The 55,970-nt window shown below is 64.1% G+C and carries 56 protein-coding genes and 1 pseudogene (2 of these 57 only partly in view); 37 read left to right on the forward strand and 20 right to left on the reverse strand.

Going from position 1 to position 55,970, the window contains the following annotated elements; all coding sequences use genetic code 11:
- The 4 genes from tssF to OKW43_RS10600 form a co-directional block, all read left to right on the forward strand.
- Positions 1-1,237, forward strand: the 3' portion of a protein-coding gene (gene tssF, locus OKW43_RS10585) for a type VI secretion system baseplate subunit TssF (RefSeq protein WP_429447069.1). It extends 623 nt beyond the left edge of the window; the window shows 1,237 of its 1,860 coding nt (coding positions 624-1,860); its start codon lies beyond the left edge, outside the window; it ends in the stop codon at positions 1,235-1,237.
- A 14-nt stretch (positions 1,238-1,251) separates the two neighbouring features.
- Complete coding sequence (gene tssJ, locus OKW43_RS10590) at positions 1,252-1,749, forward strand: type VI secretion system lipoprotein TssJ (protein ID WP_429447071.1); 498 nt, start codon at positions 1,252-1,254, stop codon at positions 1,747-1,749.
- Between the two features lie 110 nt (positions 1,750-1,859).
- Positions 1,860-2,549 (forward strand): type I restriction endonuclease, encoded by a 690-nt coding sequence (locus tag OKW43_RS10595; protein WP_429447073.1) that lies wholly within the window; start codon positions 1,860-1,862, stop codon positions 2,547-2,549.
- A 16-nt stretch (positions 2,550-2,565) separates the two neighbouring features.
- On the forward strand, positions 2,566-2,964 hold the full coding sequence (locus OKW43_RS10600; RefSeq protein WP_429447075.1) for a hypothetical protein: 399 nt from the start codon (positions 2,566-2,568) through the stop codon (positions 2,962-2,964).
- Positions 2,965-3,105: 141 nt separating this feature from the next.
- On the opposite strand, the gene OKW43_RS10605 is transcribed toward OKW43_RS10600, so the two are convergent.
- Positions 3,106-3,390, reverse strand: coding sequence for a transposase (locus OKW43_RS10605; RefSeq protein ID WP_429447394.1), 285 nt, complete (start codon positions 3,388-3,390; stop codon positions 3,106-3,108).
- 36 nt (positions 3,391-3,426) lie between these two features.
- Here OKW43_RS10605 and OKW43_RS10610 point away from each other — a divergent pair.
- Positions 3,427-3,582, forward strand: a pseudogene (locus OKW43_RS10610) (porin); the annotation flags it as partial.
- Positions 3,583-3,656: 74 nt separating this feature from the next.
- Here OKW43_RS10610 and OKW43_RS10615 read toward each other — a convergent pair.
- Positions 3,657-3,842 carry a hypothetical protein gene (locus OKW43_RS10615; protein WP_429447077.1) on the reverse strand — a complete coding sequence of 62 codons (186 nt, stop codon included), beginning with the start codon at positions 3,840-3,842 and terminating at the stop codon, positions 3,657-3,659.
- Between the two features lie 175 nt (positions 3,843-4,017).
- Between OKW43_RS10615 and OKW43_RS10620 the strand changes: the two genes are divergently transcribed.
- The 5 genes from OKW43_RS10620 to tkt all read left to right on the forward strand — a co-directional run bounded on the left by OKW43_RS10620 (position 4,018) and on the right by tkt (position 8,014).
- Positions 4,018-4,263: a DUF6723 family protein gene (locus tag OKW43_RS10620; protein ID WP_187634210.1), complete on the forward strand. Its 246-nt coding sequence runs from the start codon at positions 4,018-4,020 to the stop codon at positions 4,261-4,263.
- 337 nt (positions 4,264-4,600) lie between these two features.
- The gene (locus OKW43_RS10625) at positions 4,601-4,927 is read left to right on the forward strand and encodes a hypothetical protein (protein WP_429447079.1); all 327 of its coding nucleotides are present in this window, start codon (positions 4,601-4,603) and stop codon (positions 4,925-4,927) included.
- A 60-nt stretch (positions 4,928-4,987) separates the two neighbouring features.
- On the forward strand, positions 4,988-5,164 hold the full coding sequence (locus OKW43_RS10630) for a hypothetical protein (protein ID WP_187634212.1): 177 nt from the start codon (positions 4,988-4,990) through the stop codon (positions 5,162-5,164).
- A gap of 54 nt (positions 5,165-5,218) precedes the next feature.
- On the forward strand, positions 5,219-5,764 hold the full coding sequence (locus tag OKW43_RS10635) for a cupin (RefSeq protein WP_187634213.1): 546 nt from the start codon (positions 5,219-5,221) through the stop codon (positions 5,762-5,764).
- Positions 5,765-5,929: 165 nt separating this feature from the next.
- Positions 5,930-8,014, forward strand: a complete 2,085-nt coding sequence (gene tkt, locus OKW43_RS10640) for a transketolase (protein WP_429447082.1) — start codon at positions 5,930-5,932, stop codon at positions 8,012-8,014.
- Between the two features lie 49 nt (positions 8,015-8,063).
- Here the strand turns inward: tkt and OKW43_RS10645 are convergent, their stop codons facing one another.
- The gene (locus OKW43_RS10645) at positions 8,064-8,228 is read right to left on the reverse strand and encodes an FmdB family zinc ribbon protein (protein ID WP_187634215.1); all 165 of its coding nucleotides are present in this window, start codon (positions 8,226-8,228) and stop codon (positions 8,064-8,066) included.
- Between the two features lie 224 nt (positions 8,229-8,452).
- Between OKW43_RS10645 and OKW43_RS10650 the strand changes: the two genes are divergently transcribed.
- Positions 8,453-8,905 (forward strand): VOC family protein, encoded by a 453-nt coding sequence (locus OKW43_RS10650; RefSeq protein WP_187634216.1) that lies wholly within the window; start codon positions 8,453-8,455, stop codon positions 8,903-8,905.
- A gap of 108 nt (positions 8,906-9,013) precedes the next feature.
- Here the strand turns inward: OKW43_RS10650 and OKW43_RS10655 are convergent, their stop codons facing one another.
- From OKW43_RS10655 to OKW43_RS10665, 3 genes are read right to left on the reverse strand one after another with little or no spacing between them, the layout of a single operon-like run.
- Complete coding sequence (locus OKW43_RS10655; RefSeq protein WP_187634217.1) at positions 9,014-9,829, reverse strand: enoyl-CoA hydratase-related protein; 816 nt, start codon at positions 9,827-9,829, stop codon at positions 9,014-9,016.
- Positions 9,826-11,997, reverse strand: coding sequence for an acetate--CoA ligase family protein (locus OKW43_RS10660; RefSeq protein WP_429447396.1), 2,172 nt, complete (start codon positions 11,995-11,997; stop codon positions 9,826-9,828). Before OKW43_RS10660 ends, OKW43_RS10655 begins: the two co-directional genes overlap by 4 nt.
- A 26-nt stretch (positions 11,998-12,023) precedes the next feature.
- A complete protein-coding gene (locus tag OKW43_RS10665) occupies positions 12,024-12,818 on the reverse strand; it encodes an enoyl-CoA hydratase/isomerase family protein (protein WP_429447085.1) in 795 nt (264 codons plus the stop codon).
- Between the two features lie 308 nt (positions 12,819-13,126).
- Between OKW43_RS10665 and glnH the strand changes: the two genes are divergently transcribed.
- The 4 genes from glnH (at position 13,127) to OKW43_RS10685 (ending at position 16,376) form a co-directional block, all read left to right on the forward strand.
- The gene (gene glnH / locus OKW43_RS10670) at positions 13,127-13,879 is read left to right on the forward strand and encodes a glutamine ABC transporter substrate-binding protein GlnH (protein ID WP_187634275.1); all 753 of its coding nucleotides are present in this window, start codon (positions 13,127-13,129) and stop codon (positions 13,877-13,879) included.
- A 63-nt stretch (positions 13,880-13,942) separates the two neighbouring features.
- The gene (gene glnP / locus OKW43_RS10675) at positions 13,943-14,599 is read left to right on the forward strand and encodes a glutamine ABC transporter permease GlnP (RefSeq protein ID WP_187634220.1); all 657 of its coding nucleotides are present in this window, start codon (positions 13,943-13,945) and stop codon (positions 14,597-14,599) included.
- On the forward strand, positions 14,596-15,324 hold the full coding sequence (glnQ, locus tag OKW43_RS10680; RefSeq protein WP_187634221.1) for a glutamine ABC transporter ATP-binding protein GlnQ: 729 nt from the start codon (positions 14,596-14,598) through the stop codon (positions 15,322-15,324). The genes glnP and glnQ overlap by 4 nt, the downstream gene beginning before the upstream one ends.
- Before the next feature lie 17 nt (positions 15,325-15,341).
- Complete coding sequence (locus OKW43_RS10685) at positions 15,342-16,376, forward strand: C45 family autoproteolytic acyltransferase/hydolase (RefSeq protein ID WP_429447399.1); 1,035 nt, start codon at positions 15,342-15,344, stop codon at positions 16,374-16,376.
- 107 nt (positions 16,377-16,483) lie between these two features.
- Here OKW43_RS10685 and OKW43_RS10690 read toward each other — a convergent pair whose 3' ends face one another.
- A complete protein-coding gene (locus OKW43_RS10690) occupies positions 16,484-18,013 on the reverse strand; it encodes a PLP-dependent aminotransferase family protein (protein ID WP_429447087.1) in 1,530 nt (509 codons plus the stop codon).
- Between the two features lie 197 nt (positions 18,014-18,210).
- On the opposite strand from OKW43_RS10690, the gene OKW43_RS10695 reads away from it, so the two are divergent.
- A complete protein-coding gene (locus OKW43_RS10695; protein WP_429447089.1) occupies positions 18,211-18,963 on the forward strand; it encodes an SDR family oxidoreductase in 753 nt (250 codons plus the stop codon).
- Positions 18,964-19,044: 81 nt separating this feature from the next.
- On the forward strand, positions 19,045-19,263 hold the full coding sequence (locus OKW43_RS10700) for an SDR family oxidoreductase (RefSeq protein ID WP_429447091.1): 219 nt from the start codon (positions 19,045-19,047) through the stop codon (positions 19,261-19,263).
- A gap of 146 nt (positions 19,264-19,409) precedes the next feature.
- On the opposite strand, the gene OKW43_RS10705 is transcribed toward OKW43_RS10700, so the two are convergent.
- The 7 genes from OKW43_RS10705 to OKW43_RS10735 all read right to left on the reverse strand — a co-directional run bounded on the left by OKW43_RS10705 (position 19,410) and on the right by OKW43_RS10735 (position 28,514).
- Positions 19,410-20,795 (reverse strand): GntP family permease, encoded by a 1,386-nt coding sequence (locus OKW43_RS10705; protein ID WP_187634224.1) that lies wholly within the window; start codon positions 20,793-20,795, stop codon positions 19,410-19,412.
- A gap of 185 nt (positions 20,796-20,980) precedes the next feature.
- On the reverse strand, positions 20,981-21,856 hold the full coding sequence (locus OKW43_RS10710; protein ID WP_187634225.1) for an amidohydrolase family protein: 876 nt from the start codon (positions 21,854-21,856) through the stop codon (positions 20,981-20,983).
- 43 nt (positions 21,857-21,899) lie between these two features.
- Positions 21,900-23,183, reverse strand: a complete 1,284-nt coding sequence (locus OKW43_RS10715) for an MFS transporter (RefSeq protein ID WP_429447094.1) — start codon at positions 23,181-23,183, stop codon at positions 21,900-21,902.
- A 60-nt stretch (positions 23,184-23,243) separates the two neighbouring features.
- Positions 23,244-23,966, reverse strand: a complete 723-nt coding sequence (locus tag OKW43_RS10720) for a GntR family transcriptional regulator (protein ID WP_429447096.1) — start codon at positions 23,964-23,966, stop codon at positions 23,244-23,246.
- 266 nt (positions 23,967-24,232) lie between these two features.
- The gene (locus OKW43_RS10725; RefSeq protein WP_429447098.1) at positions 24,233-25,339 is read right to left on the reverse strand and encodes a hypothetical protein; all 1,107 of its coding nucleotides are present in this window, start codon (positions 25,337-25,339) and stop codon (positions 24,233-24,235) included.
- A 340-nt stretch (positions 25,340-25,679) separates the two neighbouring features.
- Entirely contained in the window at positions 25,680-27,515 is a 1,836-nt protein-coding gene (locus tag OKW43_RS10730; protein WP_429447100.1) for a thiamine pyrophosphate-requiring protein, read from the reverse strand.
- Positions 27,516-27,611: 96 nt separating this feature from the next.
- Entirely contained in the window at positions 27,612-28,514 is a 903-nt protein-coding gene (locus OKW43_RS10735) for a YihY/virulence factor BrkB family protein (RefSeq protein ID WP_187634229.1), read from the reverse strand.
- 159 nt (positions 28,515-28,673) lie between these two features.
- Between OKW43_RS10735 and OKW43_RS10740 the strand changes: the two genes are divergently transcribed.
- From OKW43_RS10740 to OKW43_RS10775, 8 genes are all read left to right on the forward strand, one after another.
- Positions 28,674-29,756, forward strand: a complete 1,083-nt coding sequence (locus OKW43_RS10740; protein WP_187634230.1) for a ligase-associated DNA damage response exonuclease — start codon at positions 28,674-28,676, stop codon at positions 29,754-29,756.
- A gap of 10 nt (positions 29,757-29,766) precedes the next feature.
- Positions 29,767-31,440: an ATP-dependent DNA ligase gene (locus OKW43_RS10745; protein WP_187634231.1), complete on the forward strand. Its 1,674-nt coding sequence runs from the start codon at positions 29,767-29,769 to the stop codon at positions 31,438-31,440.
- Positions 31,441-31,886: 446 nt separating this feature from the next.
- Positions 31,887-32,348, forward strand: coding sequence for a response regulator (locus tag OKW43_RS10750; RefSeq protein WP_187634232.1), 462 nt, complete (start codon positions 31,887-31,889; stop codon positions 32,346-32,348).
- Positions 32,349-32,620: 272 nt separating this feature from the next.
- The gene (locus OKW43_RS10755) at positions 32,621-33,487 is read left to right on the forward strand and encodes a glucose 1-dehydrogenase (protein WP_187634233.1); all 867 of its coding nucleotides are present in this window, start codon (positions 32,621-32,623) and stop codon (positions 33,485-33,487) included.
- An 87-nt stretch (positions 33,488-33,574) separates the two neighbouring features.
- Positions 33,575-33,889 carry a hypothetical protein gene (locus tag OKW43_RS10760; RefSeq protein WP_187634234.1) on the forward strand — a complete coding sequence of 105 codons (315 nt, stop codon included), beginning with the start codon at positions 33,575-33,577 and terminating at the stop codon, positions 33,887-33,889.
- Between the two features lie 92 nt (positions 33,890-33,981).
- A complete protein-coding gene (locus tag OKW43_RS10765; RefSeq protein ID WP_187634235.1) occupies positions 33,982-34,542 on the forward strand; it encodes a (2Fe-2S)-binding protein in 561 nt (186 codons plus the stop codon).
- On the forward strand, positions 34,539-35,546 hold the full coding sequence (locus OKW43_RS10770) for an FAD binding domain-containing protein (protein WP_429447104.1): 1,008 nt from the start codon (positions 34,539-34,541) through the stop codon (positions 35,544-35,546). The genes OKW43_RS10765 and OKW43_RS10770 overlap by 4 nt, the downstream gene beginning before the upstream one ends.
- Positions 35,543-37,804, forward strand: coding sequence for a xanthine dehydrogenase family protein molybdopterin-binding subunit (locus OKW43_RS10775; RefSeq protein ID WP_429447106.1), 2,262 nt, complete (start codon positions 35,543-35,545; stop codon positions 37,802-37,804). Before OKW43_RS10770 ends, OKW43_RS10775 begins: the two co-directional genes overlap by 4 nt.
- A gap of 18 nt (positions 37,805-37,822) precedes the next feature.
- Here the strand turns inward: OKW43_RS10775 and OKW43_RS10780 are convergent, their stop codons facing one another.
- Positions 37,823-38,245, reverse strand: a complete 423-nt coding sequence (locus OKW43_RS10780) for a PRC-barrel domain-containing protein (protein WP_429447108.1) — start codon at positions 38,243-38,245, stop codon at positions 37,823-37,825.
- Positions 38,246-38,508: 263 nt separating this feature from the next.
- Here OKW43_RS10780 and glgX point away from each other — a divergent pair, with 263 nt between their 5' ends.
- From glgX to OKW43_RS10795, 3 genes are all read left to right on the forward strand, one after another.
- Complete coding sequence (gene glgX / locus OKW43_RS10785) at positions 38,509-40,722, forward strand: glycogen debranching protein GlgX (protein WP_187634238.1); 2,214 nt, start codon at positions 38,509-38,511, stop codon at positions 40,720-40,722.
- Positions 40,723-40,863: 141 nt separating this feature from the next.
- A complete protein-coding gene (locus OKW43_RS10790; protein WP_187634239.1) occupies positions 40,864-41,040 on the forward strand; it encodes a DUF2934 domain-containing protein in 177 nt (58 codons plus the stop codon).
- Positions 41,041-41,135: 95 nt separating this feature from the next.
- Positions 41,136-43,211, forward strand: coding sequence for an AI-2E family transporter (locus tag OKW43_RS10795; protein ID WP_429447111.1), 2,076 nt, complete (start codon positions 41,136-41,138; stop codon positions 43,209-43,211).
- 430 nt (positions 43,212-43,641) lie between these two features.
- Here OKW43_RS10795 and OKW43_RS10800 read toward each other — a convergent pair whose 3' ends face one another.
- Positions 43,642-43,833, reverse strand: coding sequence for a hypothetical protein (locus OKW43_RS10800; RefSeq protein ID WP_429447113.1), 192 nt, complete (start codon positions 43,831-43,833; stop codon positions 43,642-43,644).
- A gap of 63 nt (positions 43,834-43,896) precedes the next feature.
- Positions 43,897-45,537 (reverse strand): FAD-dependent oxidoreductase, encoded by a 1,641-nt coding sequence (locus OKW43_RS10805; protein ID WP_429447115.1) that lies wholly within the window; start codon positions 45,535-45,537, stop codon positions 43,897-43,899.
- Positions 45,538-45,806: 269 nt separating this feature from the next.
- On the opposite strand from OKW43_RS10805, the gene OKW43_RS10810 reads away from it, so the two are divergent.
- The 4 genes from OKW43_RS10810 (at position 45,807) to OKW43_RS10825 (ending at position 49,867) form a co-directional block, all read left to right on the forward strand.
- Positions 45,807-47,966 (forward strand): ATP-binding protein, encoded by a 2,160-nt coding sequence (locus tag OKW43_RS10810; protein ID WP_429447117.1) that lies wholly within the window; start codon positions 45,807-45,809, stop codon positions 47,964-47,966.
- A 152-nt stretch (positions 47,967-48,118) separates the two neighbouring features.
- Positions 48,119-48,397, forward strand: coding sequence for a hypothetical protein (locus OKW43_RS10815; RefSeq protein ID WP_187634243.1), 279 nt, complete (start codon positions 48,119-48,121; stop codon positions 48,395-48,397).
- 188 nt (positions 48,398-48,585) lie between these two features.
- A complete protein-coding gene (locus OKW43_RS10820) occupies positions 48,586-49,353 on the forward strand; it encodes a hypothetical protein (protein ID WP_429447119.1) in 768 nt (255 codons plus the stop codon).
- A gap of 28 nt (positions 49,354-49,381) precedes the next feature.
- Positions 49,382-49,867, forward strand: coding sequence for a hypothetical protein (locus OKW43_RS10825; protein ID WP_187634245.1), 486 nt, complete (start codon positions 49,382-49,384; stop codon positions 49,865-49,867).
- Between the two features lie 115 nt (positions 49,868-49,982).
- Here OKW43_RS10825 and OKW43_RS10830 read toward each other — a convergent pair whose 3' ends face one another.
- From OKW43_RS10830 to OKW43_RS10840, 3 genes are all read right to left on the reverse strand, one after another.
- Complete coding sequence (locus OKW43_RS10830) at positions 49,983-51,002, reverse strand: class I fructose-bisphosphate aldolase (RefSeq protein WP_187634246.1); 1,020 nt, start codon at positions 51,000-51,002, stop codon at positions 49,983-49,985.
- A gap of 78 nt (positions 51,003-51,080) precedes the next feature.
- Entirely contained in the window at positions 51,081-51,500 is a 420-nt protein-coding gene (locus tag OKW43_RS10835; protein WP_187634247.1) for a secondary thiamine-phosphate synthase enzyme YjbQ, read from the reverse strand.
- Between the two features lie 15 nt (positions 51,501-51,515).
- Entirely contained in the window at positions 51,516-51,836 is a 321-nt protein-coding gene (locus tag OKW43_RS10840; RefSeq protein WP_187634248.1) for a thioredoxin family protein, read from the reverse strand.
- 199 nt (positions 51,837-52,035) lie between these two features.
- Here OKW43_RS10840 and OKW43_RS10845 point away from each other — a divergent pair, with 199 nt between their 5' ends.
- The 5 genes from OKW43_RS10845 to OKW43_RS10865 all read left to right on the forward strand — a co-directional run.
- A complete protein-coding gene (locus OKW43_RS10845; RefSeq protein WP_187634249.1) occupies positions 52,036-52,332 on the forward strand; it encodes a DUF2628 domain-containing protein in 297 nt (98 codons plus the stop codon).
- Between the two features lie 78 nt (positions 52,333-52,410).
- Positions 52,411-52,917, forward strand: coding sequence for a hypothetical protein (locus tag OKW43_RS10850; RefSeq protein WP_429447123.1), 507 nt, complete (start codon positions 52,411-52,413; stop codon positions 52,915-52,917).
- A gap of 235 nt (positions 52,918-53,152) precedes the next feature.
- Entirely contained in the window at positions 53,153-54,496 is a 1,344-nt protein-coding gene (locus OKW43_RS10855) for a sugar efflux transporter (protein WP_429447125.1), read from the forward strand.
- Between the two features lie 217 nt (positions 54,497-54,713).
- Positions 54,714-55,748 (forward strand): phosphogluconate dehydrogenase (NAD(+)-dependent, decarboxylating), encoded by a 1,035-nt coding sequence (gene gnd, locus OKW43_RS10860; protein WP_429447127.1) that lies wholly within the window; start codon positions 54,714-54,716, stop codon positions 55,746-55,748.
- 71 nt (positions 55,749-55,819) lie between these two features.
- Positions 55,820-55,970 carry the 5' portion of an HAD family hydrolase gene (locus OKW43_RS10865; protein ID WP_429447129.1) on the forward strand. 548 nt of this gene lie beyond the right edge of the window, so the window shows 151 of its 699 coding nt (coding positions 1-151); its start codon is at positions 55,820-55,822; its stop codon lies beyond the right edge, outside the window.

Consider the following 55,970-nt stretch of genomic DNA (forward strand, 5'->3'; position numbering starts at 1 on the left):
CGCCACCATCGGCCTGCGCCTGCCCTCGGTGCGCGATGGCGCGTTGCAGCCGCTCGACGGGATGCGCTTTGAGCCTGCAGGGTTCGGCCCATCGACGCGGCTGTGGCCGGTCATGGACCCCGGGCGCAACGAGTCGGTCGACCGCGAGCAGACACTGCTGGAGTACTTCGTTTTCCCGCAGAAATTTCACTTCGTCGACCTGTGCGGCTTCGACGGCACGCTGGTGCCGACGGGTGAAACGCGCCTGAGCTTCGAGATCGAACTGGCCGGGCGCATGCCTGGCGACCAGCCGGTGAGGCGGGAGAGCTTCCGGTTGTTCTGCACGCCCGTGATCAACCTGTTCGAGGTCGATGCGCTGCCGTTGCAGCCCGCCGACCTGCATGACAGGGAGCACCGCGTGCGTGTGCAGCCCGCCGTGGCGGATCACGTTGAGCCCTATGATCTGCTCGCGGTGACTGCGACCGACCCGGAGGGCGGCGCACAGCACACCTACCGGGCGTTCACGAGCTTCAAGCATCGCGGCTGGCTGCTGCACTACGAGAAGCCGGAGCGGTACTTCCATACCGCGACGCGCCATGGCGTGCTGGGGCGGGAGCTGTGGGTGACGCTGGCGGGGCAGCTCTGGGCCGGGACGTACCGTTACGCGCCGAACGATGAGGAGCGTCCGCAGTCCGACCGCCATCTGACGATGCGAGTGCTCGCGAACAACGGACGCCTGCCGCGCCTGGCGCTCACGGAGGCAACGATCACCGAGACGGTGTCGGGCTTTACGGGCATTGCCTCGGTGCGCAATGTGACGGCGCCGAGCCTGCCGCAGTATCCGCCGCGCTACTTCCCTGGCTACGACTGGCGTGTGCTGGGACACTACACCGCGAACGGCGCGAATGAACTCAACCGGATACTCATGGAGGGCGCGCCGGTCCTGCGAGAGGTGCTCGAACTCTACGACTGGACGCCGGACGACGCGATCGCGCAGCGCATCGACGCGCTCAGGACGGTGGACTTCTCCGAGGACCAGGTCCTGCAGCGCGCTCACGTGCAGCGGGTTGCACGCATCCACATTGAGCTCGACGCGGGCGGGTTCGACGGGCCGGGCGACGCGGTGCTGTTCGGCGACGTGCTGAGCCACTTCCTCGGGCGTTACGCGAGCGTCCAGTGTTCGATGCAGCTGGTGCTGACCATCGACGGCCAGCAGACGGTCTACCCGCGCACCGATTTCAGGGGGGCGCCGTTCTGATGCGTATGAAGATCATGCGGAGCGCTCCCGGCGTGCTGCTCGCGCTGGCGGTAAGCGGGTGCGGTATGTGGCAGTCGGTGAAGGACGGCACGGTCGCGGCGACGCAGGCGGTATTCGAGACGAAGGTGAAGCAGATGAACCTTGTCGTGACGGCGCGCAGCGCACTGAATCGGGACGCGCGCGGCGCGTCGCTGCCGGTCGTGCTGCGCATTTACCAGTTGAAGGACGACAAGCCCTTTGCGACGGCAAGCTATGCGCAGCTGCTTGAGGGTAACGAGGCGCTGAAGGCCACGACGCTCTGGAGCCGGGACGTGACGCTGGGCCCGGGGCAGACGATGAAGATATCGGAGCCGATCGGCGACGCGGCGAACTATGTGGGCGTGGCGGCGTTCTTCCTCGATACGGCCAACACCGAATGGTCCGTGCTGGTGCCGAAATCGCAGTGGAAGAAAACCGAACCGGTCAAGCTGAGGCTGACAGATAACCGGCTCGAGCTGGAGGCTGAGAAATAGCATGAAAGCCCTGCAAAAACCGGCGGGGAAAGTAGCATATCTCTGCACCAGACGGATTCCAGCCCGATGGTGCGGCAGTCAATCCTTTTAAATAGAGAAGAGACAGAAATATGGATTTCATTGATGAAGTGAAGGCATTGGCAGCGCGCGTCGCGACAGCGAAGGATATGGTGCAGACGGAAGAGGCGACCAAGAATGCGATGGTAATGCCGTTCATCCACCTGCTTGGGTACAACGTTTTCGATCCGCAGGAAGTGACCCCGGAATTGATCGCCGACGTTGGTACGAAGAAAGGCGAGAAGGTCGACTACGCAATCCTGAAGGATGGCAAGCCTATCATGCTGTTCGAATGCAAGAAGTGCGGCAGCGATCTTAATATCAATCATGCAAGCCAGCTATTTCGATACTTCCATGTAACAGAGGCGCGATTTGGTGTACTCACAAATGGTCTTGTCTATCGGTTTTTTACCGATCTTGAGCAGTCGAACAAGATGGACGAGAAACCGTTCTTCGAATTCAATCTCACTGACTTTCGCGATCAGGATGTCGAGGAGCTAAAAAAATTCGCCAAGACCGTGTTCGATCTCGAAAATATCCTGACTACGGCGAACCACCTGAAATATACACGCGCCATCAAGAACACTCTGAGTGAATGGATGGCTGAGCCGCCCGAGGAATTCGTCCGCCTTGTTTCAGCGGAATTCCTGGCCGGCAAACAGTTCAGGACGACAGTGAAGGATCAGTTTACGCAGATTACGAAGCACGCTTTCCAGCAATTGCTGGCTGACAAGGATCAATGAGCGCCTGAAGGGGGCGATGACCCCGGAGCCAGCACTTGCTCCGTCGGTTGCGCAGGCCGTCGGTGACGCTACTTCAGGAGATCCGTCGGAGCCGACCGCCATGGAGCTCGAGGCATATCAGATGATCCGTGCCATCGTACGTTCTGTTGTGCCGCCAAACCCGGTGGCGATACGCGGTGCCGCTACCTATTGCGCCATTCTGTTCGATGACAACAATCGCAAGCCCATTTGCAGATTGCGTTTCAAGAACGAGAACAGACTTGTCATCGGTGTGTTCGATGAGAGGAAGGAGGAAGACCGGGTGGCGCTGCAAAGTCTGGATAACATTTTTGACCTGGCCGACAGACTGAAAGCGTGCGTGACGTCGTACATGAAACCTGCCCGGGAAGATGAAATCGCTGCCGCACAGCTTTGATCGCCTTGCCCGATACCGGATCGCGATATTGGGGCGGCGACAGGTGGTGCTTCGACAGCCGTCCCCGCCGGAGCAGGCCACTGAACCCAAGGTCACGCGCACGCCACTTACTGACGAGTGCATCGAATAGTGCGTAGTTGATCAAGCGGCATATCGAACATGTTTTTCCTTGAACAGGTTGCGAATCACGTGAGGCTCCTTTTGCCGACGATGCAGATTACGCCGGATATGCCGGATCATTTCCACCTTGCTGGTCGGTCGGCTCTTGCCGAGCGCATTGGTTTTCACATCCTGATTCAGCAACTCGTCCGGGTTCAGTTCCGGGCAGTAGCCCGGCAGCCGAATCAGACGCAGATGTTCAGCGTTCTGGGCAACGAACTGCTTGACGGCGACGCAACGATGCGCCGGATGCCCGTCGACGATCAGGTAGACCTTCCGCGTGGCCTGTTAGAGCATGTATCGCGCACCTTCCTGTACGGCACGTTCGGCTACGTGCGCAACGGCAGCGACTCGAACTTTTCGCTCGAGGCCGCGCCGCGCGATTCGACGACCAATACGAATCCGCCCGTCGGTGAATCGCAGACCGGCGCTTACGTCGGGATGATGCATCAGTTTTGACAAGGCGTCGTTTCGCGACGCCGATCGCCTCGCGATTTCAGCGCTTGAGATTCGACGCGCGGCGCACGCCGGCGTCATGCGCGCACCGGCGGCGGCGCCTCTGGCGGATCGCCTTCGGGTGGCGGGTCGGGATTGCCGGGCGGATCGTCGGGGACCGGATCGGGGTCGATGTTCGGCGGCGGCGTCTTCGGCGCGATGTCGGGGTCGACTTCGGGCGGCATCGGCGTGTGCAGATGCAAGGTCGTGTCAGGTAAATCCATCAAGCTCTCCATAGGTCTTCGTTGATACGCGCAACGCTCGTGCCGCGGCGTAACGGGCGTCGTACGCGTGGAACGGCAATTGCTGACAGCGGGCACGCGCGCCGCATCGCGATGACCGCGCGCGCGCCGCTCACACCGGACATCGCCCCCGCCAAGCACAGCACGAGGAACGCATATGGCCCGACACAAGGCCGACGTTGCTGACGACGAGTTCGAGATTTTCGCCAGCTATCACGGAACAGGCGACGGCCGCTACATAGGTGGATTGAAGGTAGTGAGGAAAGCGGACAGGAGGATCCTTTTTCCGTTCGACGGTGCTCCGCAGATCGGCCCCTACGCGACCGCCGACGAAGCACGGCGCGCCGCGATCGCGTATGGCCGTGGGATCGTCGCGGCCGATCGCGCGGCGCCGGAAAGCTGAGCCGGCAGAGCCGGCCTCGCACTTGTCGTGCGAGGCGCGCAGGCGTCATCAAGGCATGCCGCCGAGCGACGGCGAATTCGTGCTGCCGCGCGCAGGATCGTCCGGATGTTCGTCGGACACGCGAATAGTCGCGATGCTCATGAAGTTCTCCTTTCGGTTCTCCTTTTTTACAAAGACATCATGCGATGCGCCTGCATTCGACGTCGCAACGGCCGTGCCCGTCGCGTCGTGTGCGCGCTTCACGGCTGAGGCGCGATTGTTGCTGCATGAACCAGATGCCCGTTCGACGCAGCGTGCAACGACGCGAATCGACGGCGGAACCAACGAGGAGGGCGTCATGCAGAATCCCCGATCGACAGACTCCCGGCAGCAGGGCGTGGCGGCAGGCGGCAAGCAGCCCGCGCCGTCGGACAACCGCGGCGGGCCTCCGATGTCCGACGAAGTCAAAGCCCGCAACAAGCCGAGCGGCACGCACTACGTCGAGCCGAGTCCGCTCGGCATCGAACCGGTCGAGCAGGCCGGCGTGGACAAAGCGACCAATCCGCCCCGTTCGAGCGAGCGGCCGCGGCACGGCGCCGAAGTGCCGCTCGGCACGGGCGAGCACGCCGAGCCGCCGGGCGGCGGCGGGCGCGAATCGCATCGCAAGCAGCCGGGCGAGCAATGATGCGGCGCGTTGCGTGGCAGCCCTGTATGAAATCCATCAACACCTAACCGGAGAAAGCGCATGCAACCGGACAATCCTACCGAACCGATGAACCCCGGCGACGAAGCGCCACCCAACACGCCGGGCGCTGGCGAAGACCTGTGCCGCGCGTGCCACGGCACCGGCAAGGTCGAGGGAAGCCGCTGCACACTATGCGGCGGCACGGGCAAAGTGCTGCAGGGCATCGGCGGAGGCTAGCCGTGCGGTCGACCGCAAATTCGCGGCAAGCGCATCACAGGCGAGGAGCCAACCATGTTCAATGAGTCCAGGCACGGCTTCGACGCCGCCAAGACCGAATTCGAAGCGTTCATGCTGGAGCCGCACGACTGGGTACCGAACAACAGCAAGTTGCCGGTCGTGCTGTACCGGCGCGCGCTGTCACCCGGCAGCGGCAATCTGGCCGCCGCGTTCGAAATCCTGTTCGAGCGCAATGCATGGCCCCCGCAATGGCGCAACAGCATCTTCGACTTCCATCACTTTCACGCGACGGCCCACGAGGTGCTCGGCGTCACCGAGGCCAGCGCCGAGGTGATCGTCGGCGGGCCGCGCGGACGCGTCGTGACGGTGCGCGCGGGCGACGTGCTGCTGCTGCCGGCCGGCACCGGCCATTGTCTGCAATCGTTCGAACGGCATTTTCAGGTGGTGGCGGGCTATCCGTTAGGGCAGCAGTGGGACATTCGCCGCGAAGCGCTGACGCAGCAGGAAACCGCCGAGATGCTGGCGTTGCCGTTTCCGCCGCTCGATCCGATCGACGGCAAGCATGGTCCCGTGGTCGAGCTTTGGCTGCATGCGGCCTGAACTTCGTCGTTCGCGAAGCAACTTTCTGGTGGTGGCGCTGCGTGCAGAGTTGCGCGGTTAGGCGCATCATCGGTGGGCTTCGCCGCGTTTTTCCCTCGCGCTTTCGTCCGCGCGCCACGCGGCGCGTGCCGGCCGTCTTCCGAATCGCCGAACAAGGAGCGTCCCATGCAAAACGATCCCGCCCTCGATCAGTTGTGCATCAACACGATCCGCACGCTGTCGATGGACGCCGTGCAGAAAGCCAATTCCGGCCACCCCGGCACGCCGATGGCGCTCGCGCCGCTCGCCTATCACCTGTGGCAAAACCATCTACGTTACGACCCGGACGAGCCGTTGTGGCCGAATCGCGATCGCTTCGTGCTGTCGGTCGGGCATGCGTCGATGCTGCTGTATTCGCTGCTGCATCTGGCCAATGTGAAGGCGGTCGACGAACATGGCAAGCCGACCGGCGCGCCGGCCGTATCGCTCGACGACATCGAGCATTTCCGCCAGATCGACAGCAGGACACCGGGCCACCCCGAGTATCGGATGACGACCGGCGTCGAAACCACCACGGGACCGCTAGGGCAAGGGCTCGGCAACAGCGTCGGCATGGCGATGGCCGGGCGCTGGCACGAGAGCCACTTCAACCGCGCGGACGCGCCGCTGTTCGACTACCGCGTGTACGCGCTGTGCGGCGACGGCGACCTGATGGAAGGCGTCTCGCACGAAGCGGCCTCGCTCGCCGGGCATCTGAAGCTGTCGAACCTGATCTGGATTTACGACAGCAATCGCGTGACGATCGAAGGCCATACCGACCTCGCGTATAGCGACGATGTGGAAAGCCGCTTTCGCGGCTACAACTGGCACACGCTGCACGTCGACGATGCCAACGACGCCGCCGCGCTGGAAAAGGCGCTAGTCGAAGCGAAGAGCGTGACCGACCGGCCGACGCTGATCGTGGTCCGCAGCGTGATCGCCTGGGGCTCGCCGAACAAGCAGGACTCGGCATCCGCGCATGGCGAAGCGCTCGGCGTCGAGGAAGTCGCGCTGACCAAGAAGGTGTACGGCTGGCCCGAGGACAAGTTTTTCTACGTGCCCGACGGCGTGCACGAACGCTTCGCGCAAGGCATCGGCGCACGCGGCAAGACGGCGCGCGAACAATGGCAGACGAAGTTCGACAGCTATCAAAAGCGGTATGCGGATCTCGCGCGCGAGTTCGCGCAGATGCAGGCGCACGAATTGCCACAGGGCTGGGACAGCGACATCCCGAGCTTCGACGCGGACCCGAAGGGCATCGCAACGCGCGAATCGTCGGGCAAGGTGCTCAATGCGATTGCCGCGCGCGTGCCGTGGATGATCGGCGGCGCGGCGGACCTGTCGCCGTCGACGAAAACCAACCTGAAGTTCGAAGGAGCCGGCAGCTTCGAGGCGGATAACTACGGCGGCCGCAATCTGCATTTCGGCATTCGCGAGCATGGGATGGGCGCGGTGGTCAACGGTCTCGTGCTATCGAATCTGCGCGCGTACGGCTCGACGTTCCTGCTCTTCAGCGACTACATGAAGCCGCCGATCCGCCTGTCCGCGATCATGGAAGTGCCGGCTATCTACGTGTTCACGCACGATTCGATCGGCCTCGGCGAAGACGGTCCGACGCATCAGCCGATCGAGCAACTCGCGTCGCTGCGCGGCGTGCCCGGCCTGACGCTGCTGCGTCCCGGCGACGCGAACGAAGCGGCCGAGGCGTGGCGCGTCGCGCTGACGCAGCCGCATCGGCCGGCGTGCATCGTCTTGTCGCGCCAGCCGCTGCCGACGCTCGACCGCAGCCGCTATGCGCCCGCGAGCGGCGTCAAGCACGGTGCGTATGTGCTCGCCGATGCGCCCGCTGGCAAGAAGCCAGAGGTGATCCTGATGGCAACCGGTAGCGAGCTATCGATCTGCGTCGATGTGTACGAGAAGCTGAAGAGCGAGGGCATCGCGGCGCGCGTCGTGTCGATGCCGTCGTGGGACATCTTCGAGCGCAAGGACAGCGCGTATCAGGAGTCGGTGCTGCCCGCGGATATCGAAGCGCGCGTCGCGGTGGAGCAGGCCGCGTCGCTCGGTTGGGATCGGTATACGGGGCGGCTCGGTGCGCAGGTCGTCATGCATACGTTCGGCGCGTCGGCGCCGATTGCGGATCTGAAGAAGAAATTCGGCTTCACGCCGGACGCCGTGTATCAGGCGGCCAGGCAGCAGATCGAGCGAGTGAAGAAGGGCAAGGGCGCCGCCTGATTTGCTGCGCTAGATGCGGTGGTGAACCTTTCGCCCGGTCAGACAGAGTTCAGCTCTTTCTGGACGTTTTTGGCACAAATGGCGTGGGTATGTGCTGAACCTGCTCGCTTCCGCATTGCGGACAGGGCGGATGGGCGGTTTCATGCTCGGCAAGATGCTCGGCATGTTCGAACGTCTGACCGCACTTGTCGCACCTGTACTGGTAAGTCGGCATGGCATTCCTCCAACGAGAATCGTGCGCGTCGTACTGGCCAGATACTGTCTACGACGCCCGGCAATAATCCATTCTACGTGTTTCAGCGGGAAATATGATGAGCTTCCGATCTATTGCACAGCCGGCGGCGCAGCGGTCGACATTGACGAAACGTTTACCGGCGATGTTCGACGCGACGAACCGAGTTTGTGAACGCAATCCCCTGATTGCAAGCGGAGGATTAAATGGCTAACTCCACCAGGCCGCGCGTCATCGGCTTCAACCACGTCGCGCTGGAAGTCGGCGATATCGAGCAAGCGCTGGCATTTTATGGCCGCATCTTCGACTTTCAGTTGCGCGGCAAGAGTAAAACGATGGCCTTCATCGATCTTGGCGATCAATTCATCGCGTTGCAGGCCGGGCGCAAACAGGCCGCCGATGACGGCCGGCATGTCGGCCTCGTCGTCGATGACAAGGAGGCGGCGCGCGCCGCCCTCGAGGCGGCCGGCGTCGAGACGATCGACGGTCCGTTTCTGGATTTCCGCGACCCCTGGGGCAATCGCATCGAGATCGTGGGCTACGACAACATTCAGTTCACCAAGGCTCCGAACGTTCTGCGCGGCATGGGCCTGACGCAATTGACCAAGAACGAGAGCGCGAAAAAGGAACTGGCGGACAAAGGCATGGCGGCGAGCTAATCCCTTGTCGATGATGGTCTCGTGCGGGCCGGATTGCGGTCCTTCAGTCACGCTCGTTGGATGGCCGCCTCGCGCCACCAATACCAACCGATGCTTCGGCGTATGAGACTAATGCCCTTTGAAGACGGGTGGCCGCTTTTCGAGTGTTGCTGCGAGCGCTTCAATATGGTCGTCGGTGTTGTGGCACATGCCCTGGAAGACGGCGCAGTGCTCAAGGAAGTCCGCGAGTTCCATCCGCTGTGCGGCCTTCATGAGCCGCTTGGTCAGGCGCAGTGCGCGAGGCGGCTTGCCGGCGAAGCCTTGCGCCAGACGCTGCGCGGCGTCGAGCAACTCGTCAGGTGCCGCAACGTCAAGGACAATGCCCATCGCCTTTGCTTCTTCGCCGTTGAAGGTGCGGCCCGAGAACGTGAGCTCGGCCGCGCGCTCGTACCCGACGAGACGCTGAAGGAACCAGGCGCCACCGTCGCCCGGGATAATCCCAACGTTGATAAACGTCTCGCCCAGAATGGCGTCCGGCACCGCCAGCCGGATATCACACATGCAAGCGAGGTCGAAACCAGCGCCCACGGCAGCTCCATTGATTGCGGCAATGGACGGCACTTCGAGCTTCTGCAGGGCCAGCGGAATTCGCTGTACCCCGGCACGATAGCGGTTCTGAACCTCGTAGACGTCACCGCCGAAGCTGCCTTCACGGTGAAGCATATGCTTGATATTCCCGCCCGACGAAAACGCCTTGCCGGCTCCGGTGATAATCAGGGCCGCCACATCTTCGTTCGCGTTGATCCACGCGACTGTCCTTTCTATGTCGTCGACCAGTTTTGTGCCAGTCAATTCGTTGCGAACGTCGTCACGATTCAGCGTCAATGTCACGACGCGTCCACTGCGCGTGACGATCGCGTCCGTCAGAGTTGGGACCAAGGTCATGTCGGGCTCCCTTTTCGATCAATGGCTGCCGTCTGCGACGCGGCATCGAGCAGAATCCGTGCATCGAGAATGCTGACTCCCGACGGGTAGGCCATCACCGGGTTGAGATCCAGTTCCTCGATTTCTGGAAATGCCGTACACAATGCCGAGATGCCTAGCATCAACTGGACCAGCGCGTTTTTATCGGTGGGAGGTGCGCCGCGAACGCCGTTCAGGATCTCGGCCGCCCGTATCTCTTCGAGCATTTGATGCGCGTCACCTTCGTTCAGAGGCAGTGAGCGGAACACGACATCCTTGAGCACTTCGACCAGTATTCCGCCGAGTCCGAACATCATGACTGGGCCATAGGTTGGGTCGCGCACGACACCGACGATGACCTCGACTCCTCCCTTCGGCGCCATGGGTGTCACGAGCACGCCAGTGATGTCCGGGTCCTGGATGAATTGACGGCTGTTTGCAAGAATGACGTCGAAGGCCTGCCTGACCGCGCCGACATCGCCGACCTCCAGTTGGACGCCGCCTGCGTCGGACTTGTGAATGATGTCGCGCGACACGACTTTCATTGCGACCGGGACTTCGCCGAGCTGCCGGAATGCCTCTACCGCTTCATCAGGGCTGCGTGCAAGGACCGCTTTCGCCGTCATCGGAACACCGGCGTCGGCCAGCGCCTGGCGTGCCTCGTGTTCGAGGACGACGGTGCGGTTCTCGGCGCGGCAGACGTCCACGATCCGCGCGAAAGTGCTCGACCGTTTGGCTGGAATCGGTGCCTGGCGTTCGGTTCTGGTGTGAGCTTCGCCGACCTCGGCGAGCGCCTGAAGACAGCGGACGGCCATTTCCAGCGAGTCGTAGACCGGAACCCCCGCCGTGCGAATCGAGGCCAGAGGGGCTGGACGCAAATCGGCATACAAGCTTCCGTAGAGGCTGTGAACCACCACCGGCTTGCCCGATTCGTTGTGAATCCGCGCGATCCGGGCGGAAGTTTCCATCTCGATGGGCGTCAGCGACTGCGAAAAACGCACGCCATATCCTCCATAGAGCCCTGTAATCAGCAGACCATCGACATCCGCATCGTCAAGGAGAATTTGCGCACATTCGGCGAATACGGCGGGGTTTGAATCGGTGCCGCCGGCCACGTCGACGGGGTTCGCGGTCGCGGCCGCAGGCGGCAGGAGGGCCGCGAGGCGTGAGCGCGATTGCGGGGACAGCGTCGCCAGTACGAGTCCCGATTCGCTCAACGAGTCGGCGGCAATCGTTGCGTGTCCTCCACCGTCGGCGAGCACCGCCACGCGACGCGACCTGAGCGGCTTGAGCAGCGCCAGCGCTTCGGCCAGCGACATGATTTCGTCGGATTTCGTGGCCAGCACGGCGCCGGCCTGGCGCAGAACGCCCTCGCTCACTGCATAGTCGCCGGCAAGTGCGCCGGTGTGCGATTTCGCCGAAACGATGCCGGCACTGGTGCGGCCCGACTTGTACAGCACGACTGGTTTCTTGCGGGTGATGCGTCGCAACCCTTCGAGAAATTCGGCGCCGTCTTTCATTCCCTCGACGTACGCAACCAGTACCCTGGTGTTCTCGTCATCCGCGAAGTAGTCGAGATATTCGTGGAACCGGATGTCCGACTCATTGCCGATACCGACATAGGTCGACAGGCCGATCTGACCATTCGCCTGCGCCTCGGTCACCAGCGACAAGGCCATGTTGCCCGACTGTGACAGGAGCCCGATGTCACCCTTCCTGAGGTTGCTGAAGCCAACGATGTTGCAGTTCCTGTGGGTGTTGAAAATACCCGAAGTATTAGGTCCCACGATACGAACGCCGTGCTGGCGCGCCACGCTGACCATCTGTTCCTGAAGCAGTCGGCCGTGCTCCCCAGCCTCCGCGAATCCGCCGGCGAGCACCACCGCACCCTTCGCGCCTTTCTTCCCGCATTGTTCGATCACCTCTGGAAGTGTCTTCGCCGGCGTGCAGACGAGCGCGAGATCGAAAGCCTGTGGAATCTCCTCGATACTTGCATAGCATTTCAAACCGAGAATTTCCGATTCCTTCGGATTGACCGGATAGATTGTGCCGGGGAAGCCGTCTTCAAGCAGCTTATGGATGGACCGGAAGCCGCGCTTGGTTTCGTCCTTCGAAGCGCCGACCACGACGATGGAATCCGGGTAGAACACGTCACGCAAGTTACGGGCTGGCATGCTTACTCCCCCTTGAAAACCGGTGCACGCTTTTCGGCGAACGCATCGACACCTTCCTGCCAATCCCGCGTGGTGGAGCAGAACATCATGCCCTCGAGTTCTGCGGTCAACGCAGCATCGAAGGTCCGTTCACCCGCGAAGTTGAGTTGATCCTTGGCGAGCCGCATCGAGTGCGGCGCTTGACTCGCGACCTTGCGCGCGAATTCCCGGGCGTGCTGCAGGAATCCATCGTCCGGAAAGACCCGGTTCGCCAGGCCGATCCGCGCCGCTTCCACGCCATCGATGCGCTCGCCGAGAAAAACGAGTTCGCGCGCCTTTGCCAGTCCAACGAGGCGCGGCAGAAGGTACGTGATGCCGCCGCCGAGAAAATTCCCGATGCTGATTTCCGGAAGCCCAATCTGCGCGCTTTCGGCCATCAGAACGAAGTCGGACGCAATCGCGATTTCCGCTCCGGCGCCGAGCGCGAAACCATTGACCGCAGCGATCACGGGCTTGCCGAGCGTGAGAAGCCGCTTGCAGGCCACCTGCTCGCCGCGCAGGTACTCGCGGCGCTCGAAGGGCGTGCGGCCGGCCTTGTGTTCCTTGAGGTCGGCGCCCGCGCAGAATGCCCGGCCCTCACCCGTAAGCAGGGCAACCCGCACGCCGCGATCCGCCTCGACCATGGTCAACGCTTCGCTCAATTCGTCGTAAAGCTTTTGCGTCACTGCATTCAGACGGTGCGGACGGTTCAGCCGGATTTCGGCGATCCCGTCCTGCACGCCATAAAGAAGCGTTTCAAATGCCATCGGAGACTCCATCGGTGAACCGGATCACAACCACGAATTGACACAACGTATGTTGCTATCAATATAGGCACAAGAAACGAATGTTGCATTGTGGCGTTTACCCGCAAATCGCGCCGTCGCCGTACCGGCTGTCATTTTCAACGAGGGTTTCCCACGACTAAATTCTTATTGACGACTGTTTTTGGTGTACTAGTATTGGTCGTGACAACATATGTTGTGCATCGTAAGAATATTGCACCGCACGTTGCAATGCACCCAGGGTGTTGTCGCTCGTACCCCGCCTCCCGGAGGGGCATCGTCAATCACTGCGGAGAATATCCATGGGACGTCGTTCCTTCCTCATATCTGTCGTCGCCATTGCCATGTTCGGAACGAACCTCGCGCACGCGCAAAGCAAAGAACTGATCGTCGGCACTGACACCTCTTTCATGCCGTTCGAATTCAGGCAGGGTGACAAGTACGTCGGTTTTGATCTCGACCTGTGGGCCGAAATCGCGAAGGACCAAGGCTGGAAGTACAAGGTCCAGCCGATGGATTTCAGTGGCCTGATTCCAGCTCTCCAGACCCAGAACATCGATGTGGCGCTGTCGGGCATGACCATCAAGGAAGAGCGCAAGAAGGCCATCGACTTTTCGGCTCCCTACTACGACAGCGGGCTCGCTGCCATGGTCCAGGCCGACAACACCAGCATCAAGTCCATCAACGACCTGAACGGAAAAATCATCGGCGCCAAGACGGGTACGGCGACAATCGACTGGATCAAGGCACACCTGAAGCCGAAGGAAATCCGCCAGTTTCCTAACATCGACGAAGCATACCTGGCGCTGGAAGCAGGCCGCGTCGATGCGGCAATGCACGATACGCCGAACGTCCTGTACTTCGTGAACACCGAAGGCAAGGGCAAGGTGAAGGTGGCGGGCGCCCCGGTCAGTGGTGACAAATATGGAATTGGCTTCCCGAAGGGCAGTCCGCTGGTGCCGAAGGTGAACGAGGAACTGATAAAAATCAAGGCGGATGGCCGCTACGCCAAGCTGTACAAGAAATGGTTCGGTTCGGAGCCGCCCAAGTCGTAATCGTCCGCAATGAGGGCGCGGCGCCAGTCGCCGCGCCGTTGACGAATCAACCAGGAGCGATTTGTGGAATTCGATTGGTCAGCCATCTGGGCTGCACTTCCGGACCTGCTGGAGGGAGTGAAGCTAACGGTATTCATTGCTTTTGTCGGGCTCATCGGTGGGTTCATCGTCGGCATGATCACCGGCATGTTCCGGGCGTACGGCCCCCCCGCACTGAACGTTCTGGCCCAGATCTACATTGAACTGATCCGCGGCACGCCGATTGTGGTGCAGGTCATGTTCCTGTACTTCGCACTGCCGTTGCTTGCGCATATCCGCGTCGACGCCCTGACAGCCGCCATCATTGCCATCACCGTGAACTCGGGAGCCTATCTGAGCGAAGTCATACGTGGCGCATTGCTGTCAATTTCCAGAGGTCTCACGGAAGCGGGTCTGGCGATGGGTCTGTCGATGCCCCGGGTGCTGCTGAAAATCGTTGGACCACTGGCGTTCCGCCGGCTGATTCCGCCGCTTGGCAACCAGTGCATCGTCAGCCTGAAGGACACGTCGCTGTTCATCGTCATTGGTGTGGGTGAACTGACGCGCAAGGGACAGGAGATCATTGCCGGGAATTTCCGGGCGGTTGAAATCTGGACCGTCGTGGCACTCATCTACCTGATCCTGACGGGAGTGATGACAATCACGCTGCGTCTTGTTGAAAGAAGGATGCGCATACTATGAGCATGATCGAATTTCACGGTGTATCGAAGAGCTTCGGCCATGTGCCCGTGCTCAAGGACATCAATCTGAGTATCGACTCTGGCGAGGTGGTGGTCGTGGTCGGGCCCTCCGGGTCGGGTAAGTCCACCATGCTTCGATGCATCAACGCGTTGGAGAAGATCTCGGGCGGCGAATTGCTGGTGGATGGTCAGAGTGTCAAGGGCAACGCGTCGGTCATTCGCAACATCCGGCTGGAAGCCGGCATGGTCTTCCAGCAGTTCAACCTGTTCCCGCAGATGACCGCGCTCGAGAACGTCATGTTCGGCCCCATCCAGGTGCGCGGCGCCTCGCGGGCCGAAGCCCGCGACCAGGCGATGGCGCTGCTCGACAAGGTCGGTCTCGAATCGCGGGCCAATCACTTCCCGTCCGAATTGTCCGGCGGACAGCAGCAGCGTGTGGCGATTGCGCGGGCGCTCGCCATTCGACCGAAGCTGATGCTCTTCGACGAGCCGACTTCCGCCCTTGACCCCGAACTGCGGCATGAGGTGCTGAAGGTTATGCAGGACCTGGCGACTGAAGGCATGACGATGATTGTCGTCACGCATGAAATCGGATTTGCGAAGCGCGTCGGCACGCGCCTGCTTTTCATGGATCAAGGCGGGATTGCGCAGGATGGCGAACCGATAGAACTGGTCGAACGGCCGCCTACGCCGCGGCTTAAAGACTTTCTCAAACACGTCGCCTGAGCGAGATCATGTTCAACATGCAAGCATTCGCACCGACGGTCATCGCCGGTTCGCCGTATGAAATTGGTCTTGCTCTTGGCCAAGCCGCGCGTCCGGTGATGGACGCGTACATGGGACAGAGCTCCGCCTGGCGGGCGGTCAGACAGTGGCGCGGGCATCAGTTCGTGCAGGACCTGCGCCAGGCCGCCGAAGCCACGTACCCGGATCAGGTCGTCGAAATCGATGGCATGGCGGTCGGCCTCGGCTGGCCGGCGGAAGACGCATTCATCTGGAACTGCCGGGGGGAGCTGATTCACCATGCGCCAGACGGTTGCACTACGCTAGCGGCAAGCACGCCAGACGCACGCTTCATTGCGCACAACGAGGACGGCGACCCCTACCTGCGCGACAAGTGTTGCATGGTGGACATCCGGCCAACCGGCAAGCCCGGGTTCGTCAGCTTTTACTATCCTGGCTCGCTGCCAGGACATACCTTCGCCGTCAATCGTGCCGGTCTTGTTCAGGCGATCAACAATCTCCGCATCAAACAGCCGGCAGTCGGCGTGCCCCGCATGGTCCTATCGCGCGCCGTGCTCGACGCGGCTTCGCTTGATAACGCGGTGCATGTCCTCAATAACGTACAACGAGCAAGTGGCTTTCACCATACGCTGGGCTGCGTCGGCGATGAGCGGCTGATGAGCGTCGAGGCGACGGTCAAACGCTGCTCGGTTTCGCAAGTCCCCGGTAGGTCGGGTCATGCGAACCATCTGATCCATGCAGGGTGCGACGCTGAGGCGCAGATTGTCACGCGCTCGTCAGGCGACCGCCAGGCGCGGGTCGATCTGCTGCTTGCGGCCGGTGGCGACATGAGTGGCGCGAGCCTGCTGCAGGTGCTGTCGGACAGGGCTCCCACGGGCCTGCCGATATATCGCGACGACCCGGCCGACCCTGACGAAGAAAACACCCTCGCGACGGCGCTTTTCATCCTTACGGACGCCGGTGTGAACTTCGAGGTACGCCAGCAGGGCGAACTACGGTTCAGCCAATTCCTTACCCCTCAGACGCACCCCTGAGTCGCGTCCTGAACACACCGAGGCAAGGCAGTACGGCGAACCCGATCCGTGCGGGCCGGATTGCGGTCCTTCAGTCACGCTCGCGGGAACTGCACACTTGCTGCGCCTCAGCCGTCCAGACACGCGCGCAGCGTTCGCGCGAGACGGCCTGCTTCACCCGCATCGGCGATGTTCGCGAAGCCGATTACGAGGCCGCGCGGCGTGCGCGGCGCGCGGCCGTTCGCGTACCAGATCGAAAGGGGCAGCACCGCGAGTCCGAGCTCCCGGGCGCGCGCGGCGACGGCGACATCGTCGGCCGGGCCATCGGGACCTTCTGGTAATTGCACCGCGAACTGAATTCCACCGGGCGGCAAATCGACAATCAACCGCTCCCCGAACGCCTGCTCCAGCGCATGTACGATCAGCATGCGCCGCTCTGCGTACAACGCGCGCATCCGCTTCAGATGCCGGGCAAAATGTCCGTGCCTGATGAAATCGGCCGCGGCCGCCTGCAGTAGCGTCGGCGAGCCGGCGTTCATGCTGTGTGCCACCCGCGCCACACGCTCGACAGCTCGCTCCGGCACCACCGCATACGCGAGCCGCAAACCGGGAAACATCACCTTGCTGAACGTGCCGCGATAGATCACGCGATCGCGCCGGTCAAGGCTTTTCAAAGCGGGCAATGGCCGGCCCGCATAACGGAACTCGCTGTCGTAGTCATCCTCGATGATCCAGGCAGACGCCTTTTCTGCCCAGTCCAGCAGCGCGATGCGTCTTGCGAGCGACAGCGTGTGTCCGAGCGGACTCTGATGCGACGGCGTGACCAGTGCGAAGCGCGCCTCCGGGTCCAGTCGAGTGCCGCGCTCGATGTCGATCCCTTCGCCATCCACTGGCACCGGCACGAGCTGCACGCCGGTTTCAACCAGAAAACCACGCGCGAGCAGATAGCCCGGATCCTCGAACCACATGCGATCGTTCGGGCGCGCGAGACTGCGCAACACGAGCTCGAGCGTCGCACGGTAGCCGCCGGTAATGAACACCTGTTCCGGCACGCAGGTCACGCCGCGCGACAGCCCGAGATAGGTGGCGATATGTTCGCGCAGCGGCCGGTAGCCGGCCGGGTCCGGGTACGCGAGCATCGCGCGTCCGCCGCTGCGCGCGCGCTGCGCAACGAGCCGGTCCCATACCTTGCTCGGGAACGCGTCGAGCGCGGGCAGCCCGGGTTGCAGCGGTCGCGGCTCGCCGCTCATGGCGACGGCGATGGCCAACTGGCGCGGCGCAGGTTGACCACCGCGCGATGCGTCCGGCGAATTCAGCGGGCCCGTGCCTTCATCGCCCGGCTGAGCTTGCCGGTCCTGAGGACCTTGCCGACGCGGCGAGCGCATTACCGATGCCGGCAGCGTCGGCGAGACGAACGTCCCCGCCGCGCCGCGCATCTGCAGGTAGCCTTCGTCGACGAGGATCGAGTAGGCCAGTTCGACCGTGCCGCGCGCCGTGCTCAACTGCATCGCGAGGCCGCGTAGCGCCGGCACGCGATCGCCGGGACGCAGATGCCCCGAGGCGATCGCGGTCCTGAAACGCTCGCAGATCTGCAGATAGATCGGCAACGGCTGCTGCCGATCGATTTCGATGATCAAAGTGGGAGTCGGCAAGGTCATGACGGTCTCGCGGCCAACGGAAGCGGAAACGACATGGACTAGTCGGATCGGCAATTCTTGGCACTTATCGGTAGGGCATGAGTCTCCCACAATAGCCTCACGCGATGGGACGGCCGCGAACACTTTCACGCAATACGACTCCCGCCAGGCGTACCCACGCATTCATCGTTCATTGTTGTTGCTCTGGAGAATCTGCCATGAAGTTCGTCGTAATGGGTGGTTCCGGCCTGATCGGGTCGCGTGTTGTCGCGCTGCTCAACGAGGCGGGTCACGAGGCGCTAGCCGCGTCGCCGCGTACCGGTGTGAACGCCGTGACGGGCGAGGGACTGAGCGACGCGCTCGCGGGAGCGGACGTCGTAGTGGATGTGACGAATGCGCCGTCATGGGAGCCGCAGGCGGTGCTCGATTTTTTCCGCGCCTCGGCGCGCAACCTCGGCAAGGCTGAAGTGGCCGCAGGGGTACGCCATCACGTCGCGCTATCCATCGTCGGATGCGATCGCACGCCGGAGAACGCCTATTTCGTTGCCAAGGTGGCGCAGGAACAGGTGATCGAGGCGGCGGGCGTGCCGTACACGATCGTGCGCGCGACCCAGTTCATGGAGTTCATCGGCGCGATTGCCGATTCCAGCACGGACGGCGGCACGGTGCGCGTCGGCGACGGGCTGTTTCAGCCGATCGCCGCGGACGACGTCGCGGCGAACCTCGCGCAGATCGCGCTTGGCGCGGCGCTGAACGGCACAGTCGAGATCGCCGGCCCAGACCGTGCGCCCTTCGCGGAGATCGTCGCGCGTTATCTGAAGTCGGCAGGCGACGCACGCCCGGTGGTGACAGATCGCGACGCGCGGTACTACGGTGGCCGCGTAGAGGAACAGTCGCTCGTGCCGCTCGGCGACGCGCGCATTGGTCGCGTCAGTCTCGACCAATGGCTGGCACAGGCTAAAAAGGGTTGATTGAAGGGCGTCGTTTCGCAAGCTCGATTACCGCGTGGTTGCGACTTCGCGTTCGATCAAGCCGAAGACTACGCCGCCGTAGTGAATGTGAAAGGAATCCGCGTGAATGCGGTCGAGCCAGGGATCATCAGGTCGCCGATGCACGCGCCGCAAACCCACGAAGCGCTGGGCGCCTTCCATCCGCTCGGACGCATGGGCGAGATGAGCGATATCGCCGACGCGATTCCATTCCTCGACTCCGCACCGTTCATCACGGGGGAAATTCTGCATGTCGATGGCGGGCAGAGCGCCGGTCGCTAACAGTCGTCGGGCACCGTAAGCCGGTGCCCTTTCGTGTATCCGTACAGTCGTCGTTCGTCGGCCAGGAGCGCCGCGTCCGGGGGATTACCACATGCGCCTATCCACAACGAGACAGAGGTGGGTCCGTTCACTGAATGAATCGCAATTCAATGAACAGGAATTGCCACGTTGAAAATCAGCACCATGATCAAGCCCACCACGGCCACGATGGATTGAACCACCGAGATCGTTTTGGTGGCTTCGCCCATGGTCATGCCAAAGGATTCCTTGACCATCCAGAAGCCGGCATGGTTGGCATAGTTGAAAAACAGCGAGCCGCAGCCAATGGACAAGGCCAGCAAAGGCAAGCTCAGGCTGGGATCGGCGCCGGCCAGCGGCGCGAGCAAGCCGGCTGCGCCCACGATACCTACGGTGGCCGAGCCGGTAGAGACGGAGAGCAGCATGGCGATCAGCCAGCCAAGAATCAGCGGGGGAAAGGCGAACTGCTGCGTCAGATGCACGATGGCATCGCCGACCTTGGCACTGGTCAGCATTTGCTGGAAGGCGCCGCCTCCGGCAATGATCATGATGATGGAGGCAATCGGCTTGAGACTCTTGCCTAGTGCGTCGCGAAGCTTTTCGGCATCGCCTCCGCGCGCGAGGACCAAGGCCACGGCGGCGAACAGCACACCCAGCAGCATGGCGATCAAGGGATCGCCCAGAAAGCTGGCCACATGCAGGGCCGGCGTGCCCTTCGGCAGCGCCATTTCGGAGACGGCATGAACCAGCATCAAGATCGCGGGCAGCAAGGCTGCCAGCACCCCGAGCCCGACGCCGGGCCGCTGGCCACCGCCAGTCTTCTCGGTGAGGGTGAATTGGTCCAGCAAGGCCTGGTCGGGCTTGGTCCTCATGCGCGGCGAGATGAATGCGCCATAGAGCGGGCCGCCCAGAATCATGGCCGGAATGGCCGCCAGAAAACCGTACAGCATGGTGGGGCCCACCGAGGTTTTAAGGGTCGCGATGGCTGTCAAAGGGCCAGGGTGAGGCGGCACCATGCCATGCATCGCGGCGAGAGCCGAGATCACGGGAACGCCGACGTACACATAAGCCGAGCCTTTGAAGCGAGCGTGGCTTTCCAGCTTGCGCGCCACGCTGAATATCAAGGGCAACATGACCACCAGACCCACTTCGAAAAACATGGGAATACCCACCACGAAGGCCACCAGCGTCATGGCCCAGGGAATCAGCCGATCCGAGGCGCGACTCAGAATGGCTTCGGCGATTTGCTCGGTGATGCCAGCATCGGCAAGAATCTTGCCCAGCATGGCGCCCAGGGCGATCACGATCCCCACCGCGCCCAATGTTTTGCCCGCGCCGTTGATCAGGTGCTTGACGATGCTTTGCGGCTCCATGCCGGCTGCAAAGCCCACGCCGATGGAAACGACGAGCAGGGCTAGAAGCGGGTGCATCTTGATGCGCGACACGATGAGTGCGACCAGCACCAGCACGCTGACCAGCGCTGTCAGCAACAGTTGTATATCTAGATGGGTCATGAATGAATTTATGGTTTTGACCGAGTTCTACCGACGCGCATTTTGCATCCGATCACGTCTGCCAAATAAAAAGGACATGCACGTTCCAGCTGTAGGCTGTTGCGTCGGCGCGCGGCAAGATTGATGAGGAAAGGGCTGTTTGCGACAGCTGCAGTTATGTTGTTACCTGATCGTTGAATCGTCACCTAAATATCGTCGAACATGTAGATGCTGGCTGGTGTGCCCGCCAGAACCACGCTGCGCTCTTCCTCATCCGGAATCAGTGCGCACAACAGTTGTAGCGCACGGGAAAAATGCTCGCGTGCCTCGAACTGCGTATGTGGCCAGTCGCTGCCCCACATCATGCGATGCACGCCAAAGGCCGCTTTCAGGAGACGGAACGCCTCGTGCATCTCCTTGCCACCCCCGTTATCGTCCGGCCAAATCCGGTATGCGCCCGATACCTTGACCCACACGCGCTGTGTGTGAGCCAACTCGAGAAGACGGCGAAACCCGGGGTCGCCTGCACCTAGGCCAGAATCGGGCCTGCCGAAATGGTCCACGACCACGTTCATTTCGGCCTCCAGAAGCGGCTCGACGATACTTTGCAGCCTCGCAGCTTCCGCGTGCACTTCGACGTGCCATCCCAGTTTTTTAACATGCGCTAGCGTGCGCGCGCTAACCCAGCTGTCGAGCGGCTGATCGGCACGTCCGATAAGGTTTAGCCGGATTCCCGCGATGCCTGCTCGAGCCATTTCAGTCAGGGTATCGGTTCCGCAATCGCGCTCGATCACCGCGACGCCGCGTAGCCTGTCAGAGGCGCGACGCAGCGCACCGAGCAAATAGTCGCAATCGGTGCCAAGAAAGCTGGGCTGCACGAGCACGCCGCGCGATACCTGGTTCGCGTCGAGTTGTGCGAAGTAGGTGTCCAGTGGCGCATCGTAGTCGGGCGCATAGCGGTGCTGCTGGGCGAGCGGCAGCCCGCGCTCGAATACATGGGCATGCGTATCGATCGATGCGATGCGGGCCGGACGATGCGCGCCCTGCTGGCGACTCGCGGCGGTCCACGACTTATCCGTCATTCATATTCCTTCATCAACAGTGTTGCGCGGCTCGCCCAGCGCGTTAACGCGTTTGAGCGTGAGAGAGTGGACCGCGGATGTCCATATCGAGAGCCGCTTCGCCTAGCACGCGGCCTCGTGTCTCCGGCAGCATCAGCACGGACAGCACGACAATGGCGTAGGCCAGTGCTGCATCAATGCCGATCGCCGTTCCGAGCGACATACTCGCGGACATATGCCCGACCAGCACAGGGAATCCCGCGGATACGACGCGGCCGAAGTTGTAGCAAAACCCGACACCCGTGCCGCGCATCCCGCTTGGATACAGTTCGTTAAACAGCGCGCCCATGCTCGCCGGAATGCCTGCTGCAAAAAATCCTAGCGGAAAGCCGAAGAACAGCATCGCGGTATTGCCGAGCGGAAGAAACAGATAGGCGATCACCGTTATTACGCAGCAGATCGCAAATGTGAGAATGGTTTTGCGGCGTCCGATGCGATCCAACAGTTGCGCACTCACGAGGCAGCCGCAGAAAAAGGCGATGATCACCACAGCAAGGTAGCCGCCGGTACTTAGAACGGACAGATGGCGCTCGCTCTTCAGGAACGTCGGCAGCCAGGTCATCAGCGCGTAATAACCGCCATGGGCGCCGACGCCGAGCAGCGCACCGATCAACGTCATGCGCAGCATCTTCGGCGAGAAGATGCCGACGATCACGCCAGATGCCGGCTCGTCGTGACGCGCGCGCGTGTCACGCGCCGGGGTCGGCTCCTGCACGCCACGTCGAACGTACAGGATCAGCAGCGCGGGAACGAGGCCAATCCCGAACATCACGCGCCATGCCGTTTCTACGGGCAGCAGCGAGAACATCAGCGCGTAGAGCATCACCGCCGCGCCCCAGCCGACCGCCCATGCGCTCTGCACGCTGCCCATCGCCTTGCCGCGATGCTCGTTGCGGATAGTCTCGGCCATTAGCACGGCGCCTGCCGCCCATTCTCCGCCGAAGCCGAACCCCTGCAGCGTCTTCAGCACCAGAAACTGCGGATAGTTCTGCGCGAACGCGCACAGGAACGTAAACACGGCGAAGAACGCGACCGTCCACTGCAGCGTCTTAACCCGTCCGAGCCGGTCCGACAGCATACCGGCGATCCAGCCGCCAAGCGCCGACGCAACCAGCGTGACGCCGCTGACCAGGCCCGCCTGGGTGCGGCTTATCGACCATTCGGCGATGATCGCCGGAATCACGAGGCTGAACATCTGCACGTCGAGCGAATCGAGCGCCCAACCGCCGAAGCACGCCCAGAATGTCCGACGTTCATTGCCCGAAATCTCGCTGAACCACTTAAACATTGCTGTCTCCTCCTCGTCGTCCCATGCTGAGAACAACGCATTTTTGATGGCGCCAGATCGCTAGCGGATCTCCGCCTGGTAGATGAATTCGCTGGCGGGTCCGCGCGAGCGGCGCCATTCGAGCGGCTGTCGGTCGTAGCCGTACGCAAGACGCTCGATTACGACAGCCGGCGTGCCCGGTTCAATGTGTAAGAGCCTTGCGTGCAGCGGGCCAACGGCCTCGACGGTCAGGGTTTCCGTGGCGGACGCCACAATCTGGTTGCATTGCGCCTCATACACTGGGTACAAGAGGTCACCGACTTCGTTCAGCTCCATTTGCGCAAACGCCGCGAAACGTACGTAGGGCAACCAGATTTCTTCAACGAGCATCGGCACGCCGTCGATGAGTCGCACGCGCGACATCTGAATCACGCGCGCGCTACTCGAAATCTGCAAGGTCGCGGCGACAGCCGACGGTGCGTCGACCACCTCGCGGCGCAAGATGCGGCTCTCTGGAATGCGGCGTTCGCCTTGCCGCGTCTGGAACCGGAAGAAGCGAAACAGGGAACCGTCGAAGTTCGCGCGGCGCACGAACGTCCCTCTACCCTGAAAGCGCTCGAGCAGACCTTCCGCAACGAGCAGATCGACGGCCTTGCGAACTGTCCCGATGGCCAGGCCGTAGCTATTGGCGAGCGCCTGTTCCGTCGGAATCGCCTCACCGGGGCGCCAATGGCGAGCCGCGATAAGAGCGACAATTTCGTCCCGCAGGCGCTGGTAACGGGGCAACCGGGCGTTGACGTCCATCGTCATCTCCTTCAATTCATCTATATGATTGCATGTTTACGCCGCCGGCGGAACGGGGATAACCCGTGGTATCCATTGATCCGCTGAGCTCGTTAGCGTTGCCGACAGAACGTCCGATAATACATATATATGAATCTGTTCGAGACGGGATTGGGGCCGACCCATGCCTGCCGAGCAGGGTGCCGTGAAGAGCTTCACCTGGCCGGTGCCGCTAGTGATCTCTTTCGAATGACGACCGATCGAGCGCCGGGCCTTTTATTCACCTCTCAATTCGCCGGAATCGTCACCACCGGCGCCTTGCTGCTCGTATCGGCCTCCGCGAGCGCCATCAGATTCTGCACGACCGTAAACGCGTATTTCGAATCGAAGTCGTTGCGCTCGACCCAATACACCGACGGTCCATACGCGATCGACACATAAGCGTCGGCCGGCGCGGCCTGGCCCGAGTGCACGATGATCGTCGGCCGCGTTTCCCCGCCGATCAACCCGACGGTCGGTTTCGTCGAACCATCGCTGATGCGCTCCCGGGGGACCTGCACCTGCGCGCCGAGATCGCTGAGAATGCCGAGCACCGAGCGCGTCACCATCGGAATGCGCTCGCCGTTCTGAGAACTCGACGACGGCCCGTACACGATCTCATAGCTGCGCGTCTTCGCCGACAGATGCAGCAGCTTGCGCACGCGCGCGACATCGGCCGCCGTGCCCGGCGAGCCGCCGCTCGTCGTCGCGCCGATCGACAGGAACACCGCCAATGCGGGGGTCTGGCCGCCTTTCAGATCGGCCTTCGTATCGAGTTGACGAGTCTCGACGTTCAGTTCGCCGGCCATTTGCAGACGACGCAACGCCTGCAGCAATTCGAAGAAGCCCGGCGCGCCCGCGCTGTTGTCGCCGCCGAGCACATTGCCGTTCTGCAGACCGCCGATCGATTGCGCGGTGATGCGCAACAGCAGATCGATCGGCACGCCGCCCTCGGCGAGCGGCAGCACGAGCGCCGGCGCGAGCGGCCGGATGTACGCGGAGGCGAACGCTTCGCCGGTGGTTGGCGTGAAAGTGAAGGTCGGCCGATTCGAGTACGACACGCTGCCAGTCGCCTGCGCGTAGTTCGGCATGCTGCCCGAGCCGGCGTTGACGGTCGCGCCGCCGGTGGTGTCGAACGTGTAGGCGGCGATGATGCTGCTGACGCTCAGGAAGGCCGGCGCATCGCCGTAGCGCAGACCGATCACGGCGGCGAGGATCGCGCGCTTCTTCGCGTCGCCGAGCGCGCGCGCATAGTCGACCTGATCGGCCTTCAGACGCGAGGGGCCGATATGCACACAAGCGGACATCAGGCAGGCCGCGCACAACGAGGTGGCGACGCAAGCGGTTCTGCGCATGGGCGGGCGCGAGCGGAGGCAATCCGCTGAAAATGGAATCTGCGCTCGGCGGTAGCAGAAGCCATTCCCGCGCAGGCGGCGAGCCGCACCCGGGGCCGCTTGTTGTCGGTCCGACGCATGGCCCAGCAGCGCCGTGGCGCGCGTGTTGGCGTGACAGGCCCGTGGCACGCTTTACCGTCGCTTTGCAAGAATTGCAGAAATCCGCGCGGAGCAGATGCGGGGCTATCAGGCTTTTGCGTCGATGCCGTCTGGCGCGTTGTCCTCGCCGCGTCGCAGCGCGCGACCCGCTGCGCGCGCTTCGAGCGGCCGGCCCGCCGCGCCTCGTCGAACCGCTACCGCGTCATTTGTCCCGATGCCCCGGCAGCACGGCACCGAGCACCTGCTTCGCCGTTTCGACGACCACGTTGCCCTCATCGGGATCGCCCTTGAGCAAGGTTTCGGTGAACGCCTTTGCCTGCGCGAGCGTGACGTGCGGCGGCAGCGGCGGCACGTTCGGATCGGACTTCACCTCGATCACGACCGGGCGATTCGACGCGAGCGCGTCGTCCCAGGCGGTGGCCATCTGATCGGGATTGTCGACATAGATGCCCTTCAGACCGATCAGCTCCGCGAAGCGGTGATACGGCACGGACGGAATGTTCTGCGAGGCCTCGAACTTCGGATCGCCTTCCATCACACGCTGCTCCCACGTCACCTGATTCAGGTCGCCGTTGTTGAGCACCATGCAGATCCAGCGCGGATCGCTCCAGCCTTGCCAGTACTTCGCGACCGTGATCAGCTCGGCCATGTTGTTCATCTGCATCGCGCCGTCGCCGACGAGCGCGATCACGGGCCGCTCGGGATGCGCGAACTTCGCGGCGATCGCATACGGCACGGCCGCGCCCATCGATGCGAGCCCGCCCGACAGCGAGCACATCATGCCGCGCTGCACCTGCAGATCGCGCGCGTACCAGTTCGCGACCGAGCCCGAATCGCTGGTGACGATCGCGTTCGATGGAATGCGCTTCGACAGCTCCCATACCGACAGCTGCGGATTGAGACCGTCCTTCGCGGGTTCGTGCGCGCGCTTCTCGAGCGTCTTCCACCAGTCGGCGACCCAGCCTTCGATGCGCTCGCGCCACAGACGATCCTTCTTGTCATCGAGCAGCGGCAGCAGCGCGCGCAGCGTCTCGGCGCTATCGCCGACGAGGTTCACTTCCATCGGATAACGCAGGCTCAGCATGTCGGCCTTGATGTCGATCTGCACGCCGCGCGCGTCGCCTTCCTTCGGCAGAAACTCCGAGTACGGGAAGCCCGAGCCGATCATCAGCAAGGTGTCGCAATGGGTCATCATGTCGTAGCTCGGTTTCGTGCCGAGCAGGCCGATCGAGCCGGTCACCCACGGCAGATCGTCGGGCAGCGCGGCTTTGCCGAGCAGCGCCTTCGCGACGCCGGCGCCAAGTTTCTCGGCGACGGCGATGACTTCGTCGGTCGCGTTCAGTGCGCCCGCGCCGACCAGGATCGCGACCTTGCGGCCCGCGTTCAGCACGTCGGCGGCCTGGCGCAACTGCGCGTCGCTCGGCACCACGCGCGGGCGCGCGTAACCGATGCCCGAATGCAGGGTGCCGTGCTTGCGCCCCGGCGGCTCGTACGGAATGTCCTGCAGGTCGTTCGGCAGTATCAGCGCGGTGACCGCGCGCTCGGCGAGCGCGATACGCACCGCGCGATCGACCAGATGACGCACCTGCGCGGGCATCGTCGCAAATCCGACGAACGAGCCGGCGACGTCCTTGAACATCGCCGGCAGATCGAGCTCCTGCTGATAGTGCCCGCCGATTGCCGCGCGCGCCTGCTGACCGCTAATCGCCAGCACCGGCATGTGATCCATGCGCGCGTCGTAGAGGCCCGTCAGCAGATGCGAAGCGCCGGGCCCCGAGGTGGCGATGCATACGCCCAACTCGCCGGTGAACTTCGCATGCGCGGAGGCCATGAACGCGGCCATTTCTTCGTGACGGACCTGGATGAATTCGATCGGGCCCGGCTGATCCGTGCCTTTATCGCGTTTTCTCGCTTCGGCTTGCGCGCGGTTCAACGCGCCGAACACGCCGTTGATACCGTCGCCCGGATAGCCGTAGATTCGCCGCACACCCCATGCGTGCAGCCGCCCGATGATGAAATCGCCGACGGTTTCAGCCATGATCCTCGCTCCTCGATAGCCAGTCGATGCCGCCCTGCGAAACGGGCGGCCGTCGTCGGTATCGGCGAGCAAGGGTCGTTCCTTGTGAGTGGCTTGCTACCCGGTCTTGATCCTTGGCTGCGGCGCGTCGAGCGGTTCGTGCCCGAAGCGCTCGTATTGCGATATCACCTGGGCGCCGAACAGCAGCAGTGTCGCGAGCCATTCGAAGCTGAGCAGGATCACGATCGCCATCGTCAGCGAGCCATAGACGACGCTGACCTGCGACAGCGTGGCGAAATACCAGACCAGCACGTGCCGCGTGATCTCCCACAGCACGCCGGCCACCACGCCACCGATCAGCGCGTGTTTGAGCGACGGACGTCCCACCGGCATCACCAGATACACCGAGGTCAGCACGAAGATTTCGCCGGCGAGCCCGAACAGATACAGCATCACTCGCGAGAAGCCCTGCAACGACACGTGCAGACTAAACAGTCTGAGTCCTTCTGCGCCGATCGTGTCGAGCGCGCTCGACACGAACGTGACGATCAGCAGTCCCACGCCAAGAAACAGGATGTAGCAGTACGGCAGCAGCGCCGAGATCAGGAAGTGGCGCCGCTTCACGACGACCCGATGCACGAAGATCAGCGACATCGCGTTTTCGAGCACGGTGAACGCGAGCGAGCTGAAGAAGATCATCGTCAGCAGCAGCACCCAGCCGATCACCGCGCGATGCAGCAGGAAGTTCGACAGCTCACGCACGAGCGCGGCCGATTGTCCGGGCACGAGCCAGCGCAGCAGATGCGCAAGCGCGTCGAGCACCAGCTGCTGCGGCACCACGCGCGACAACACGATGACGATCAGGATCAGCAGCGGCACGATAGACAGCAACGCGTAGTACGCAACCGCGCCCGCTAGCAGCAGCCCCTGGTTCGCGCGAAACGCCTTCAGCGTTTGCAGCAGGAAGCGCCAGGGATGTCTGGCGATATGCAGCGCTTGCTGGTCGAGCAGGATCGGCATGGGACCTCGCGGTGCGCGCCGGGCACTGCCGGATGGCAGCCGCTCTCGACACGCCTGTGTGCTTTATATACCGTAAGCAGAAACGGGGCCATCAATGGCGCGGCATATAGTTTGCGTGGCCGCGTTCGGAAGATCGCATTCCATTCCCGAGGACAGCCAATGGATCAGCCGCTGCGTCAGACCAACACCGCGCCGCAAGCCGACGATCTGGTGGTCGCGCGACCGGAGGGACTGTATTGCCCGGCTGGCGATTTTTACATCGATCCGTGGCGGCCGGTCGAACGCGCGGTGATCACGCACGCGCATTCCGATCATGCGCGCTCCGGTCATCAGCGCTATCTGGCCACGCGCGCGGGCGCGACCGTGCTGCTATCGCGCCTGCCCGGCATCGCGCTGCACACGCTCGACTATGGCGAGCCGTTGACGATCGGCGCGGCGCGCGTGTCGCTGCATCCGGCCGGGCACGTGCTCGGCTCGGCACAGGTGCGCATCGAACACGCGGGCCGTGTGTGGGTCGCATCGGGCGACTACAAGCTCGAAGCCGATCCGACCTGCGCCGCGTTCGAACCGGTGCGCTGCGATACTTTCATCACCGAATCGACGTTCGGTCTGCCGATCTATCGCTGGGACGCGCCGCAAACCGTGTTCGATTCGATCGATTCATGGTGGCGTCGCAACGCCTCCGAAGGCCGCGCGTCGGTGCTGTTCTGCTATTCGTTCGGCAAGGCGCAACGCGTGCTCGCGAGCGTCGATGCGGCGATCGGGCCGATCTTCTGCCATGGCGCGGTCGAGCCGCTCAATCGCGCGTATCGCGACGCGGGCGTGCGTCTGCCGCCGCTCGGTCTCGTCAGCGAAATAGCCGCGAAACAGAAGGCGCTATTCAAACAGGCGCTGATCGTCGCGCCGCCGTCCGCGCAAAACAGCGCGTGGCTGAAGCGCTTCGGCGATTACAGCGATGCGTTCGCGTCGGGCTGGATGCGCCTGCGCGGCACGCGTCGCCGGCGCGGCGTCGATCGCGGCTTCGTGCTGTCCGATCACGCGGACTGGCCGGGTTTGCAAACGGCCATACGCGAGAGCGGCGCCACGCGCGTGATCGTCACGCATGGCTCGATCGAACCTATGGTGCGCTGGCTCAACGAACAGGGCCTGCAGGCCAGCGCATTCGACACGCAATACGGCGACGATACCGTCGAGGCCGATGCGGCGGGCGCCGACGAAGCGCCGGCGACGAGCCAATCGTGACGGGCATCGTATGAAACGCTTCGCGGCCCTCTACACCGCGCTCGATGCCACCACGTCGACGCACGACAAGCTCGCGGCACTGACCAGTTATTTCTCGGTGGCCGAGCCCGCGGACGCCGCATGGGCGTCGTACTTCCTCGCGGGCGGCAAGCCGCGGCAACTGGTGCCGACGCGATTGCTGACCGAACTCGCGCGCGAGCGCGCCGGCTTGCCCGAGTGGCTATTCGCGGAGTCGTATCACGCGGTGGGCGATCTGGCCGAGACCATCGCGCATATCCTGCCGCCCGCGCAGCGCAGCTCGGAGCTTGGCCTCACGCAATGGATCGAGCAGCGCATGCTGCCATTGCGCGGCCTGCCGCCCGACGAATTGCGCACACGTCTGCTCAGTTACTGGGACGAACTGGACTGGGGCGGCCGTTTCCTGCTGACCAAGCTGATCGGCGGCGGCTTTCGGGTCGGCGTCGCGCGGCAACTGGTGGTGCGCGCGCTGGCGGAAGTGGCCGGCGTCGATCACAAGCGGATCGCGCAACGGATGGTCGGCTGGACCGATTCGCGACAGAAGCCCGACGCGGCTCGTTATCTGCGTCTGATCGCGCCGCAGGCCGACGACGATACGCAAGCGCACGCGCTCGAATACGACAGCGACCTCGGCCTGCCGTATCCGTTCTTTCTCGCCCATCCATTGCAGAGCGATCCGGCGACACTTGGCGATCCGTCGCACTGGCTGATCGAATGGAAGTGGGACGGCATTCGCGCGCAACTCGTCAAACGCGGCGGCCGCGTATGGTTGTGGTCGCGCGGCGAGGATCTGATTACCGATCGATTCCCCGAAGTCGCGGCATTGGGCGAGTCCTTACCCGAGGGCTACGTGATCGATGGCGAGATTCTCGCGTGGGAGCCCGGCGCGGCCGCGCCGTTGCCGTTCGCGCGGCTGCAACCGCGCATCGCGCGCAAGACGCTGACGCGCAAGATACTCGCGGATTCGCCGGCCGCGCTGCTCGCGTACGACCTGCTCGAAGCGAACGGACAGGACCTGCGCATGAGCCCGCTCGCTGAACGGCGCGAACAGCTCGATGCGCTGGCCACCTCCGTCGATAGCACGCTCGCGGGTGGTCTGCTGCGCGTATCGCCGCTCGTCCCTGGTGCGGACTGGAGCGCGCTCGCGGCATTGCGCGACCAGAGCCGTGCGCGCGGCGTCGAAGGATTGATGCTGAAGGAGCGCGGGTCGATGTATGGCGTGGGCCGCACCAAGGCATCGGGTACGTGGTGGAAATGGAAGATCGAGCCGTATGCGGTAGATGCCGTACTTGTATACGCGCAGCGCGGTCATGGCCGTCGCGCGAGTCTTTACACCGACTACACGTTCGCCGTGTGGGACGAAGCCGACGGCGTGCGCACGCTGGTGCCGTTCGCGAAGGCCTATTCAGGGCTCACCGACGAAGAGATGCGTCGGGTCGATGCGATCGTGCGCAAGACCACCGTCGATAAATTTGGCCCCGTGCGCAGCGTGACGCCGACCCTCGTGTTCGAGATCGGTTTCGAAGGAATACAGGCCAGCTCGCGCCACAAGTCTGGCGTGGCCGTGCGCTTTCCGCGCATGCTGCGCTGGCGTACGGACAAACATATCGACGATGCCGATACGCTCGCGATGCTGAAGGGCTTCATCGATGATCGTGCGGGATAACCCGCAGAGCACAAACCCCTAACATGTCGCGCATTTTTTATCGGGCTTCGTCGCTTATCCTTTGGGTATGACCGCGTGATCGATCCGCGCCATCAAGAGCGCTAGCGGCATGCATTGCGTCATCCCCTCAATCCGTCGAAATACCAATACCGTGCGACGCCCCTGAGCGAGGCGGCTGCACGAAGACAGAGCGCCAACCGATGTTGCGCAAAGCGCGCATCGCAAGCGCCGTCATTCAAACGCCGCGTTCAATGGGCACGCTGAGCCCGCGCATTCCAGCTCGTTGCAACGCTGGAATGCGCGACGAAGCGCGTTGGCCGCGGCATTGCGCGGACGAAGCGGGAATCGCGAAAAACGGGCCGTAGTCTGGCCGACGCAATGGGATCGAATCTTGCGCGCGTGGCGCGAGATGCCCTTCAGGGCGAATGGAAAAAGGGCGACAAATAATGACTGTGTTCAACGACAGCGTGGACAGCAGCGACGACGTGCTCGTGTGGCGGCCGATTCGCTACGCGATGGCGGCGCATCGTCGCGTGCTGGTGGTCGACGATTACCGGGAAGCAGCCGAGGCGCTGCAAATGCTCCTGATGGCCGATGGCTTCGAATGCCGTGCGCTCGACGATCCGTTTGCCGTGTGCGAGACCGCGCGCGAATGGCAGCCGTTCGCGGTGGTGCTGGACATCAAGATGCCGGGACTCGACGGGCTCGAACTCGCGCGCCGTCTGCGCGCGCATCCTCAGACTTCCCACATGTTGCTGGTTGCATGTACCGCGTTTGCGTCGCGTGAAGATCGCGCGCTCGCGAAGGCCGCCGGCTTCGATGCGCATTGTGCGAAACCGTTGACGCCCGAGCGTCTGTTGCGCGTGCTCGAATCGGCGGCGGCGTTGCATGCGGCGGGGCCGTCATGACAAAAGGCGGACGCTGCCGCGCGACCATCTGAATCACGCTGTTAGCGAAAACTGACTGACAGTGCAGTCATTTCTGCACGGTCGTCGCCAGAAAATCGCACTCGGCGCTGTGCGAATTCTGTTTTGTCATCTACCTGACATCTGTCCGCCTCGGTTCTGTGCGTCGCAGTTCGCCGCGCTCGCGCACGCAGGCCCACTCGTTGCTGAAGGACCGAATGACGCGGCGCGTTCGTGCGCGCCGCCCATGGTCATTCGCAACGAGGGGATCCGTCATGAGCGACACACAACGTCCGGCACCGCCGTTTCCAAAACAGCAGCAGAATCAGACGCCCGGCCGCACCGCCGACATGAAACCGCAACCGGATCACGGCGAGAAAACCTATCAAGGATCGGGGCGTCTCGCGGGCAAGGCGGCGATCGTGACGGGCGGCGACAGCGGCATTGGCCGCGCGGTGGCGATCGCGTTCGCGCGCGAAGGCGCCGATGTGCTGATCGCCTATCTCGACGAACACGACGATGCGCGCGAGACCGCACGCTGGGTCGAGGACGCGGGCCGCAAGGCGGTGCTGGTCGGCGGCGATATCCGCGATCCCCAGCATTGCGAAGCGATCGTCGACAAGGCGATCGAGGCATTCGGCCGGCTCGACGTGGTAGTCAACAACGCCGCGTATCAGATGAGCTATCCGTCGCTCGACGCGATCAGCGACGAAGAATGGGACAAGACCTTCGATACCAACATCGGCGCGATGTTCAGGATCACACGCGCGGCGGTGCGCCACATGAAGCCAGGCGGCGCGATCGTCAATACGTCGTCGATCAATGCCGATCATCCGAATCCAGGCCTGATCGCGTACGCGACCACCAAGGGAGCGATCCAGAACTTCACAGGCGGCCTCGCGCAATTGCTCGCGGAAAAAGGTATTCGCGCGAACTGCGTGGCGCCGGGACCGATCTGGACCCCGCTGATTCCATCGACGATGCCGCCCGACAAGGTCGAGCAGTTTGGCAAGCAGGTGCCGATGAAGCGCCCCGGCCAACCCGCGGAGCTCGCGGCCGCGTATGTGATGCTCGCGTCGGATCAGGCGAGCTACATTTCGGGCGCGACGATTGCCGTGACGGGCGGCGCGCCGATCATTTAGCTCGTCGAACTGAAGGCGGCGTGGCCGCCAGCGATCGCGCACGAGGTTCGCGCAGTGGGTTTTGATAACGTCATCAGGGAGAGTGTCATGAAGATCGATCTATCCGTCAAACTGGGCGCCGCGCTCGTTTCGGGCTGCCTCGCGCTAGGCTTTGCGCAGGCGAGCTTCGCGCAGACCGGCTCCAATCCGTCGATGCAAAAGAGCAAGCCCGGCGCGCAACCCGGCGCCGGCCTGGAAGAATCGCGCACGCCGGATACGAGCAGCGCGAACGATGCGAACGGCAATGTCGGTGAGTCGGGGGGCGCCACCAATGGTGTCGCCGGCAGCGGGAATGGCAAAACCACTAACAAGCGCTTCAAAGGCGCGACGCCTCCGCGCGCGGGGAGTGGGGCGGGGCAATAAGCGATCCGTCGAGCGCGTCGGCGTGCGTTGCGTTGAGCTGCGTTGAGTTTCTTCGCGTCGCGTTACGCGACCCTTTGTGAGGAGAAAATCCGATGGCTACTCCCGAAGCTGAAGCCGCGCGGGCCGACGCGCCCGTGTCGCATGCATTGACGTTCGAGATCAACGGCGAGACGCGGTGCTTCGACGTCGAGGCGTGGACCTCGCTGCTCGATCTGTTGCGCGAGCACGCGCGTCTGAGCGGCACCAAGAAGGGCTGCGATCATGGCCAATGCGGCGCATGCACGGCGATCGTCAATGGTCAGCGGATCAATACCTGCCTCGCGCTCGCGGTCGTGTACGACGGCGCATCGATCACGACGATCGAAGGTCTCGCGAGCGGCGACACGCTGCATCCGTTGCAGCAGGCGTTCATCGATCACGACGCGTTTCAGTGCGGCTACTGTACGCCGGGCCAAATCTGCTCGGCGCACGCGATGCTCGAAGAAGGGCACGTGCGCTGCGCCGCCGACGTGCGCGAGCAGATGAGCGGCAATCTGTGCCGCTGCGGCGCGTACACGAACATCGTCGCGGCGATTCTCGATGCGGCGCATCTGGCCGACGCGGATGACACGCAAGCCGTCCCGCTCGCGAATCAACCCGGAGCGCGGCCATGAACCGCTTCTCGTACATGCGCGCCGATGCGGTGCAGGACGCGCTCGAACGGCATCGGTCGGACAAGCGCGCGGCGTTCATCGCGGGCGGCACGAATCTGGTCGACCTGTTGCGCGAAGATGTTGCGCGGCCCGCTTTGCTGGTCGACATCAACCGTTTGCCGCTCAGGCAGATCGAGGCGTCGGAGCAAGGTGGCCTGAAGATCGGTGCGCTCGTCACCAACAGCGCGCTCGCGTATGACGATACCGTCGCGACACGCTATCCGCTGCTCGCGAAAGCGATCCTCGCGGGCGCGTCGCCGCAGATTCGCAACGTCGCCACGGTCGGCGGCAATCTGCTGCAACGCACGCGCTGCTACTACTTCTACGACGTGGGCACGCCTTGCAACAAGCGCGAACCCGGCAGCGGCTGTCCAGCGCTGCACGGCGTGAACCGCATTCACGCGATCCTCGGTGCAAGCGAGCACTGCATCGCCGTGCATCCGTCCGATATGTGCGTCGCGCTGGCGGCGCTTGGCGCCACCGTGCATCTGATCGGCAGCGACGGCGCACGCACGCTGCCGTTCGCGGAGTTTCACCGGCTGCCTGGCGACACGCCGCATATCGATACCAATCTGCGCGACGACGAGCTCGTAAGCGCGATCGAACTGCCGCCGCAAGGCTTTGCCGCGCATCACGCGTATGTGAAAGTGCGCGACCGCGCATCATATGCGTTCGCGCTGGTGTCGGCCGCGGTCGGTGTCGAGCTGGACGACGATTCTCGAATCGTCGACGCGCGTTGCGCGCTCGGCGGCGTCGCGCATAAGCCGTGGCGCGATCCCGCCGCCGAAGCCGCACTGCGCGGCGAGACGCTGAACGCGCGAAGCGTGCGCGATTTTGCGGCGGCGCTGCTGCGCGATGCGCACGGTCGGCACGACAACGCGTTCAAGATCGAACTCGCGGCGCGCGTGATCGTGCGCGCCTTCGGCGAGGCCACGCAACATTCGTTCGAGGAGGCCGCGCGATGAACCGTGCCCGAACCTTGCCATCGACCGGCAGCATCAAGCCTGCGACCGGCGCGCCGCATTCGCGCGTCGATGGGCCCGCCAAAGTGACGGGCGCCGCGCAATATGCGGCCGAATTCTTCGCCGAGGGGCTCGTGTATGGCGTCGTCGTGTCGAGCACGATCGCCAGCGGCAACATCGTATCGATCGATACGTCGGCCGCCGAGGCGTTGCCCGGCGTGCTGCTCGTGCTCACGCATCGCAAGCGCGCGGCGTTGCCGTCGGACGTCGACGCGTTCAGGGACTTGATCGCGCCCGGCGGCACGCCGTTGAGGCCGCTGTGGGACGAGCGCGTGTGGTACAGCGGGCAGCCAGTCGCGCTGGTGGTCGCGCGCTCGCTCGAACTCGCGCGCTACGCGGCGTCGCTGGTGCGGGTGCGCTACGAGGCTACTTCACATCAGACCGATCTCGAAGCCGCGTTGATGAGCGCCGTGCCGCCGTCGACCGAAAAGGGCGGCTTCGATCCGCCGCCACCCGCGCGCGGCGACCCACGCAAGTCCCTGGCCGATGCGAAGGTGCGTGTGGACGCGTTCTACACGACGCCCGTGGAATATCACAATCCGATGGAAATGCACGGCTGCACCGTAGTGCCGGACGCGCAAGGACGCTTGACCGTCTATGAGAAGACTCAGGGCGTCGTCAATACGAAAGGCTATCTGACACGCGTGTTCGGTCTGCAAGATGACCAGGTGCAGGTGGTGTCGCCGTTCGTCGGCGGCGCGTTCGGCTCCGGCTTGCGGCCGCAATATCATCTGGCGCTCGCGGTGATGGCCGCGCGTGAACTCGGTAAACCGGTGCGCGTCACGCTGACCCGGCAGCAGATGTTCACGTTCGCGCATCGTCCGCAAACGGTGCAGCGCGTCGCGCTCGGCGCGTCGGCGGATGGCCGCCTGCAGGCGGTAATCCACGAGGCGGTGTCGGAAACCTCGCGCTACGAGGATTTCTGCGACGTGGTGGTCAACTGGGCGGGACAGCTATATCGATGCGAGAACGTATCGATGGGCTACAAGGTGGCGAAGCTCGACGTGCCGACACCAGCCGACATGCGCGCGCCCGGCGCGACACAAGGGCTGTTTGCGCTCGAAGTCGCGATGGACGAACTCGCCCAGGCGTTGCGGATGGACCCGCTCGAATTGCGGCTCGTCAACTATGCGGAGCGCGACGCGAACAAGGACCTGCCGTATTCGAGCAAGGCGCTGCGCGACTGCTATCGCGAGGGCGCGGCCCGCTTCGGCTGGGCCGGGCGGCCGCTCGAAGCCCGCGCACGCCGCGAAGGCAACGAGTTGATCGGCTGGGGCATGGCGACCGGCGTGTGGGACGCGATGCAGAACGAAGCGGCCGCACGCGCGGTGTTGACGCGCGATGGCCGCGTCGAGGTGTCGAGCTCGACCGCCGACATCGGCACCGGCACCTACACCGCGATGACGCAGATCGCCGCCGACGCGCTCGGCATGCCGCTCGCCGACATCTGCTTCGAACTCGGCGATACGCGGCTGCCGAAGGCGCCGATCGAGGGCGGGTCGTGGACGGTGTCGTCGGTGGGCAGCGCAGTCGATGCCGCCTGCACGCGCCTGCACAATCGTCTGGTCGAACTGGCGCGCGAACATGGCGGCGCGCGCTTTGCGTCGGTCGCGCGCGAAGACGTGCGGCGCGAGCGCGACCGGCTCGTGTGCGGTCCGCACGCGGACGACTCGATCGAGATTGCGACGCTGTTCGAGCGCGCCGGTCTCGACGAACTCGAAGAGCAGGCGAGCGTGAAGCCGCACGAAAAGCAGCAGGCGTATTCGATGGGCACGCATTCGGCGGTGTTTGCCGAGGTGCGCGTCGACGAAGCGCTCGGCACCGTACGCGTGACGCGCGTGGTCAGCGCGGTCGCGGCGGGGCGCATCGTCAATCCGAAGACCGCGGGCAATCAGGTCGCGGGCGGCGTGGTGTGGGGCATCAGCATGGCGCTGCACGAGCACGGCCAGTTCGATCACGCGCTCGGGCGGCAGATGAATCACAACCTGGCCGAATATCACCTGCCCGTGAACGCCGACATTCATGCGATCGACGTGCTGTTCGTCGACGAGCGCGACGACATCGTCAATCCGCTCGGCGTCAAAGGCGTCGGCGAAATCGGCGTGGTGGGCGTAGCGGCAGCCGTGTGCAACGCGATCTGGCATGCGACCGGCAAACGCATCCGCGATTTGCCGATCACACCGGACAAACTGCTGGGCTGAACGCAGCTGCTGCGCCGCTCAATCCGCGTATTTGAACTCCGGCAGCGCCTCGAGCGATTTCTTCGTCGCCTCGGGCAGCACGATGCGCCGGTTGTCGATCTGCAGATCGTTGAACGGCACGGCGACGAGATGCTTGCCCATACCGAGAAAACCGCCGACCGACAGGATCGCGTACGTGGTGCGCTCGGTGCCCGGCGAGACGATCAGATCGTCGAGCGTGCCGATGTCGTCCTTGTTGCGGTTATACACGTCCGCCCCCGACAACTTCGACGCGCGATAGCCGCTCGCGAGCTGCACGACGTCCGTGCGTTTTTCGGTGATCGCCTGGGGCGCGCCCTGCGCGAACGCGCTGCCGCACGTGGCAATGGCGGAACTCAGCGTGATGGCGGCGAGAAGCGATGCGGAAGCGGCCAGCGGGTTGATCTGTAGGTTGCGCATCATTTGGGTTCTCCCTGTTTGCTGTCGTGGCTTGCGGCGGCGCGCAACGCGTGCGTGCGTTAGCCACTGTGCTGCAAATCGCGTGCCGCGGCGTTAATCTGAAGGCGCACCCGGCCGGGCCCGTAAGTTGCTCATCAAGCCCGCTTGCTGCGTTGCGCGTACACTGGATCACGCGCTGCACGCTGCGAGAAGACGTGAAAAGGCAGTTGAAAAAAGCACCTCACGACCCGGAACTACCCACACCTTTGCGTCCACAGAGAACGCTTATGTCATCCCCAGCCAGCTATTCGACGCGCATTTCCGAAGGCACGCCGTTTCCGCTCGGCGCGACATGGAACGGCAGCGGCGTCAACTTCGCGCTGTTCTCCGCGCACGCGACTAAAGTCGAACTGTGTCTGTTCGATGAAACCGGCGAGCACGAACTTGAACGGATCGAGTTACCCGAATACACCGACGAGGTATGGCATGTGTTCGTACCGAATCTGAAACCGGGTGCCGTGTATGGATACCGCGTGCATGGACCTTACGAACCCGAGAACGGGCATCGCTTCAATCCGAACAAGCTGCTGCTCGATCCGTATGCGAAGGCGCACATCGGCGAGCTGATATGGGCGCCGGAAATTTTCGGCTATACGCTCGATTCGGAAGAGGCCGACCTGTCATTCGATGAACGCGACAGTGCGTCTTTCGTGCCGAAGTGCAAGGTAGTCGATGCGAATTTTTCGTGGAGCCATCCGGAGCGCAACGCGCTGCCGTGGGAACGCGTGATTCTCTACGAGACACACGTGCGCGGCTACACGAAACGTCATCCGCAGGTGCCCGAGCGTTTGCGCGGTACCTTCGCGGGTCTGGCGCAGCAGCCGGTGCTCGACCACATCCGCAGCCTTGGCGTGACCTCGGTCGAACTGATGCCGATCCAGACCTTCGTCAACGACAGCCATCTGCTCGACAAGGGCCTGACGAACTACTGGGGCTACAACACGATCGGCTTTTTCGCGGCCGATCCGCGTTTCTTCGCGTCGTCGACCGAATCGGTCGGCGAGTTCAAGGAGATGGTCGACCGCTTTCATCAGGCCGACCTCGAAGTGATACTCGACGTCGTGTACAACCACACCGCCGAAGGCAACGAACGCGGGCCGACGATCTCGTTCAAGGGCATCGACAACGCGTCGTACTACCGGCTGATGCCCGACGAGCCGCGCTACTACATCAACGACACCGGCACCGGCAATACGCTGAACCTGTCACATCCGCGTGTGCTGCAGATGGTGACCGACAGCCTGCGCTACTGGGTCACCGAGATGAAAGTGGACGGCTTCCGCTTCGATCTCGCAACGATCCTCGGCCGCGAAGATCACGGCTTCGACGAGGGCGGCGGCTTTCTCGACAGCTGCCGCCAGGACCCGGTGCTCTCCAGCATCCGGCTGATCGCCGAGCCGTGGGATTGCGGCCCCGGCGGCTATCAGGTGGGCGGGTTTCCGCCGGGCTGGGCCGAATGGAACGATCGCTTCCGCGACACCGCGCGCGCTTACTGGAAGGGCGACGAAGGCACGGCCGCCGATCTCGCGACGCGCGTCACCGCGTCGGGCGACAAGTTCAACCATCGCGGCCGGCGGCCGTGGGCGAGCGTGAACTTCATCGCCGCGCACGACGGCTTCACGCTGAACGATCTGGTCTCGTACAACGACAAGCACAACGACGCAAACGGCGAGGACAACCGCGACGGTCACTCGGACAACAGGTCGTGGAACATGGGTGTCGAAGGACCGACCGATGACGCCGACATCCGCCAGCAACGCGAGCGCCAGAAGCGCAATCTGCTGGCGACGCTGCTGCTGTCGCAAGGCACGCCGATGATCCTCGCCGGCGACGAATTCGGCCGCACGCAGCAGGGCAACAACAACGCGTATTGCCAGGACAACGAGATCAGTTGGGTCGATTGGGATGCGATCGACGACGACGGCCGCGCGCTGAGCGAGTTCGTGCGCAATCTGACTACGCTGCGCCACCGCTTGCCGGTGCTGCGGCGCGGCCGCTTTCTGACCGGCGAACACAACGACACGCTCGACGTGACCGACACGCGCTGGCTATCGCCGGACGGCACCGACATCACCGACGAGCAGTGGGCCGATCCGGCGATGCGCTGCTTCGGCCTCGTGATCGACGGCCGCGCGCAGGCGAGCGGCATTCGCCGTCTCGCGTCCGACGCGACGTTGCTGCTGGTGCTGAACGCGTATCACGATGTCGTCAACTTCACGCTGCCCGACATTCCCGAGGGTGGGCTCTGGACCTGCCTCGTCGACACCAACATGCCGGTTCGCGCCGAGCTGCCGCAATTCAGCGCGGGCGATGCCTTTCAGGTGACCGGCCGCTCGCTGCTGCTGTTCGCGCTCGAAGCGCCGAGCCGCGCAACGCAGCGCGTGTTCGATCGGCTCGAAGAGCAACTGACTTCCGACGAAGGCGACGTTTCGCCAGGCTAGTGAGCGATGCCTATTCCGTTGCAGTAGCGGGCCGCAACCCAGGTACAACGTTTGCTCCCTCTGTGGGTGACGACACGCGCGCGTCTCCGATCTTCGTCACGGCAGGCGCGCGCACCCAAACAGCCAGGCCGGGGTGAACAAATGGACCAGGAACCGAGCATCGACGAGATGATCCGCATGCGCGCCTACTATCTTTGGGAGCAGGCGGCCGAGCCGAAGGGCACGCCCGAGCAATACTGGGAACAGGCGCGCAGTGAGATCGAGAAGGAGGCACCACCGGTCGAGAGCGGGCCGGTGCCGGGCGATACTTTGAAATAGACATTACTCGATAGTACTGAGTGATCAGACTCTGAGCCGGCGCATCGCGCGCGGCTCGGAGACGGTATTCCCATGCCCGAGTTTCGCTCCACAAGATGAACGACGCACCCGAGTCGCGCGGCACGAGACCCGCCGCACGCATTCCCGCGGCATCCGCCGCAATCGGTATCGAGGGCCTCGTCACGTTCGGCGTCGCCGTGATCGCGGTCGCCTGTCTGTACTTCGCGAGCGCCGTGATGATTCCGATCACGCTCGCGATCCTGTTGAGCTTTCTCGTTGCGCCGCTCGCCGATGCACTGTCCCGGCTCAGGCTCGGCCACGTCGCGTCGGTGTGCGCGGCGGTTCTGATCTCGGTGTCGATCATCGCGCTGCTGTGCGCGGTGATCGCCACCCAGCTGACCGATCTCGCGGCCGGCATGCCGCGCTATCAGGCGACCATCGCACACAAGCTCGACACCGTGCACAGCCTGACGATCGGCAAGTTGAACCGTTTCGCGAGCGAGGCGGGACAGGCGTTGCAGCGCGCGACGATCGAGCCGCCGCAACCGCAAGCGCCGAACGGCGCGGCGGCCGCGGCGAGCCCGCATGCATCGGCGGCGGTGCCGGTGGAAGTGCGCGAGCCGGTGCCGACGCCGTTCGAGCTCGCGCGACGCGTGCTGTCGCCGGCCATCAGTCCGTTGGCAACCGCGTTCATCGTATTCGTGGTCACGATCGTGATCCTGCTGCAACGCGACGACCTGCGCGATCGCGCGATCCGGCTGTTCGGCTCGCGCGACCTGCACCGCACGACCACGGTGATGGACGAGACCGCGCGCCGCCTGAGCCGTTACTTCGTGTCGCAGCTAGGCGTGAACACCGGAGTCGGCGTCGTGATCGGCGCGGGGCTCTTTCTGATCGGCGTGCCGAGCCCGATCCTGTGGGGCATTCTCGCGGCGCTGCTGCGGCTCGTGCCCTACGTCGGCATCTGGATCGCGGCGATGCTGCCCACCGCGCTCGCCGCCGCGGTGAGTCCCGGCTGGACGATGGCGATCTGGTCGCTAGTGTTGTTCGTGGTCGCCGAGCTGACGGTGGGGCAGGTGATCGAGCCGCTGTTGTACGGGCGCAGCACGGGCCTGTCGCCGTTTTCGGTGGTGGTCGCAGCGATCTTCTGGAGCTGGATCTGGGGGCCGATCGGCCTGATCCTGTCGACGCCGTTGACGCTGTGTCTGCTGGTACTCGGCCGGCATGTGCGGCGTCTGGAGTTTCTCGACGTGCTGCTCGGCGATCAGCCCGCGCTGACGCCGGTCGAAAACTTCTATCAACGCGCGCTCGCGGGCGATCCGGACGAAGCGATCGAGCAGGCCGAAGTGCTGCTGCGAGACCGCTCGCTATCGGCTTACTACGACGAAGTCGCGATCAAGGCCTTGCGGCTCGCGGCCAACGACGTGACGAGCGGCAGCGTGACGAGCGCGCAGCTCGCGCGTATCGAGTCGACGACCAACGACCTGGTCGACGGCCTCGACGGTTATGAGGATCGCGTGCCCACGCCGCTCGGGCCGCTCGGGCCGCAGGCGAACTGGGGCGCGGTAGGGCCGATGGCGCCGCCCGACGAAACGCAGGCCGCGCGGGTGATGCCACAATCGGTCGACGCCGCGAATAGCAGCATGAGCACCACTACGGTCGCGCCGGAACCGACCCACGGCCGGGAACCGGCGGCGATCAGCGAACCGTCCGTCGCGGCGCCCGTGTTCGCCTGGCATGCGCCGACGAGCCGCGTGTTGTGCCTGCCGGGCCGTGGCCCGCTCGATGCGCTCGCGACGGTCATCCTGCTGCAGTTGCTCGCCAAGCGCGGCTTTGCGGCGCGCTCATTGCCGCACGAGGCGGTGTCGCGCGCGTCGATCGACAGCCTCGAGGCGGACGACGTCGGCATCGTCTGCATTCTGTATCTGCAGATCGACGGCGTTCCGTCGCATCTGCGCAATCTGGTGCGGCGCATTCGCGCGCGCTTGCCGAAGGTGTCGGTCGTGGTCGGCCTTTGGACGCCCGAGGATATGCGGCAATGGAGCGCCGATCAGCAAGACTCGCTGGAAGCCGAGTGCTCTGTGACGTCGTTGCAGCAGATGCTGGCCGCGTGCCGCCGCATCGATGCGACGCGAACGGTGATTGCGGAGCCGCAGTTCGAGCATGGCTGAAGCCGCGCGGCATCGCGGCCTGTGATCCGCCACTGCCTGGCGGCCTCGCCACGCCGGTTGCGCGCGCCGCATCGGCATCGCTCTGCCAGCCGCCTGACTTCGTTGCGAGTCGCGAACCACCAGACGAAGCCGACGAGACCAATCAGGATCACGACCGCGCCGAAGATGATCAGCGGCTTCTTGCAGGGCTTCTTGTCCTTCTTGCCGCCGTTGCCGTCGCCGCGATCATCGCGGTGCGACGCATCGCGCCCCGATGCTTCCTGCCCGGTGCTGGCCGAGCCGGTCTCGTCTGACATGATCAGTCGTTCCGTCGTTCCAGTGGGTCGAGAATGGCTGAGCGCAACAGCTGCCATCCGCGGCCGCCCGCGATCACCGCGAGGGCCCGGGCGCTCGGAAGGCGCGTGGCAGCGCGAACCGCGCTGCCACGCGTCTATTGACCGGCGGGTTTGTCGTGCCCGGCCTTTGCCTTGTCCTGCTCCGGCTCGATCCTGGTGGTGCCGCCCGTCGAAGGCGGGTCGCTAGCCGGGAAGCTGTCTTCGATCTGCGTGTCGATCTGCTTTTCGCTCTTTTCGCTCTTTTCCGAGTGCGGATGCTGCGGATGCTTTTTCTTGTGTGTCGTCATGTTGGCTCCTTCCTTCAGGTTGAACGGCAAGACATCGGATCGCGCTGATCCACGTACGCATCGTCACGACGTGGTCGGTTCCGGCGCGCCGCGCGTCGTTGCATCGGGCGCCGCCGCGCCGATGATGGCGAGCGCCTCGGCGCGCGACAGCCCGCCGCGCATCGCGTCGGAGAGCCGCGCGGTCAGCGCTTCGCGCTCGCAGGCAAGTAACGCGTCGACGTTGCCGTCGCGCACGTACAGCGCGATGAACTGGTGATGATCGAAGTCGCCATCGACGACGATCTCGTCCCACTCGCTCGCATGGCCGAGGTATTCGAAGTTCTTGCCGTAGTGATAGGTCCAGAAGAACGGCACGTCCAAATAGCGATTGCGCGCGCCGCACATGTTCTGCGCGGCAATGCGCGCATGCTGCTGCGCGACGCGCCAGTGTTCGATACGCACCGGCTCCTGGTTCTCGCGCAGCGAGAACACGGCGATATCGCCGGCCGCATACAGACCGCACGCGGCGTGCATGCCGGCATTGACGATCACGCCGCCGTCCTGCTGCAACGGCAGACCTTCGACAAACGCGGTAGCCGGCGCAACCCCCGTGCCCAGCAACACGACATCGGCGGGGATGGCCTCGCCGCCGTCGAGCATCACCGCATGCACGTTGCCTTCGTCGCCCTCGAGCGATGCGACCTTGGCGTCGAGATAAAACTTCACGCCGTTGCTTTCGTGCAGCGCGCGAAACATCTGGCCCGCGCGCTCGCCGAACTGCTTCACGAACGGCACCGTGTCTCGCGAGATCACGGTGACGGGCACGCCATGCTTGCGCAACGCGGACGCGACTTCGAGGCCAATGAAGCTGCTGCCGAGAATCGCGACGCGGGTTTGCGCGGCGTCGTCGCCGAGCGCGTCGATCAACGCGGCGGCATCGTCGAGGTGCCGCAGCACGTGCACGCCGCCGAGCTCGCAGCCGGGAATGTCGGGCACTGTCGGCACGCTGCCGGTCGCGAGCAGCGCGGTGTCGTAGGTCAGCGGCTCGATGCTTTGCTGGCTGCCAGCCGCGCCGGCCTCGAAATGGATCGTGCGCGCGGGCACGTCGAGCCGCGCGACCTTCGCGACGATCCGCTCGATGCCGTGCATAGTCAGCCAGTCGGGCGGCAGCAGCGGCGGCACGTCGGCGGGCGCCATTTCGAACGACGGTACGAACTTGCTCAGCGAGGTGCGGTCGTAGGGCGCGTGCGCTTCGTCGCCGATCAGCGTGATGCGGCCGTCGAAGCCGAACTCGCGTAACGCGGCACAGGCGGCGGCGCCGGCCGCGCCCGCGCCGATCACCACGTAGTGTTTTGCCGGTGCGGCGGCAGCGTCCGGTGGCGTGTGCGGCGCCGGCTCCGGACGCGCGATTTTTTCCGCCGACACGAGCACGTCCTCGCCATCGAGCGTGACCGGGTAGCGATCGAGCGGCAGCAGCGCGGGCGGCTCCAGCACGTCGCCGGTCGCGACGTCGAACGTGCCCTTGTGCCACGGACAGATGATGCGGCCGTTGCACAGCGCGCCCTCTTCGAGCGGGCCCCCGGCATGCGGGCAATCAGGTGAATACGCGCGCACGGTGTCGCCATCGCGCACCAGCAGGATCGGCGTGTCGTCCACGGTTACGCGCACGGCACGATCCTCCGGCAATTCCGATAGCTGCGCGACGCGGCGGGCAGACATGGACATGGTGAGGCCTCGCGAAAGGAAGGGCTCGTGTAGCGCACGCGAAGGAAGGCATCGCGAGCGGTGGCGGAAGTGGGATTGCCATCGAGCAGCGATAAGAGACAGCAATCGCTGTGCCTGCAAGCGTCGGCGATGTGATGGTGGCAACCCACTTTGGAAGATAGGCCGAGTTGGGGTAAATTCCGAGACAGGGGAATTAGCGCGCGAACAGCGACGTGCGTAGCGGCGTGCGAATTCGCAGGCAATGCCTTCCCTGACCGTATGCAAATTTGATGGAGCAGGTGACCGTGCAGCGTGCAGAACGTGCCGCAGTCGATGTGCCGATGCCGTCGCGCAACTTCGCGGCGACGCGGCGCGTGCTGCTGATCGTGCTGGCCGTGTCGATGGTGTTTCCGTTGGCCTGCCTCGTGGGTTACGGCTACTTCGACTACCAGCGCCGAATCTCCGATGCGAACGATATGATCGACCGCCTCGCGCGCGTGGCCGAGGAGCAGGCCGTCAAGGTGCTGGATCTGAACCGGCAGATGGCCTCGCGCGTGATCGAGCTGCTCGGCGATTCCGACGATGCGCAGATCCGCGCGCGCGAGCGTGAATTGCACGAGCGTCTGCAGACCATCGGCGGCGATTTTCCGCAGGTGGCATCGATCTCGCTGCTCGGCGTGAACGGCGAGCTGCTCGCGTCGAGCTTCGCGTATCCGGCGCCGGCGATGACGATCGCCCAGCGCGACGACTTTCTGAGCGCGAAGGCGATGCGGCCGCAGCCGTATTACTCGCTGCCGATGTTCGCCAGGCTGTTGAAGATCGACGTGTTCACGACCGCGATCGGCCGCTCCGATGCCGACGGGCGGTTTCTTGGCGTGGTCACGGTGGAGCTGCGCAACGAATATTTTTCGCACTTCTATCGCGAGCTGACTAACGGCGATCCGTCGCTCGCGCTCGCGCTATACCGGCAGGACGGCAATCTGCTGGTGCGCTATCCGTCGTGGCCGGCCGGCGCGCGGCCGTCGATTCACAGCGCGTTCATGTCCGCGTTGCGCGACAAACAGCTATCTGGCCACGTGCGTCTGGATTCGACCGTCGACGGCGTCGAGCGGCTGCTCGCGTTTCGCCGCGTCGGCGACTATCCGTTGTATGTGATGAGCGCGTACGCGACTTCGTCGATCATGGCGGCGTGGCGCACGCACTTCCTGCTGATCGCGGCGCTGACGGCGCTGCCCTGCATCGGGATCTGGGCACTCGTGCTGTATTCGCTGCGTCAGCTCGAAGCGGAGCGGCGCGCGTGGGAGCGCTGGCAGGGCGAGGTCGCGATGCGGCTTTCGGCCGAGGCGTCGAGCCGGCAGCTGCAGCGCATGGGCGCGCTCGGCAATCTGGTCGCCAATGTCGCGCACGATTTCAACAACCTGCTGATGGTGGTGTCGGCGAACACCGAGCTTGCGCGGCTCAAGCATTACAACGATGTCGAGAAGGAAGTGCATGCGGTCGAGCGTGCCACCGCCACGGCCGAAGCGCTGACGCGGCGTCTGTTGAGCGTCGCGCGCAAGCAGCCGTTGAAGCAGGAGCCCGTCGAGCTCGCGCGCTGGCTGCCGGGCGCCGCGCCGCTGATCGACGCGGCGCTCGGCGACACGATCGAGCTGGCGCTGCGCGTGCCGGAGAACCTGTGGCATGTGCTCGTCGATCCGACCGATCTCGAGTTCGCGATCGTGAACATCGCGATGAACGCGCGCGATGCGATGCCGCGCGGCGGGCACTTCGCGATCCGCTGCCAGAACAATCGGCTGGTCGGCAGCGACACGCTGCTGCCGGACGGCGAGTACGTGCTGATCGCCTGTTCCGACGACGGCGAAGGGATGCCAGAATCCGTCGTGCGACGCGCGTTCGAGCCGCTCTTCACGACCAAGCTGCGCGGCTCGGGCACCGGCCTCGGGCTCGCCCAGGTGCTGTCGATGTCCGAGCAGGCCGGCGGCACCGCGAAGATCGACAGCGTGCCGGGCAGCGGCACCACGGTGCGGATCCTGCTGCCGCGCTATCGTGAGCGCGACGCGCTGGCCGGCGCCGACGCGCGCGAGCCGCTGCCGATCGCGGCCGGGGCGGTGCTGCTCGTCGAGGACAACGAGGACGTCGCGGCCGGCGTGACCGCGGTGCTCGAAACCTTCGGTTGCGAGGTGCGTCACGAGCCGACCGCCGACCAGGCGTTCGACGTGCTGAGCGCCGGCGAGCGCTTCGAGCTGGTGCTGTCGGACATTCAGATGCCGGGCAAGCTGAACGGTATCGACCTGGCGGAGAAGATCCGCAGCGCGTGGCCGTCGCAGAAGATCGCGCTGATGACCGGTTACGCCGACGAGCTCGAGCGCGCGCGTCGGCTCGGCATCGCGATACTCGCGAAGCCGTTCAACATCGACGAACTGCATGCGTTGGTGGCGTGCGGCACCTGAAGCCGCCGCGCCGTTTCGCGCATCGCGTCCATCTGCTTTTCCTGTCGTGCTGTGCTGCGGCACAACACTTGCTGAAAACAACGCGAGGTATGCGCGTGCGGCCACCGCGCGCCCACTTCTTTTCGACACTCTCGACACCCAGGAGAAACGCCATGAAGATCAGACACGCAGTGCTCGTTTCCACGTTGCTCGCGGCTTCGTCGCTCGCGATGGCCCAAGGCGCGGGTGGCGGCGGCGGGGGCCCGGCCGGCAACGACCCGAACACCAATGCCGCGACCTCGAGCCGCGAGGGCGGCGATGCGGGGCCTGCGGCGACCGCTACGCCTTCGACCCACCATCACATGAAGAAGCATTCGAAGATGAAGAAGCCCATGAACGACACGACGAATATGCCGGGCGCCGACGCGAGCAGCGATACGAAGGGGCAGTAAGCGCAGCGTAGTCAGGCAGTAGGGCGGCTGACGCCGCGCGTCGGGCATCGTCCGGCGCGTCGGCGCCGGCCGTTTTTTTGTGGGCAGCAGTTCCCGCCGGCGTGCGGTGCTGTCGGCAGCGGGACAGGGGTTTTATGAGATGGTGTCTTGTTGCACAATCGGGCCTCGTCAATTGATTGTAAGGCACGATGACTTCACTTTTTCCCGGTTCTCACCTCGACGTCCGAGAAAGACGCTACGGACACTTCTTCTGGCAGAGCGTTCGCAAATCGATCTACCTTCACATTCAATCGCCCCGCATGTTTGACGCGGACCGGTGGTTTCATTTTGCGCTGCACGCCGGAGCACCCCGCGCGAGAAGCGACGACCTGGCGCAAGGCATGGAGGAAGCGCGCGCAGCGTGGCTGCGACACGCACTCTCAATGCTGCTGTCCCTCCAGTCGTACGAGTTGCGCGACGTGCTTGGCCGAAGCGACAACCGATTCGAGATGCGCAGGATGGACGACCATGAGGTTGCCACGGCCCTTTACAACGAAGTGCAGAGCGGCGCGCTGCTCTTTGTGCCGGAACGGGAGGATATGCGCAAGTGTGTGCATGCAATACGCGAGCAGCGCGAAAAGGGTGCCAAGCCAGCGCACGCGTGCACACAACAGCCAGCCGACGCGGACATGGCAAAGCTTCTTTATAGCAACAGCTCGCGCGTGCCGCAGGATCTTGCCAATGCAAAGCCGTTCGAGTACATACCCGACCCGGTAAGCGGCGTCGTTGATGTACTGGCGGGCGGCGAGGGAATGCCGGGTAATAATCAGGCGCAAAACAGGCAGACTCGTGATGTCGCAACTGCCTTGGGCCTCAACAAAAATCAGGCCCAGCAGCTTCATCGGGAGATTGGCGGTCGCGGTCTCGGCTATCACGAAATAATGGAACGCGCGAAAGATATGTTCAACTTGTGGTAACGCGGCCAACAAACACCGGGATTATCGAATGATCAACACACGAGAAGAGATTGAGCGCCGCCTGTCAGCGATTGAAGGACTGTCGATAAGTGCGGTACACCATGCAGCAGGCACACTTACGATGCAGTTTGGCTCGCTACGACCGGTAGCCAGTTTCAAAGGTGCGCTCAGGCACGTTGGGGAGTGGTCGTTACACGTTCAATGCAACTGGAATATAGAACAGGCTGGCACTGCTATTGCGACGCAAGACGATCTTTTCGGGCCCGACGAAAAAGCACACGGTTCGGCGCAGCGCATCGACGATTTGCTGGTTAAGCAGGGCCCGGCAATCGTGAAGAGCGTATCGGGAAGCGAAGAAGGTGGCGCGGTCATTTTATTGTCCGGTGGATTGCGGCTTGTCATTACACCGAACAGCGCACCTGATCAGGAAGACTGGCGCTTTTTTGACCCAACCTCCGAGGCAAAGCACTTTGTCATCGAGGGCGGCAAGGTTGATCCGTGGTCTTTATCGTGACCGAACGCGAAGTCACAAGCGCCGTGATATGGGCAGCGTGGATTTTGTGCGCGGACGGGTTCTAACCCGGAAGCCTTTGACCGTTGCTCCCGGGTACCTGCGCCCGCGCGCGGGTTCAATCCTTTTCCATCGCCGCGTCATACTTGCCGAGCGCGGCCGCGCCATTCAGGCGCGCGCGCTTGAGCAACGCCTGCTGCGCTTCCTTCACGTTGCCCGGCTGACCGCGCCACGCCTGCAACGGCGGCTCCTGCAACGCGCGCCCGTACGAAAAACTCAGATTCCACGGCAGCGCGCCGAGCCGGTTCATCGCGTCGAGATTGGCGGTCGCCTCCTCGGGCGACTGTCCACCCGACAGGAACACGAGACCGGGCACCGCCGAAGGCACCGTTCGCTTGAGCACGCGCACGCTTGCCGCCGCGATATGCGCCGTGCTCGACTGCTGCTGATGCTCGGAGCCGGGCAGCACCATGCTCGGCTTCAGCAAGATATGTTCGAGCACCACGCGATGCCGATGCAGTGCATGAAACACCTCGTGCAACACCGCCTCGGTGACTTCCGCGCAACGCTCGATCGTGTGATCGCCATCCATCAGCACCTCGGGCTCGACGATCGGCACGATGCCGGCTTCCTGGCTGATCGCCGCGTAGCGCGCGAGCGAATCGGCGTTCGCTTCTATCGCGAGGCGGCTCGGCAGGCTCGACGTGATGTTGTAGACCGCGCGCCACTTCGCGAAGCGCGCGCCTTGCCGTTTGTAATCGACGAAGCGTTTGGCGAGGCCGTCGAGGCCTTCGGTGATCTCGTCGCCGGGAGCGAGCGCGAGCGGCACCTTGCCGAGGTCGACCTTGATGCCGGGCACGACGCCGTTCGCCGCGGCCACTCGCGGGAACGGCGTGCCGTCGTCGGCTTTCTGGCCGAGCGTTTCCTCGTAGAGGATGACGCCACTGACGAACTCGCCGAGACCGGGCGTCGTCAGCAGCAGGTTGCGATAGGCACGGCGGTTTTCCTCGGTCGATTCGACGCCGATCGTCTTGAAGCGTTTGGCGATGGTCGGGCCGCTTTCGTCGGCGGCGAGAAGACCTTTGCCCGGTTGAACCATCGCTTTGACGGTGGCTTGCAGTTCGCTACGGGTGTCCATGACGTGTGCTCCGTTGGGTAGGCTCCGTTCGATGCGGTACAGCTTCCTTTGCGTGACGCGTGAATGCGATAGCGGACTTCATTCGCCGAGCAGATGCAACACGATATCGCGCGGCTGCGGGTGACGCCGATGTTCGAACAGATACAGTCCCTGCCATGCGCCGAGCACCATCCTGCCGTGCTCGACGGGCACCGACAGTTGCGTCTGCGTGAGCGCAGTGCGCAAATGCGCGGGCATGTCGTCGGGGCCCTCGGTGTCGTGCTCGTAGCGCGCGGCGTCTTCGGGCGCGAGGGTCTCGAAGTAGCGCTCCAGATCGCGTCGCACCGACGGATCGGCATTCTCCTGAATCAGCAGCGACGCCGACGTGTGCCGGCAAAACAGCGTGAGCAGACCGGTACGGATGCCCGTATCGTCGACGAAGCGGCGCGCGTCGTCGGTAAATTCGACGAGGCCGCGCCCGCGGGCCTGGATGATCAAATGATGGATAGCCTGGCGCATGACGGATGTCGACTCTCAGAGCGACGCGAACGCATCCTCGATATCCTCGACGCCGCGCGGCCGCACCACGCGCGCGAGCTCGGCGCCATCGCGCATCAGCACGAGCGTCGGCCACAGCTTGATTTTGAACGAGCGGCCGAGCGGGCGGCCGGGGCCGTCTTCGATCTTCAGATGCCGCAGGCCCGCGTGCGGCGCGAGCGCCTGCCGGATCGATGCCTGCGCGCCCTGGCAATAGCCGCACCAGTCGGTGCCGAACTCGACGACTGTGACGCCGGGCAGGGAGTCGAGCTCGGCGCGCGTCGGGGCTTTCGTGGAATAAGCGGTCGGGGAGGTCATGCCTGCTTCGCTCATGATGATGATCTGCCAAGGGTAGCAGCTATGCCGCGGATCGTCAGCGAGACGGCTTTGGGCCGTCGATGCGCGCAGTGTCGCCGCGGCATGTTAAAAAGCGGTGCGCGCTCGCTCGACCGATCGACGCGCCGCGTCATCCACGAAACCCCGCGCACCAAACCTCGCGCACGGAACCTCGCAAAAAATGAATGCACGAATCTTTCTGCAACATCCGCAGCACAAGGACGCTATCGCGGTCGCCACCGGCTTTAGCTGGGGCGCCTGCCTGCTGGGCTTTATCTGGGCGCTGTCCAAGAGAATGTGGTTCGCCGCGTTCGTGATGCTCGGCATCAACGTAATCCTGCTCGGCATCGGTTTGTGGGGCGAGACGGCCGATCTGATCGGCTTCGTGCTGTCGATCATGTTCGCGTTCGCGTGCGGCGCATATGGCAACCGGTGGCACCGCTGGACGCTCGAACAGCGCGGCTACGTCGCGGTGTGATGCGCTCGCGCTGGAGCGAGGATTGCTCCGCGCAGGCGTGTGATCGAGGGCGAGTTCAATTCGTCATGGAGGCGTTTCATGCTCATTGCATCGGCAGTCCCTGGTCTCTCCGGTAATCGTTTCCCGATGCGCGGCGCCGCGCGCCGCGGCGTGCCTGGGGTCGCCCTGGCCGTGTCGTTGGTCATGCTGGCGATTGCGCCGCTCGCCCACGGCGCCGATGCGGCGCCAGCCCCCGACACGGTTGCCGCCACCGCAGCCACGCCAGCCTCCGCCCCCGCCGACGACACCTTCCTGCTGACCATCTTCCTGCGCCACGACGAATCGAAGCCGCTGCCGAAGATCAACGATCAGCTGCGCGCGCAGGGCTTCTTCAAGACCTTCCCGCCGCCCGGCATCGAAGTCGTTTCGTGGTACGTGATGATGGGCATCGGTCAGGTCGTGACGCTGCGCGTGCCCGCGAGCCGGCTGCGCGAAGTGAACCGCGCGATCGAATCGACTGCTTGGGGCGGCTACCACACTGAGTTCTATCCGACCTACGACTACAAGGCGCAGGCGCAGCAAATGCGCGCAACTGAGGGCAAGTAGCAGCGAGCGCGCGATCAGCTTGCCGCTAACGGCACGCATCGCCACAGCACGGCGGGAGCAGCCCGATGCACCAGCGCGCGTCCCACGGAATTGGGACAGCGCTTCGCGGGTTTACGCGGGCCGCGCTCCGGGTCGATAATGCCCCGGTCGTTCCGGCCCCGAACCTGCGGCGCCAATCGTGCCTTCGAGCGCATTGTTGCGCATCGCGGCTCGCCCCACCTGACCCACCGTCCCCGTGTTGAAAACTGCGCGCTTTTTCGACCTGCTTCGCATTCATGGCTTCAAGCCGCTCGCCGCCGCCACGCTGATGCTCGGTGTGGCGATGTCCTTCACCGCACCGTATCTGTCTCTGTTCGGCATCGAACGCGCCGGCATGACGCCGTTCCGGCTCGGCGTGTTCATGACGCTGATCGCCGCGAGCGGCGTGCTCGCGAGTACGCTCGCCGGGCGCTGGAGCGACAGGAGCGGGCGGCATCGACCGTTATTGCTGGCGGCGCTCATCGCGGCCGCGCTCGGCTACCTGAGTCTGTGCGTGGTGCGCGATTACCGGCTGCTGCTCGTGGTCGGCATCGTGTTCATCGGCGCGGGCGGCTCGGCGATCTCGATGGTGTTCTCGTTCAGCCGCGCGGCGCTGCCGGTGCCGGACCCCGCCGAGCGGGTGTTCGCGAGCGCGACGCTGCGCACGATCCTGTCGGCCGCATGGGTGTTCGGGCCGTCGGTCGGCGCGCTGGTGCTCGCCGCCACGAGCTTCACCGGGCTGTTCCTGTTCGCGGCCGCGAGCTTCGCGACCTGCGGCTTCATCGTCTGGCGCATGCAGGAGCCGCGCAGCCATCTCGGTGACCACACGGTCGAGGACACCGCGGCGGAGCCGTCCGCGTCGATCACGGTGCCACCGCTGAGGCAGCCCGGCGAGGACGCGCACGAAACACTGCCGGTCGCGTCTGCGAACGACATCCTGCGCTCGGTGACCGCGCTGACCTTGCTCGGCCTCGCCGCGAACGCGACGATGATCGTGCTGCCGCTGTACATCGTGCACGGCCTGAACGGCACGCATCTCGATGTGTCGGTGATGCTCGGCCTCGGCGCGCTGACCGAAATCCCGATGATGCTCGCGCTCGGCGCGAAGTCCTCTTCGCTGCACAAGCCGAACTGGCTTGCCGCCTGCGCGGCCGTGCATGCGGTGTACTTCGTCGCGATGTCGCTGGCGGGCACCGTCAGCATGCTGATCCCGATGCAGATGTTGAACGCCTTCGTGGTCGCCGTAACCTCGTGCCTCGGCATGACCTATGTGCAGGATCTGATGCCGCATTCGCCCGGACGCGCGACCGCGCTGTTCTTCAATGCAGCGCGGGTCGGCTCGATCCTGTCGGGCGTACTGTCGGGGCTGCTCGTGCAGGCGTTCAGCTATCGCGGCACGTTCCTGTTCTGCGGGCTGCTGGCGCTGTGCGCGCTCGTGCTGTTCGCGGTGCCCGGCTATCGCTACCCGCTGATGTGGCGCGCGTTCACGCGCTTCGCGGCTGCGCAATACCTGAAGCTGGCCGCGCGCCGCGGCGTACGCGTGCCCGAGCGCGGCGAATGACGGGGGCGCCGGCGCATTCGCGTTCGAGCGGATGCGCCGCGCCTCCAGCCGCCCGGAGCTTTGAGCCGCGCCGCGCCTCTGCAAAAAAGTGCGGCTTCGTTCGACACATTCGGCGTTCCTCGCGACACAGCGCCTATGCTTAAGGGCAGCCACGCCGCCGCACAACACGACGACCAGAAAATCTCACAGCGCAACGCAGCATCTTTCGGAGCGAGCCATGCAGCTAGGCATGATCGGATTGGGACGGATGGGTGCCGACATGGTGCGGCGCCTGTCGAAGGGCGCTCAGCAATGCATCGTCTACGACGTGCAGCCGGCGGCGGTCGACAGGCTCAAACAGGAAGGCGTGGCCGGCGCGAGCTCGCTCGAAGATCTCGTCGCGAAGCTCGACAAGCCGCGCGCCGTTTGGCTCATGGTGCCCGCGGCCGTGGTCGACGCGACGCTCGACAAGCTCGTGCCGCTGCTGGAGCCGGGCGACGTCGTGATCGATGGCGGCAACTCCTACTATCACGACGACATTCGCCGCGGCCAGCAACTCGGTGCGCGCCAGCTTCACTATGCGGACGTCGGCACGAGCGGCGGCGTCGCGGGGCGCGAGCGCGGTTACTGCCTGATGATCGGTGGGGATGCCGAGATCGTCAAACGGCTCGAACCGATCTTCTCGACATTAGCGCCGGGCGAGGGTACGGCGAGCGCGACACCGGGCCGCGCGGCGGGCGCCAGCACCGCCGGGCAGGGCTTCCTGCATTGCGGCCCGCAGGGCGCGGGGCATTTCGTCAAGATGGTCCATAACGGCATCGAGTATGGCCTGATGGCCGCTTATGCCGAGGGTCTGAACGTGCTGCGCCACGCCGACGCCGGTCGGCACGCGCGCGAAGCCGACGCCGAGACGTCGCCGCTGCGCCGCCCCGAGCTGTATCAGTACGATCTGAATCTCGCGGATATCACCGAAGTATGGCGGCGCGGCAGTGTGATCGGCTCGTGGCTGCTCGACCTGATCGCCGGCTCGCTTGCAAGCGACACCGAACTGAAAGGCTACGCGGGCCGCGTGTCGGATTCGGGCGAAGGGCGCTGGACCGTCGCGGCGGCCATCGACGAAGGCGTGCCGACGCCGGTGCTGAGCGCGGCGCTGTTCGCGCGTTTCAGTTCGCGCGGCGAAGCCGATTTCGCGAACCGCGTGCTATCGGCGATGCGGCACGATTTCGGCGGCCACGCGGAAAAACCTGTCGCCCCGGACGGCGGGCTGAAGTAGCCGAGCCGTTCACGAGTCCGCTATCACGCCGATCCGGCGAACCGTCCCGCGAACCGCCACCAGGAGCCGCGATGCCAGTCACTTCCGCTACGCCGCACGACGTCGTATTTCTGTTCGATTGCGACAACACGCTGCTCGACAACGATCACGTGTTGCAGGATCTGCGCGCGCACATGATGGGCCAGTTCGGCGAAGAGAACAGTGCGCGCTACTGGGAAATCT

Source organism: Paraburkholderia sp. WC7.3g (assembly GCF_050436345.1).
Classification (GTDB): domain Bacteria; phylum Pseudomonadota; class Gammaproteobacteria; order Burkholderiales; family Burkholderiaceae; genus Paraburkholderia; species Paraburkholderia podalyriae.

Excerpts from the sequence above, each read along its gene's own strand:
- OKW43_RS10780 (WP_429447108.1), bottom strand. The coding sequence starts at position 38,245 with ATGATGCGCAACCTACAGATCAACCCGCTGGCCGCTTCCGCATCGCTT.
- OKW43_RS10690 (WP_429447087.1), bottom strand. The coding sequence starts at position 18,013 with ATGACCTTGCCGACTCCCACTTTGATCATCGAAATCGATCGGCAGCAG.
- OKW43_RS10825 (WP_187634245.1), top strand. The coding sequence starts at position 49,382 with ATGATCAACACACGAGAAGAGATTGAGCGCCGCCTGTCAGCGATTGAA.
- OKW43_RS10830 (WP_187634246.1), bottom strand. The coding sequence starts at position 51,002 with ATGGACACCCGTAGCGAACTGCAAGCCACCGTCAAAGCGATGGTTCAA.
- OKW43_RS10615 (WP_429447077.1), bottom strand. The coding sequence starts at position 3,842 with ATGGATTTACCTGACACGACCTTGCATCTGCACACGCCGATGCCGCCC.
- OKW43_RS10800 (WP_429447113.1), bottom strand. The coding sequence starts at position 43,833 with ATGACGACACACAAGAAAAAGCATCCGCAGCATCCGCACTCGGAAAAG.
- OKW43_RS10740 (WP_187634230.1), top strand. The coding sequence starts at position 28,674 with ATGGATCAGCCGCTGCGTCAGACCAACACCGCGCCGCAAGCCGACGAT.
- OKW43_RS10820 (WP_429447119.1), top strand. The coding sequence starts at position 48,586 with ATGACTTCACTTTTTCCCGGTTCTCACCTCGACGTCCGAGAAAGACGC.
- gnd (WP_429447127.1), top strand. The coding sequence starts at position 54,714 with ATGCAGCTAGGCATGATCGGATTGGGACGGATGGGTGCCGACATGGTG.
- OKW43_RS10805 (WP_429447115.1), bottom strand. The coding sequence starts at position 45,537 with ATGTCCATGTCTGCCCGCCGCGTCGCGCAGCTATCGGAATTGCCGGAG.
- OKW43_RS10635 (WP_187634213.1), top strand. The coding sequence starts at position 5,219 with ATGTTCAATGAGTCCAGGCACGGCTTCGACGCCGCCAAGACCGAATTC.
- OKW43_RS10730 (WP_429447100.1), bottom strand. The coding sequence starts at position 27,515 with ATGGCTGAAACCGTCGGCGATTTCATCATCGGGCGGCTGCACGCATGG.
- OKW43_RS10770 (WP_429447104.1), top strand. The coding sequence starts at position 34,539 with ATGAACCGCTTCTCGTACATGCGCGCCGATGCGGTGCAGGACGCGCTC.
- tkt (WP_429447082.1), top strand. The coding sequence starts at position 5,930 with ATGCAAAACGATCCCGCCCTCGATCAGTTGTGCATCAACACGATCCGC.
- OKW43_RS10655 (WP_187634217.1), bottom strand. The coding sequence starts at position 9,829 with ATGACCTTGGTCCCAACTCTGACGGACGCGATCGTCACGCGCAGTGGA.
- OKW43_RS10790 (WP_187634239.1), top strand. The coding sequence starts at position 40,864 with ATGGACCAGGAACCGAGCATCGACGAGATGATCCGCATGCGCGCCTAC.
- OKW43_RS10735 (WP_187634229.1), bottom strand. The coding sequence starts at position 28,514 with ATGCCGATCCTGCTCGACCAGCAAGCGCTGCATATCGCCAGACATCCC.
- OKW43_RS10755 (WP_187634233.1), top strand. The coding sequence starts at position 32,621 with ATGAGCGACACACAACGTCCGGCACCGCCGTTTCCAAAACAGCAGCAG.
- OKW43_RS10630 (WP_187634212.1), top strand. The coding sequence starts at position 4,988 with ATGCAACCGGACAATCCTACCGAACCGATGAACCCCGGCGACGAAGCG.
- OKW43_RS10835 (WP_187634247.1), bottom strand. The coding sequence starts at position 51,500 with ATGCGCCAGGCTATCCATCATTTGATCATCCAGGCCCGCGGGCGCGGC.
- OKW43_RS10620 (WP_187634210.1), top strand. The coding sequence starts at position 4,018 with ATGGCCCGACACAAGGCCGACGTTGCTGACGACGAGTTCGAGATTTTC.
- OKW43_RS10705 (WP_187634224.1), bottom strand. The coding sequence starts at position 20,795 with ATGACCCATCTAGATATACAACTGTTGCTGACAGCGCTGGTCAGCGTG.
- OKW43_RS10625 (WP_429447079.1), top strand. The coding sequence starts at position 4,601 with ATGCAGAATCCCCGATCGACAGACTCCCGGCAGCAGGGCGTGGCGGCA.
- OKW43_RS10810 (WP_429447117.1), top strand. The coding sequence starts at position 45,807 with ATGGAGCAGGTGACCGTGCAGCGTGCAGAACGTGCCGCAGTCGATGTG.
- OKW43_RS10665 (WP_429447085.1), bottom strand. The coding sequence starts at position 12,818 with ATGGAGTCTCCGATGGCATTTGAAACGCTTCTTTATGGCGTGCAGGAC.
- OKW43_RS10600 (WP_429447075.1), top strand. The coding sequence starts at position 2,566 with ATGACCCCGGAGCCAGCACTTGCTCCGTCGGTTGCGCAGGCCGTCGGT.
- OKW43_RS10775 (WP_429447106.1), top strand. The coding sequence starts at position 35,543 with ATGAACCGTGCCCGAACCTTGCCATCGACCGGCAGCATCAAGCCTGCG.
- OKW43_RS10710 (WP_187634225.1), bottom strand. The coding sequence starts at position 21,856 with ATGACGGATAAGTCGTGGACCGCCGCGAGTCGCCAGCAGGGCGCGCAT.
- OKW43_RS10720 (WP_429447096.1), bottom strand. The coding sequence starts at position 23,966 with ATGGACGTCAACGCCCGGTTGCCCCGTTACCAGCGCCTGCGGGACGAA.
- OKW43_RS10745 (WP_187634231.1), top strand. The coding sequence starts at position 29,767 with ATGAAACGCTTCGCGGCCCTCTACACCGCGCTCGATGCCACCACGTCG.
- OKW43_RS10845 (WP_187634249.1), top strand. The coding sequence starts at position 52,036 with ATGAATGCACGAATCTTTCTGCAACATCCGCAGCACAAGGACGCTATC.
- OKW43_RS10795 (WP_429447111.1), top strand. The coding sequence starts at position 41,136 with ATGAACGACGCACCCGAGTCGCGCGGCACGAGACCCGCCGCACGCATT.
- OKW43_RS10715 (WP_429447094.1), bottom strand. The coding sequence starts at position 23,183 with ATGTTTAAGTGGTTCAGCGAGATTTCGGGCAATGAACGTCGGACATTC.
- OKW43_RS10650 (WP_187634216.1), top strand. The coding sequence starts at position 8,453 with ATGGCTAACTCCACCAGGCCGCGCGTCATCGGCTTCAACCACGTCGCG.
- OKW43_RS10815 (WP_187634243.1), top strand. The coding sequence starts at position 48,119 with ATGAAGATCAGACACGCAGTGCTCGTTTCCACGTTGCTCGCGGCTTCG.
- glnQ (WP_187634221.1), top strand. The coding sequence starts at position 14,596 with ATGAGCATGATCGAATTTCACGGTGTATCGAAGAGCTTCGGCCATGTG.
- OKW43_RS10685 (WP_429447399.1), top strand. The coding sequence starts at position 15,342 with ATGCAAGCATTCGCACCGACGGTCATCGCCGGTTCGCCGTATGAAATT.
- OKW43_RS10645 (WP_187634215.1), bottom strand. The coding sequence starts at position 8,228 with ATGCCGACTTACCAGTACAGGTGCGACAAGTGCGGTCAGACGTTCGAA.
- OKW43_RS10750 (WP_187634232.1), top strand. The coding sequence starts at position 31,887 with ATGACTGTGTTCAACGACAGCGTGGACAGCAGCGACGACGTGCTCGTG.
- OKW43_RS10725 (WP_429447098.1), bottom strand. The coding sequence starts at position 25,339 with ATGCGCAGAACCGCTTGCGTCGCCACCTCGTTGTGCGCGGCCTGCCTG.
- OKW43_RS10595 (WP_429447073.1), top strand. The coding sequence starts at position 1,860 with ATGGATTTCATTGATGAAGTGAAGGCATTGGCAGCGCGCGTCGCGACA.
- OKW43_RS10850 (WP_429447123.1), top strand. The coding sequence starts at position 52,411 with ATGCTCATTGCATCGGCAGTCCCTGGTCTCTCCGGTAATCGTTTCCCG.
- OKW43_RS10695 (WP_429447089.1), top strand. The coding sequence starts at position 18,211 with ATGAAGTTCGTCGTAATGGGTGGTTCCGGCCTGATCGGGTCGCGTGTT.
- OKW43_RS10765 (WP_187634235.1), top strand. The coding sequence starts at position 33,982 with ATGGCTACTCCCGAAGCTGAAGCCGCGCGGGCCGACGCGCCCGTGTCG.
- tssJ (WP_429447071.1), top strand. The coding sequence starts at position 1,252 with ATGCGGAGCGCTCCCGGCGTGCTGCTCGCGCTGGCGGTAAGCGGGTGC.
- OKW43_RS10840 (WP_187634248.1), bottom strand. The coding sequence starts at position 51,836 with ATGACCTCCCCGACCGCTTATTCCACGAAAGCCCCGACGCGCGCCGAG.
- glnH (WP_187634275.1), top strand. The coding sequence starts at position 13,127 with ATGGGACGTCGTTCCTTCCTCATATCTGTCGTCGCCATTGCCATGTTC.
- glgX (WP_187634238.1), top strand. The coding sequence starts at position 38,509 with ATGTCATCCCCAGCCAGCTATTCGACGCGCATTTCCGAAGGCACGCCG.
- OKW43_RS10760 (WP_187634234.1), top strand. The coding sequence starts at position 33,575 with ATGAAGATCGATCTATCCGTCAAACTGGGCGCCGCGCTCGTTTCGGGC.